The organism is Latilactobacillus fuchuensis, assembly GCF_900258455.1.
Lineage (GTDB): Bacteria > Bacillota > Bacilli > Lactobacillales > Lactobacillaceae > Latilactobacillus > Latilactobacillus fuchuensis.
Genome location: NZ_LT984417.1, coordinates 1855014 through 1897038, shown reverse-complemented (window position 1 = coordinate 1897038; position 42025 = coordinate 1855014). Strand labels below are relative to the sequence as shown.

Genomic DNA, 42025 nt, shown 5'->3' with positions numbered 1-42025 from the left:
GTTTGACCTTGAGCATAACCTAAGAATTGCCCATATGATTTGAGCTTTAATCATATGGGCAATTCTGTAGTTAGGCGGAAAGGTCTGCTTGGGTTAGCGCGTTAAAGAAAACGAGCGCTGGTTCGAGTTGTTGGTCAGGCTTTGAATATCACCTTAGTTTGAACTCGCAATTGTTTTTTGATATAGTCAATGTACGATTCAAATCATGAATAAAAAAATTGATTATATTGGAGGTTATTCGGATGAGTTACCCGCAATTCATTGTGTGTGTTGCCGTAGATGATTAAGGACGTTTTTCAGCAGATTAAATAATTAGGAGTGCATTATGAAAAACGTCCAGAAAAAAGTACCATCAATTCTTTTAATGATTGTATTGGTTGGTTTTCCACAAATCAGCGAATCAATTTTTACACCCGCATTGCCGGAGATTAGTCGTGTGATGCAGGTCAGTCCACAAGTAACGCAGTTAACGATGAGTACCTACTTTGGGGCTTTTGCGTTTGGGGTTTTATTTTGGGGTTGGTTATCCGACCGAATCGGTCGACGTCCCAGTATGTTGTGGGGGATTGGCATCTATCTAATCGGGAATCTCGGCTTGTTAAGCGCACCACAATTTCCCGAGTTATTAATGGCGCGAATGGTACAAGCGTTTGGTGCGAGTGTCGGTTCCGTAGTCACGCAGACGATTATGCGTGAGGCTTTCAGCGGTATTACGGGTGCTAAGGTATTCGCAAAAATTGGCGCGGCTATGGCGTTAGCGCCAGCATTGGGACCACTAATTGGCGGATTAGTCCAGACCTACTTTGGTTACCGCAGTGTTTTTTCAGTTCTAGTGGTGCTGGCGATTAGTGCTGGATTATATACGTTCGCAGCATTGCCAGAAACGCGTGTTCAAAAGACGCCTGGAAAAGTAGCTGTGGGGGCTTTGATGAAACGATTACTGAGTGATCGGAAAGTTTGGGCCTACGGTATTTTAATCAGTGGGGTTAATGGTATTTTGTTCAGCTATTATGCTGAAGCACCTTTTATTTTTATGAGTCATTTTAAGTTAACGGCCATTCAATATGGCCTCTTAGGGTTAGTACTAGCAGCGGCGAGTATCTTAGGCGCAGTGACGACTAATTACGGCTTGGCGCATTTTGATGCTGTCAGAGTGGCTCGCAGTGGGCTGTGGTTGGCATTATTTAGTGGTGTTGGTTTAGTCTTTGCTAGTCGTAATGATCAGTTGATTTTAATAATCATTACTATTTTTGGAACTTTCTGGGGCCTGAATACGACGTTACCAATTGCATTGAACTTAGCACTAGTTGGGTATGAGACCGTGATTGGGACGGCAAGCGGCCTGTTTAGCTTCGCGTATTATTGGTTAATTAGTTTGTTAACTTATGGGATTAGTCGACTGCACACGGGTTCAATTTTAGTTCTGCCAATCTATATGGTCAGCTTAATGATCATTATGTTAATCGCGTATTACGGCGGTGTTCGTCAAAATAAAGCGTAAAAATAGGGGTGAATCCAAAACTGGATTTACCCCTATTTTTAGTTGTGATGTGGTAATTGTTGTTTTAAACCGGCTAGGAAAATATCGAGGCCCAACATGAACTTGGGTTCTGAGGCCAGTTGGACGTGTTGATGTTGGTCGAAGGTACTTAGGAAAGCATCATAATGATTTTCTTGAGCGATGCTTTGCATTTGGCCAACCAGTTCACGCATGTAATTATCTTGACTGGTTAAGGCACAATTTTTAAGCCGGACTTCATTGGCAATATCCGCAAATAAGCCGGTGATAAAATGGTCGATTGATTCAATCACTAAGCTACTTTTATCGGGCGCGAAACCGGCGTCGAGTAATATTTGAATCAATTGATTGATTAAACGCAAGCGAATTTTAGTCGCTGGCACGGTCAAAATCATCAATTCGGCAGCGTAGGGGTATTTCAAATAGGTTTGGTAAATCGCCATGAAAATCGCTTTGATTTGAACGTCCCAAGCTTCAGTCGAAGGCTCAATTAGAACCTCAGCCATGACGTCATCAGCCATCGCTTGGAGTAGCGCTTGTTTGTTAGCGAAATGCCAATAAAAAGTGGAGACACTAATATCCAATTCGGCCGCAATCTTGCGAATGGAGAGCGATTCAGCAGTCCCGTTAATCGATAGAATTTTGAAGGCTGTTTTGATGATTTGTGTATCAGAAATGTCTTTTTTGACCATTCTAGTCAAACCCCTTTACATTTTCAGAAAAATTGATTGAAATTGTTTTTAAAATTTGGTACAGTAGTAACCCGAACAGTGTTCGTTTATACTGTACAATAGTTTGAATCACAATTCAAATTTAGGAAAAAGAGGGATGCATATGTCGATGCTCAAACAACATTTAAAACCCTATCTTGGGGTTTTCAGCCTGTCATTATTAGCAACCGTTGTTTCAGTTGCTTCAGCTTTATGGCAACCGAAACTATTGCAAGATGTTTTAGAAGCCATTATGAAAAATGACCAAGATAAGGTCATGCAAGTCGGAATATATTTAATTATCATCGCGATTGTCGGTTTGATTGCCGGCATCGTCAATACGATTACTTCTGCGGTGACAGCCCAGGGGATGACCGCGGATATGCGGGAAACGACCTTCAGAAAAATTCAGACATTCTCATTTGCGAATATCGAGAAATTCTCGGTCGGTAATCTATCGGTCCGACTCACGAATGATATGACCCAAATTCAAAACGTCATTATGATGACGTTACAAACCATTTTTCGGATTCCAATTTTATTTGTCGGTAGTTTTATCTTAGCGATGAATTCATTACCGAGCCTTTGGTGGGTGATTATCCTATTAGTAGTGCTGGTTTTTGTGATTACTTTCCTATCAATGGGCTCAATGGGCAAACACTTCGGTGCCATCCAAAACTTGATTGATAAAATTAACAACTTAGCCAAAGAAAATTTAATGGGCACGCGAATTGTTAAATCGTTTGTCCAAGAAGACAACGAAATTGCCCGTTTTAGTAAAACGAGTGACAAGTTAGAACACCATACAGCGATTGTCGGGATGCTTTTCTCAGTCATGATTCCGTCGTTTATGTTAGTCGCTAACTTGGCCGTTGTCGCTTCAATTTATTTCGTCGGTAACTTAGTCGATACTGATCCAACAGCGATTGCGGCGATTGCGTCATTCATGAACTACTTAATGCAAATCATGATGTCGATTATTATGGGTGGGATGATGATGATGATGGCGTCTCGGGGGGCTGTTTCATTGAGACGGCTACAAGAGATTCTCGATACGAATCCGGATATTGTCTATCCAGAAGTACCTGATCGTGATTTAGCCGGTAGTTTGGAATTTGACCACGTTGATTTCCGTTATCCCGATGATGACCACGAAACGTTACAAGATATCAGTTTTAAAATTAATCCGGGTGAAATGATTGGGATTGTCGGCGCAACCGGTGCCGGTAAGTCAACCATGGCCCAATTAATTCCGCGTTTGTTTGATCCCACTAAGGGTCAAATTAAAATCGGCGGCGTTGATATCAAGGATTTGAATGAACATAATTTACACAATACGGTATCATTTGTCCTTCAAAAAGCGATTTTATTCTCAGGGACGATTTCACAAAACTTGCGCCACGGTAACGAAGATGCGGCAGAAAGCGAACTGGACCGCGCTGCTGGCATCGCCCAATCAAAAGAATTTATCGAAAAACTGGCTGAACGTTACGAGGCACCCGTTGAAGAACGGGGCGCTAACTTCTCGGGTGGTCAAAAGCAACGCTTATCAATTACGCGGGGTGTGATTGGGCAACCTAAGATTTTAATCTTGGATGATAGTACCAGTGCGTTAGATGCGCATTCTGAAAAATTAGTCAAAGAAGCGCTCGATCGTGAATTGAAAGAGACGACAACGCTGATTATTGCGCAAAAGATTTCGTCAGTCGTCAATGCGAATCGCATTTTAGTCCTCGATGAAGGTCATTTAGTCGGTGTCGGCACCCATCATGAATTGGTCGCTAACAACGATGTTTATCGTGAAATTTTCGAAACTCAAAAAGGAAAGCGAGGATAAGCCATGAAAGAATTTAAACGCGCCATGACGTTTTTCTACCATTATTTAAAACGATATAAGCCGTCATTCGTGATCATCCTCGTGATGACTTTTATTGCGACTTATTTACAAGTTAAGGCACCAGAATATATCGGGAATGCTTTAAATGAATTGGTTAAATACGCTACTAAGTTCCAAATTTTAAAAGCCAAACACTTACCAACTAGCGGCGCTTCCAAAGACGCTTTCGTTGAAGTGATCGTTTCATTGATTCTCTTTTATGTCTTTAGTTCCGCGGCAACGTTTGTGTCGAGCATGGTCTTTTCACGGATCAACGCGTTGTCGACCAACCGAATGCGGATTGGCTTATTCAATAAGTTACAAAAGATGCAGATTAAATATTTCGACCGTCATTCCGACGGCGATATCTTAAGTCGATTCACCAGCGATTTAGATAATATTTATAACGCGATGAACCAAGTTTTAAGTCAAATTGTTTCAGGTTCAGCCTTATTGATTGGTTTATTGATTATGATGTTTAAAAAAGATGTCCAACTCGCTTGGGTGACGGTTGCTTCAGTGCCGATTTCATTTATCCTGGCGTGGATTATCATCACTAAAGCGCAAAAATACGTCAATTTACAACAAGATGAAGTCGGTAAGTTGAATGGTTATATCAATGAAAAAATCACCGGTCAAAAAGTGATTATCACCAACAGCTTACAAGCTGAAACGATTGATGGTTTTATTGGCCATAATGAAAACGTCCGTAAAGCGACGTTAAAAGGTCAAATTTATTCTGGGATGATTTTCCCATTGATGCAGGGGATGTCGTTGGTCAATACGGCGATTGTTATTTTCTTCGGGAGCTGGTTAGCCGTTAATGGTGATATTAAAAAATCAGTCGCCTTAGGATTAGTCGTGACTTTCGTGCAATATTCGCAACAATTCTATAACCAAATTGCCCAATTATCATCGAGTTACAGTATGATTCAATTGGCAATCACTGGTGCACGACGAGTCAATGAAGTCTTCGATGAAGCCGATGAAGTGCGGCCAACTGATGGAGTGGCTTTAACCGGTATTGACCGTTCAGTTACGATGGAAAACGTCGACTTTAGCTACTTGCCAGGCAAACAAATTTTGCATGACGTCAACATTGAAGTCGATAAGGGCCAGATGATTGCCCTCGTTGGCCCGACTGGTTCCGGGAAAACAACGGTCATGAATTTAATGAATCGTTTCTACGATGTGGATCACGGTGCGGTTAAGATTGATGACGTCGATATTCGCGAAATGGACCTTGATAGTTTACGTTCGCACGTCGGAATTGTCCTACAAGAATCCGTTCTATTCTCAGGAACGATTCGCGATAATATTGTCTTTGGGAAACCGGATGCGACCGATGAAGAAGTGATTGCGGCGGCTAAACAAGCGCACATTCACGAATTTATCGAAACGCTAGAAGATGGTTACCAAACCAAGGTCAGTGAAGAGGACAATCTCTTTAGTACCGGTCAGAAACAATTAATCAGTATCGCGCGGACGATTATTACCGATCCAGCGCTGTTGATTTTGGATGAAGCGACAAGTAACGTCGATACCGTGACGGAAAGCCGCATTCAAAAAGCGATGGATAACGTGATTCAAGGCCGTACCAGTTTTGTGATTGCCCATCGTCTAAAGACAATCCTCAATGCCGATCGGATTATTGTCCTCAAAGACGGTAAGATAATCGAAGAAGGTAGCCATCAAGAATTATTAGAACAAGAAGGCTTCTACGCCGAATTGTACAACAATCAATTTGTATTCGAATAGAGCGCGAGTCAAAACAGAGCGTGACTCGAGCGGTTAATCTTCGAGCATACCCTAAAACAAGCCGCTTCATCACCGAATAATACCGGTTGATGAAGTGGCTTTTTTTTTAGTTTAGTATAGAATAACATTATCTATCAAATGAAAATACTCCAGAAAAATTCATAGATAATCAAAAAGATTGCTATGGCAACTGTTAAAATCAATTTCTTTTTCGAAGGTAAATCTTTCTTCTTTAGATAGTTACCCAATGCAATTAAAGAGATTACAGCAGAGAAAATTAATACCTTTACCATTCTTGTTCGTTTAGTTTTTGAAACTTTTGCATGATAAAACGCCCTTTCAAATAGATTTATGCTACATATACAAGGTACCACCAGTTTCTTCTTTGTTTGGTTTTTTATCTCAAAACAATAAAAAAACGGTCCTGAATCGAGAGAAGTATGAAGTAGACCCCTGACGTTGGATTTCTCCAATTTCAGGGGTCTACTTCATTATTAGCTTTTTATTATGTTGTTCTGTTTGAAACAGTTAAAAAAATCTTGGTAAAATCTTATCCTGTTTATCCAATATCTACGAAAAAAATGAATAAGAGCGATCGATTCATCAGATCAAAAATTTCTGGATAATGGAAAGGGGATAAAAAGGAATTATGTTATATGTCTTAGACGGAGTAAGTTTTATGACGGTTGGCTACCCGATTTGTTATAGTCTATCAAATGATTAAATGAATATGCATTCTACATCTTTGACATGATTTCTTCAATTTTATAAAGCTTAGAAGATGCTATGCCAGTTCCTAGTACCGTATAGTTTTTTAATTGTTCCGGAGTGACTTGAGTAGCTTCATAAATATTTTCTTGTAAAGTAGTATCGATCCTATTTAAATAATCCGCAATTAATTTGCGCTGTTTCTTTTTTCTGATTTGAACTGGTAGAGTAGTTAAGACTACTATGCCGATTGAAAAAAGCGACATCGCTAAACTATTCAAGAATGTATTTGAATAGTATATTGCTGCCAGCCCAATTATCGCAATAGAAGCAGTTAAAAAGAAATCCTTTTTTTGATTCTTCGGCATAGTAATCCTCCTTATAAAGATTTATTTTTGTGAAATCCAGTCTTGTCCTGCACCGCCCCCGACTACTAGTACCAATTCTTCTTTGCTTAAACTTTGAACGTTTTTCATAGTAAAACCTCTCATATAATTTTTATTACGAAAAAAATATATCATTCGAATTGAATTTTTAAGGTAAATTATCTCAAGATGATATTATTCTGTACTGAAATGTAAACGAGCCTATCCACCAGTGTCTTTTTAGAGTAATTTTTACTCATTTATCGTTTCAGCTGTAATTCTATTCACTTTAGGATATGAATGAGTGATTTCAGGACAATTCTGAATAATATTATATGAATACAAGTATATTTACACCATATTAAGTGCTAGAGAAGGTGTACGTACAATGAGAAAAATAAAGTTGATTAAGCAACATGATGAAAAAGATTGTGGTGTTGCCTGTCTTTCTATGGTCCTAAATTTTTATGATACGAGCGTTCCTATCAGTAAATTACGTTTAATGTCCGGGACAAACAGCCAAGGTACTTCAGCCTTTGGATTAGTCCAAGCCTTAAACGATTTCCAATTTCAAACACAGGTTTTCCAAACTGATGGATCAATTTGGAAAGAAGAAGACTTGCCTGATCCATCTCGATGAAATAACTAGTGCTTTAGATACTCGCTCAGAGCATCAAATAATTCAAAATTTGATGAATCTAGAGGATAAAACCATTCTGTTTATCGCCCATCACTTATCCATTGCAAAAGATTGTGATCAGGTATTTGTCTTAGATAAAGGGCAGCTTGTCGAATCTGGAACTCATCCCCAATTAAGAGCACTAAAAGGGACCTATGAAGAACTTTGGAAAATGATGGCAATCGCTTAAAAAAAGAACAGTATAGAGCACTATAAACATTCTGCCTATTTTTATTGATTCTTGTTATAATTAGATATCTATAATAATAAGGAAGTGTTTATATGGTTTTTGTAGATTCTTTCTCGTATTTTTTTAAAGAATTATTTGATCTGTTGCTATTTCTATTCATGATTGGGCTACTAACAAATATTCGAAAAAAATCAGTCTATTTTGCGCTACTTATATTCCTTTTTCCACTCACATTACTTTCAGTAACAGATGCACTTTTGACTGGAATCGCACTGATATCTTTAATTGTGATACTAAGATTTAAGTCTTGGCGAAAGGAACCAGAAGTCAAATTTACCGAATTATTGGGTCTTTTGCTTTCCTTAACGATTTATAGCATAGTACCACTCTTTTCATCCATCATCATATCTGGAATCTTTAAACTCGAATTCAACGTATTGAATGAACGAGGACCTTTGTTAGTAGTTATTTTGATTGGATTTGATTGGATTCTATCAATCATCATTGCGTTGACAATAAAATCAAAGGTAATTAAACGTTCAATTCATTCCGAAGAAGCAAAAGTGTATTGTATGCAGCTGGGAATATTTTTGACGTTTGTCTATTTGTTTGGAGAAGTATTAAGAAGGATGCAGATACTAGGTGTTTTTCAAATCGTAATGATTAGTTTTTTAGTTACTCAATTCTCGGTTACGATGTATTTTACTTATCTTACTTTGAAAAAGAATCACGAAAAAACAGAATTGAGCAACCTTAAGGAACAGATGGAAATGATGCGAGTCTATACTACGGACATTGAGAGGAACTATCATGAACTGCGTAAATTCCGCCATGACTATAAAAATATGTTACTAGGTCTCAAGGCAATGCAAAATGAAGCTGCGATCGATGAAGGGTATTTAAATAAGATGATCGATTATTCTCATCAGATGATAGATAACAGTGTGATGCGTTTTTCAGGACTAAGCAACTTAAAAGTAGACTCCGTAAAATCCTTGATGGTAGCAAAGTTAATCCATGCAGAACAATCTGGCATTGAGGTAAATTTTGAATGTCTTATTCCAATAGAAAACATCAATATGGATGAAATCAAACTTGTCCGAATCTTAGGTATATTAATCGATAATGCGGTGGAAGCAGCAATTGAATCAGAAAAAAATAAATACATTGTTCATTGATTCTGCCGATTCGATTGAGATTTCAATTGAAAATTCTTTCCTTGGCAAGCTACCTTCTTTATCAGAGATGAAAAAAGTAGGATTTAGTAAAAAGGGAAAGGACAGGGGACTAGGCTTATCCAATGCTCAGGATATCCTTACTTCGACCAAGCAAGCTGACCTGGCACATTACTCAAATCAAGGAATGTTTGTTTCTACACTAACTATAAGAAAGAGTGAATAATATGACATTACCAATTATTCTCTGCGAAGATGACATAATTTTGATGTCTCATTACAAGGCAATCATCGATAATTGGGTTATGATCAATGATTATGATATGCAACTGGTTTTAGCAACGACTGATCCGGGAGATATTTTCTTGTATTTATCCAAAAACAAGGTAACGAATAGTTTGTACTTTTTGGATATCGATCTTGGAAAACATTTAGATGGAATTGATATCGCACAACGTATTAGAATTGATAATGAGTTCGCTCAAATCGTCTTCATCACTTCTCATCAAGAATTGGCAATGGAGACGTTAAAACGACAAATAGCACCGTTAGATTATATTGTTAAGGACGATCAAAGTGAAAAAGGACAAATAGAAAATATTTTGGATGGACGCCACAAGTTAACATTTGTGGACAATAGCACTAATGAACGTCATCTATCCTTTATGATTGGTACAAGGAACTTTAGAGTGGATATTACTTCGATTTACTTCTTAGAAACGTCGGTCACGCCTCATAAAATTATATTATACGGCGGAAACATGATGTATGAATTTTATGGGAAGATGAATGATTTAGAAAAAGAATATCCTGAATTACTTCGTATTCATAAGTCGTTTCTAATCAATCCAAATAAAGTAATTTCTGTAGATTATAAGAGTAGAACGATATTCTTTCCAGAAGAGTATTCTTGTAGGTTCCCATTGGCAAAAAACAAAATCCTAAGAAAAACCTTGGATAGCACCGAAAGCTCAATTCGTAAATAGGGACTATGATATAACGATTGAAAGAACAATAAACAGGAATAATCAGTAAATTCAGGTAAATGAATCTTGGAAGAAAAAAATCAGCAAGAGCATTCCTTTTGAACTCAAAATAGGTCTTCATTTCAAGACATAAATTGTTGATTTCCGGATATAAGTTACTAAATAATCAAAGAAAAAAATATACTATTGTCATCAACTAGAAGGAGAGCGGTTCAGATGACAAATCGAAAAACATTGCCAAAAGAAGAATTGAAAAAAATCAAAGGAGGAACTCCTGGAGGGTTTGATATCATTTCTGGAGGTCCTCATGTCGCCAAGGATGTATTAAATGCAATAAAAGGCTTTTTTAAATAGAAGTGGTGAGAGAAGAAGAAGGATCCCTATAGAATGAAAATCATAAATATTATTTTGTCTCTTCTCAAAACGTTAATAGATATTCTGATCTATCGCTATTTCAGAACACCATCTCGCTGTTGTGGGAGGGTGTTTTTTTGATTCTTTTAGGTAAAAACTCGGTGGTTTAAGCCTTGTCGAATACAGGGTTAAACACACCGAGAAAATTGCATAAAATTATCTTCAATTATTGGGGTCTACTGCATTTTTGCAAATAATGATATAAGTTTTATGATTCTGGCGACACCAAAAATTATTAAAAATTCCAACCACTAGCATGATAATTCGTCACTCAAAAAAGCCTTTTTCTGACTGAACAATAATCGGAAAAAGGCTTTTTAATTTGAAAACTGTTTAGATATCTTGAATTTGGCCGTCGGCGTGACGTTCAACGGTCATCTTGGTCATTGGGATGTAACCCAATTTGGGTACTAACGTTTTTTGAACGGATTCAGATTGAATGTAGCGAATGAATTTCGCTGTTTGGTAGTTCGGATTGCCTTTTGAATACATATGTTCATACGACCAGATTTTCCATGTGTTGGTCGTGACGTTTTTTTCAGTTGGTTGAACGTTATCTAACGCAACCGCCTTTAAGCCATCTTTAATGTAAGGAAAGGCGAGGTAGCTAATGGCACCTGGTGTTTGACGGACGATTTTTTGAACCGTTCCGGAAGAATCTTGTTCTTGACTCGCAACGACTTTATTCGTTTTTAAACCGAGATTTTCAAAAGTTTGACGCGTGCCACTGCCTTGTGCCCGGTTAACGACGGTGATTTTTTCGTCGGGGCCGCCAACTTCTTTCCAGTTGGTTGTCTTGCCGTTAAAGATGCTGAGCAATTGTGCACTGGTTAATGATTTGACGCCGAGTTTTTCGTTGACGACGGGCGCGATTGCGACAACCGCGACTTTATGATCGACTAATTTTTTAGCATCGATGCCGTCTTTTTCTTCAGCAAAGATATCGGAGTTGCCTAACGTCACGTTGCCTGAACTGATTTGTGTTAAGCCAGTCCCAGAACCGCCACCTTGGACGGTGATATTGACATCGGTATTGTTTTTTTGGTAGGCTTCGCCAGCTTGCTCAACGAGTGGTTGCAGTGCGGTTGAACCGACTGCCGTAATTTTAACGGGTTGGGCTTCTGTGCCCACCTGCGATGTCTTTTTACCTTGGCAACCAGCTAATACTAAAGCAATTGCCCCAATTGAGAATAACGTTGCACCAAATCGTTTCATACTAAATTCCTCCTGAAGAACTATATTGAGTTGATACCTTTAGTATAGCCAGCGATTGTAAAGGTTCACTACTAGTTCGTGTAAAGGTCGTGTCGTAAAATTGTAAATAATGGGTTAAGGGATCAATTGATATTGAGTTAATTTAATTAAGAATATCAATCATTTGATGAACGAGTCTCGATTACCGTTAATAATTGCAGTATAGTAGAAACATGTGTTATTAATTTGATAGATTGGAGTATTAAGAATGTTATTTATTGCAACTTGCTATTTGTTGGTAATACTACCGTTATTAGTAACAATCATTAAACGGCAACCACAAAATTTTCGGCTATTATTTAAACTATATTTAAACTGCGCGCTGACGCTAGGGATAGCGGTTGTTGCGATTAAGCTATTATTTGGTAATTGGCTTAGCCTGAAGGATGGCCTTTTTCAACCGGCATTTACGTTTAAATTTGTAGTATTAGTGACACTCATTCAATTAGGGTTAATTGGGATTGATTGGTTTTTAAAACGATTCATTCAAATCGATTTAGAATTCGTCGATTATCCTGGTCGACCTTATGGTAGTTTAGTAAGTGCCTTTTTACTAGCGCTGGCCTATTTCTTTTTAGTGGCTAGTAACTGGGCAAATCAGAATTTCGGTTTGTTGACACCGGAACAGATTGTGTATAATTTACGGCAACCTATGGAAGGTGTTGATAGTAATTTCATTAGCTCCTTCATCACGGGGCCATTATTAGGGTCACTCGTGCTGTTAGTGGTTTTAGCGGTGGCTTTAGTTTATTTAAGACGATTTGCAATTACCTGTCAGCTTAAAAAACCGCTTTTCAAAAAATAATTAATTGGCCGGTATGTCATATTGCCGAGTGTCTTGATTTTTGTAATTTTAACGACCATTGCGGCGGTCAAAATTAATGCGGTTGGTTTTTATCAGTACTTTACTTCGGATTCAGCGTTTATCGAAAATAACTACGTTAAGCCGACCGAAGATAAGTTGACCTTTCCGAAACAAAAACGCAATTTAATCTATATTTACGCGGAATCATTAGAATCAACGGCGACTTCTAAAGCGCTTGGCGGACAGATGGATGAGAATTTATTACCAGAGCTAACCGCATTAGCTGAAGAAGAGGGAATTCATTTCTCGAATACGGATAAGGAATTTGGTGGTGCACAACAATTACCCGGAACTGGTTGGACGATTGCAGGAATGGTTGCTCAAACTGCAGGCATGCCCTTGAAGGAACCGGTTGACGGTAATGATTATGGGACTGGTGAAGGCGCCCAGTTCTTACCAGGCATGACGACGTTAACCGATATTTTAGCCGATCAAGGCTATAACCAAGTCGCTTTATTTGGTTCCGATGCGACGTTCGGTGGTCGACGGACGTTATTTACACAACATGGCAATGTTAAAATTGATGATTTATTAACAGCTCGTAAGACCGGACGAGTTTCGAAAGATTACAAAGTTTGGTGGGGGTATGAAGATTCAAAATTATTTGAATACGCTAAAGAAGATGCGACTAAATTAAGTCAATCGAATAAGCCGTTTAATTTAACGATGCTGACAGCTAACACTCACCATATTGGGGGTTACGTTGAAAAGGATATGCCCAATCAATATAGCAATCAATATTCTAACGTGATTGCTTTTTCAGATCATCAGATTGTTGAATTTATTAAATGGGCAAAAACGCAATCCTTCTATAAGAATACAACCATTATTGTGGATGGCGATCATCTGGGGATGGATGTGAACTATTATAAGAAGATTCCTGAATCGGGTCGGCATACGTTCAATCTGGTTTTGAATGCGCCTAAGACAACGACAACTGTTAAAACGAAGAACCGGCAGTTTAGTACAATGGATATGTTCCCAACAACATTAGCAGCGATGGGTGTTAAAATTAAGGGCAATCAATTAGGGCTAGGCACAAATCTACTTTCTAATCAAAAAACATTGATTGAGAAAAAAGGGTTAAAGAAAGTGACTAATGAATTGTCAGAAAATTCTAAATTCTACAATAATACGTTTGTCTTTAATAAGAAATAGGTTAATTGACTTTTCTGAAAAAGGCGTGTATATTAACAAGTAACTGCGAAAATCCGTAGAAAAATTTATTGTGCTGATCTATTGTCCAGCACGGTATTCATGAAAAACAAAAATAGTTCAGCCGATTTCGTATCGCGCAAAGCAACTGTTTTTGTTTTTTTTCTGCTCAAAAACGCATCAATTTGGCGATGTAATTTAAATTTAACATTTGTCATCTTTTTGTAATATTGAGTTCTACGGAAAACTTTATAGAGGGGTGAACAATTTGGCAGGACACTTAGTAAATTACGGTAAACATCGGACCCGTAGAAGCTATGCACGGATTAAAGAAGTGTTGGAACTACCAAACTTGATCGAAATCCAATCTAATTCCTATCAATGGTTTTTAGATGAAGGGCTTCGTGAAATGTTTGAGGACATCATGCCAATCGACGATTTTGCTGGTAATTTATCATTAGAATTCGTTGGTTACCAACTACTTGAACCGAAATACACGGTTGAAGAAGCACGTCAACATGATGCCAACTATTCAGCACCATTACACGTTACTTTACGACTAACAAACCACGAAACTGGTGAAATTAAATCTCAAGACGTCTTCTTTGGCGATTTCCCATTGATGACTGACCAAGGGACTTTCATTATTAATGGTGCGGAACGGGTTATCGTTTCTCAATTAGTTCGTTCACCAGGTGTTTATTTTAATAGTTCAATTGATAAGAATAGCCGGACAACTTACGGCACAACCGTCATTCCTAACCGGGGTGCTTGGTTAGAATTTGAAACAGATGCCAAAGATATTGCCTACGTGCGGATCGATCGGACTCGTAAGATTCCAATGTCTGTTTTAGTACGTGCTTTAGGTTACGGTTCAGATCAAGAAATTATCGATATCTTAGGCGACAACGATTCATTAATGTTGACGTTAGAAAAAGATATCCATAAGAATACTGATGATTCAAGAACTGAAGAAGCCTTAAAAGATATTTACGAACGTCTTCGCCCCGGCGAACCTAAGACGGCTGATAGCTCACGTTCATTACTTTTTGCCCGTTTCTTCGATGCAAAACGTTATGATTTAGCGTCAGTTGGTCGTTACAAGATCAACAAGAAGTTGAGCTTAAAGACACGTCTATTGGGTCAAACATTGGCTGAAACATTGGCTGATCCCGATACAGGTGAAGTGATTGCTGCCAAAGATACAGTAGTTGATCGTCAAGTCATGGATACTTTGTCACCTTATTTAGACAAAGAAGATTTCAAGACGGTGACTTACCAACCAGCTGATGAAGGTGTCTTAGCTGAACCAATGACGTTACAAGTGATTAAAGTTTATTCACAAAAAACGCCAGACAAAGAAATCAACATGATCGGTAACGGTCATATTGACGCTAAAGTTAAACATGTGATTCCTGCTGATATTTTGGCATCAATGAACTACTTCTTCAATTTACAAGAAGGTCTTGGCAATACCGATGATATTGATCATTTAGGTAATCGTCGGATTCGTTCAGTTGGTGAATTGCTCCAAAACCAATTCAGAATTGGTTTATCACGGATGGAACGGGTTGTTCGTGAACGGATGTCAATCCAAGATACAAGTACTATTACACCTCAACAATTAATTAATATTCGCCCAGTTGTGGCTTCAATCAAAGAATTCTTTGGTTCATCTCAATTGTCACAATTCATGGATCAAACCAATCCACTTGGTGAATTAACGCATAAACGTCGTCTATCTGCCTTAGGACCTGGTGGTTTGACTCGTGACCGTGCCGGTTACGAAGTCCGAGATGTGCATTATACCCATTATGGTCGTATGTGCCCAATCGAAACGCCTGAAGGCCCTAATATCGGGTTGATTAATAGTTTAGCAAGTTACGCCGTTGTTAACCGTTATGGTTTCATTGAAACCCCTTATCGTCGTGTCAGCTGGGATACCCATGATGTCACTGATAAGATTGACTACTTAACAGCCGATGAAGAAGATAATTACGTCATCGCCCAAGCCAACTCACCATTAAATGATGATGGGTCATTCGTTGAAGAAACGGTCTTGGCACGTTACAAAGATGACAATATCGAAACATCAATTGATAAATTGGATTACATGGATGTCTCACCTAAACAAGTTGTTGCCGTCGCAACAGCCTGCATTCCTTTCTTGGAAAATGATGATTCAAACCGTGCCTTGATGGGCGCCAACATGCAACGTCAAGCCGTACCTTTAGTTGATCCTCACGCACCATTGGTTGGGACCGGTATGGAATACAAAGCCGCTCATGATTCTGGGATTGCAATGCTTGCCAAACATGACGGAACAGTTGAATACGTTGATGCTAAAGAAATTCGTGTGCGTCGTGAAGATAGTTCATTAGACAAATATGAATTAATGAAATTCCGTCGTTCAAATGCGGGTAAGAACTACAACCAACGTCCAATCGTTGCTAAAGGCGATCACGTTGATGTTGATGAAATTATCGCAGACGGCCCAGCTATGGAAAATGGCGAATTAGCCTTAGGTCAAAACCCATTGATCGCTTTCATGACTTGGAATATGTATAACTATGAAGATGCCATCGTTCTTTCAGAACGTTTGGTTAAAGAAGATTTGTATACGTCAATTCATATTGAAGAATACGAATCAGAAGCACGTGATACAAAACTTGGACCTGAAGAAATCACTCGTGAAATTCCAAATGTCGGTGAATATTCATTAAAAGATCTTGATGAATTTGGGATTGTACGGATTGGTGCGGAAGTGAAAGACGGCGATATCTTAGTTGGTAAAGTCACGCCTAAGGGTGTTACTGAATTATCAGCTGAAGAACGTTTACTCCACGCAATCTTCGGTGAAAAAGCTCGTGAAGTTCGTGATACTTCCCTTAAGGTACCTCATGGTGGCGGCGGGATTATCCAAGATGTTAAGATCTTTACGCGTGAAGCTGGCGATGAATTATCACCAGGCGTTAACATGATGGTCCGCGTTTATATTACTCAAAAACGTAAGATTCAAGTCGGCGATAAGATGGCCGGACGTCATGGTAACAAAGGGACGGTTTCAATCGTTGTTCCTGAAGAAGATATGCCATACATGCCAGATGGTACCCCAGTTGATATCTTATTGAGTCCCATGGGTGTGCCTTCACGTATGAATATCGGGCAAGTCCTTGAATTACATTTAGGGATGGCTGCTCGTAACTTAGGTATCCACGTTGCAACACCAGTCTTTGATGGTGCGCAAGATAAAGATTTATGGGATGCTGTTCGTGAAGCTAACATGCCTTCAGATGGTAAGAGTGTGCTTTATGATGGTCGCACTGGTGAACCATTCGATACTCGGGTTTCTGTTGGGGTCATGTACTATATGAAACTAGCCCACATGGTTGACGATAAGTTACATGCGCGTTCAATCGGACCTTACTCACTTGTTACGCAACAACCTTTAGGTGGTAAAGCGCAATTTGGTGGCCAACGTTTCGGGGAAATGGAAGTTTGGGCACTTGAAGCTTATGGTGCTGCTTATACTTTACAAGAAATCTTAACTTACAAGTCTGATGACGTGGTTGGTCGTGTTAAAACGTACGAAGCCATCGTCAAGGGTGAACCAATTCCAAAACCAGGTGTCCCAGAATCATTCCGGGTCTTGGTCAAAGAATTACAATCACTTGGTCTAGACATGAAAGTCTTAGATATCAATAAAGAAGAAATCGAATTGCGTGATATGGATGACGACGATGACGATATTGTTAACGTTGATGCCTTATCTAAATACGCAAAAGAACAAGAAGAAAAGAAAGCACAAGAAGAAGCTGAAAAAGCACGAGCGGCCGCTAACGTTGACCCAGTTGATCCTTCAGCCGAATAATCGAGTGTTCTAATTAATTCAAATTAGTAAAGCGCGCTGCTTTACCATTCTATAAAAAATGAGGAGGTCGGCCCTTTGATAGATGTCAATAAGTTTGAAAGCATGCAAATTGGTTTAGCATCGTCAGATAAAATTCGTAGTTGGTCATATGGTGAAGTTAAAAAGCCAGAAACAATCAACTATCGTACTTTAAAACCTGAACGTGATGGCCTTTTTGATGAACGCATCTTTGGACCTACAAAAGATTGGGAATGTGCTTGTGGTAAGTACAAGCGGATTCGGTATAAAGGAATTGTCTGTGACCGTTGTGGGGTAGAAGTGACTCGTTCTAAAGTTCGTCGTGAACGAATGGGCCATATCGAACTCGCTGCACCAGTCACTCATATCTGGTACTTTAAAGGAATTCCAAGTCGGATGGGTCTTGTCTTAGACATGAGCCCCCGTGCTTTGGAAGAAATTATCTACTTCGCATCATACGTTGTGATTGACCCAGGCGATACAGCCTTGGAAAAGAAACAATTGATGACCGAACGCGAATATCGTGAAAAGCGTGAAGAATTTGGCAACAAGTTTAATGCTAAGATGGGTGCTGAAGCCATCAAGGAATTATTACGCGATGTCGATCTTGAAGGCGAAGTTGCTGAATTAAAGGAAAACTTGAAATCAGCACAAGGCCAAAAGAGAACACGTGCTATCCGTCGTTTAGATATCTTAGACGCCTTCCGTAAATCAGGAAACAGCCCTGAATGGATGGTCATGGATGCCGTTCCCGTTATTCCACCAGATTTACGACCAATGGTTCAATTGGAAGGTGGCCGTTTTGCCACTTCTGATTTGAATGATTTGTATCGTCGGGTGATTAACCGAAATAATCGTTTGAAACGTTTATTAGATTTATTAGCACCAAACATCATCGTTCAAAACGAAAAACGGATGTTACAAGAAGCCGTTGATGCTTTGATTGATAATGGCCGTCGTGGTCGTCCCGTTACCGGACCTGGTAACCGACCATTGAAGTCATTGTCACATATGCTAAAAGGGAAACAAGGACGTTTCCGTCAAAACTTATTGGGTAAACGTGTCGATTATTCTGGTCGTTCCGTTATCGATGTCGGCCCTACGTTGAAGTTCTATCAATGTGGGTTGCCACGTGAAATGGCGCTTGAATTATTCAAACCGTTCGTTATGCACCAATTAGTCAAACGCGAAATGGCCTCAAATATCAAGAATGCTAAACGTAAAATTGATCGTCAAGATGACGATGTTTGGGACGTTTTGGAAGATGTTATTAAGGAACGCCCAGTACTATTAAACCGGGCCCCTACATTGCATCGACTTGGTATTCAAGCCTTCGAACCAATCTTGGTTGATGGTAAATCAATCCGTCTTCATCCATTAGCTTGTGAAGCCTACAATGCCGATTTCGATGGGGATCAAATGGCAATCCATGTGCCTTTATCTGACGAAGCGCAAGCAGAAGCAAGAATGTTAATGCTCGCCGCTCATCATATCTTGGCACCTAAAGATGGTAAGCCAATCGTTACCCCTTCTCAAGATGTTGTGTTAGGTAACTATTACCTAACGCTTGAACAAAAAGAACGTCTTGGTGAAGGCATGATCTTTAAAGATACAAACGAAGTGATCATGGCTTATCAAACTGGCCACGTTCATTTACACAGTCGGATTGGGTTATCCGTTGCTAGCATGACTGAACGACCATTTACTGACGAACAACGTCATCAAATTATGATGACGAGTGTTGGTAAAGCATTGTTCAACGAAATCATGCCTGCTGACTTCCCATTCTTGAACGAACCTACTAACGATAACTTAGTCCACGGTGTGCCTGATAAGTACTTCATCCAAAAAGGTGAAGACATTCATGACTACCTAGCGACTGCTCCCGTTATTTTGCCATTTAAGAAAGGTTTCTTAAGTGACATCATTGCGCAAGTCTTTAAGGTTTATAAAGTACAACGGACTTCTGATTTGTTAGATGACATGAAGACCTTGGGTTACACTCAAGCAACGCATGCCGGCTTAACAGTTGGGGTTGCCGATGTGCCACAATTGCCTGAAAAGAAAGCAATCGTTGATGAAGCGCATAAGAAGGTCACGACCGTTTCTAAACAATTCCGTCGTGGTTTGATTACCGATGAAGAACGTCATGCACGTGTGATTGAAATTTGGAACGATGCTAAAGATGATATCCAACAACGATTAATCGACGCATTTGATCCAACCAACCCAATCTCAATGATGTCTGATTCTGGCGCCCGGGGTAATATCTCAAACTTTACGCAACTTGCTGGTATGCGTGGGTTGATGGCCGCACCGAATGGTGGGATGATGGAAGTTCCCGTTACATCGAACTTCCGTGAAGGCCTTTCTGTCATGGAAATGTTTATGTCTACCCATGGTGCCCGTAAAGGGATGACCGATACGGCCCTTAAGACAGCCGATTCTGGTTACTTAACACGTCGTTTGGTCGATGTTGCTCAAGATGTTATTATTCGTGAAGAAGATTGTGGGACTGATCGCGGTCTACTCATCCACTCAATTCATGAAGGAAATGAAATGATCGAACCGTTGTATGACCGTCTTGTTGGTCGTTGTGCAATGAAAGCCATTTTAGATCCTAAATCAGGTGACGTGATTGTTGCTAGAAATCAATTAATGGACGAACATCTTGCGCAAGCAGTTGTTGATGCCGGTATTGAAAATGTCACAATCCGTTCGGTCTTCACATGTAACACTAAACACGGTGTCTGCAAGAAATGTTACGGTCGTAACATGGCTAATGGTGAAGAAGTTGAAGTTGGTGAAGCAGTCGGAACTGTCGCAGCACAATCTATCGGTGAACCTGGTACGCAATTAACCATGCGTAACTTCCATACCGGTGGGGTTGCCGGCGGTGAAGATATCACTCAAGGTTTACCTCGTATCCAAGAAATTTTTGAAGCCCGTAATCCGAAAGGGTTGGCATCAATCACTGAAGTCACTGGTGAGGTTGTCGCGGTTGAAGAAAATCCGGCTGAACATAGCCGTGAAATTACAATCCAAGGCGAAACAGATACACGTTCATACAGTGTGCCTTACACCGCTAACGTCATTGTTAGCGAAGGCGATCACGTTCGTCGTGGTGAAAAAATCACGGGTGGTTCTGTCAATCCTAAACAATTAATCAAAGTTCGTGACGTTTTATCAACTGAAAACTACCTCTTGCATGAAGTTCAAAAAGTTTACCGTATGCAAGGTGTTGAAATCGGCGATAAACATGTCGAGGTTATGGTTCGTCAAATGCTACGTAAAGTCCGTGTCATGGATCCAGGTGATACCGAAATCTTACCTGGTACGTTAATGGACATTAGCGAATTTACGGATCGTAACCACGAAACACTTATTAGCGGTGGCGTTCCTGCTACTTGTCGTCCAGTCTTGCTTGGTATTACCAAAGCCTCACTGGAAACCAATAGTTTCTTATCTGCCGCATCATTCCAAGAAACAACTCGTGTCTTAACGGATGCTTCTATCCGCGGTAAGAGTGATCCATTACTTGGTTTGAAAGAAAATGTTATCATCGGGAAGATCGTCCCAGCTGGTACTGGTATGGCGAAGTACCGTCATATGGAACCTAAAACAGTTGGTGCCGTCTCAGAAAATGTCTACTCAATCAGTGACATCGAAGCCCAAATGAAACAAGAAGAAACAAAAGAATAGAGTGCTATCTCAAGCGGTTAACGCTTGAGCATAATCTAAAAAATCCCTTATGGTGTTCTTCAACCATAAGGGATTTTTGTAGTTAGGCGGAAAGCGTTGCTTGAGATAGCGCGTTTCAGAATAGAGCGTGAGCCCTCACGGGTAGCTTCTGAGCATTAGCCTAGTTCCGTGAATAAAGTCCGATTTGTGGACTTTGTTTGCGAAACGTAGCTAAGCACAAGAAGCTGTGGGCACTTGCGCGTTTCAAAACGCCATGACCACCACCACCCCCATACTAATATAGGGAATAAACGGAATCTGGTCGCCACGCAAAATGCTGTGTGGTCGCCGGATTTTTTTGATGGCGTAACCGATTAAGCAGAGGATGCAACCGGCTAATAAACTTTGCAGTACGAATTCTAAGCCGAACCACAGAGTTAGAATCGTGAGTAGTTCGACGTCGCCGAAACCAAACGCGTCTGTCCAATAAGCGAGTAGTGCGAGCGCGCTACCGATTAAGAACGCGGCCAGCCAGTGGTAATTAGACCAGAAACTAATAAAGAGCGGCACCATCGCCGTTAGTGTCGGACCAGGATACATGACGCTATGTAAGAGGTCGATTAAACTGAGACAGTATAGCAGCACGATTAAATAAATCAATTGCCAAGGCCATGCTCGCGATAATAGCAGTACAAATAAGCAGCCACCAGCAATTTCGCTGTAGAAAAAGCCGCGGTGAATCGGAAAACCACAATCACGACAATGCCCTTTTAAAACTAAGTAACTGATAATCGGGAATAAATCGTACCAAGCAATCTGGTGGCGACACCAATCGCAATGCGAAGTCGGCCAGATGATGGACCGTCCGAGTGGCCAACGCCAACAGATGACGGTGATGAAAGAGGCGATGCAAGCACCGCAATAAAATAGTAATAAAGACTTAAGCATAATGAACCCTCCTTAATCAATAGTTACCCTGAATACGGCTATTTTTTTCTGAAAAGAGGGTTAAAATCGTGTTGACAAATCTGAATAATGATGATAATCTAATGAAGGTGCTTTTTACGGAAGTTTTTCTGGAAATCAGATCATGCTGACTGACGTTTAAAAATGCATTACAATTCACGCAACTAGGTTGCCATTTTTTTATCAAAAAAAAAGAACCGCCTGGATGTGTGGACTTAAACTTAAAAATAACTTTCAGCTCAAGGAAGGAGGAACCTTCAAATGCCAACAATTAACCAATTGGTACGTAAGGGTCGTAAATCAAGAACTTCAAAGTCTGATGCACCTGCATTAAACTTTGGCTACAACAGTATGAAGAAAATCGCTACAGATAATCCAGCACCACAAAAACGTGGGGTCGCTACTCGTGTCGGGACTATGACACCTAAAAAGCCTAACTCTGCTTTACGTAAGTATGCGCGTGTGCGTTTATCTAACTTAATCGAAGTCACAGCTTATATTCCTGGTATTGGTCATAACCTACAAGAACATAGTGTTGTTCTTATCCGTGGGGGCCGTGTCAAGGATTTACCTGGGGTTCGTTATCACGTTATCCGTGGCGCTTTGGATACTGCCGGTGTAGATGGTCGTATGCAAAGTCGTTCTAAATACGGTACTAAGAGACCTAAAAAATAACACACAATAAAAAATATAAAAGTCGTATTGAAGTTTAAATGACACTGTGTGTTACTTCAAGGACTTAAAATCTTGAGGAGGTTATCAGGATGCCAAGAAAAGGCTATGTTGCTAAACGTGACGTTTTACCTGATCCAATGTACAATTCTAAATTGGTTTCACGCTTAATCAACCGGTTAATGGTTGATGGGAAACGTGGGACTGCATCAACCATCTTATATGATGCGTTTGATATTATTAAAGAAGAAACTAGCAAGGACCCATTGGAAGTTTTCGAAGAAGCTATGAACAACATCATGCCAGTACTTGAAGTTAAAGCTCGCCGTATCGGTGGTTCTAACTACCAAGTGCCAATTGAAGTTCGTCCAGAACGTCGTACAACTTTAGGTTTACGTTGGTTAGTAAACTATGCTCGCTTACGTGGCGAACATACGATGGATCAACGTCTTGCACGTGAAATTATGGATGCTGCCAATAACACTGGTGCTGCTGTTAAGAAACGTGAAGACACACATAAAATGGCTGATGCCAACCGCGCATTTGCACATTATCGCTGGTAAGATTAACAAGGATGGCCATTGTATGCTTTTCAACAAGTCATATAATGGCCTCTTGTTGTCTTTAGCGTAATATTTGATAATTCGAGAGGAGTAACTATTCACTATGGCAAACAAACGTGAATTCCCGTTAGACAAAACTCGTAATATCGGTATCATGGCTCATATCGATGCTGGTAAGACGACAACTACTGAACGTATCTTGTATTATACTGGTAAAATTCATAAAATCGGTGAAACCCATGAAGGGGCTTCACAAATGGATTGGATGGAACAAGAACAAGAACGTGGGATTACTATTACATCAGCAGCAACAACTGCCGAATGGAAAGGTAACCGAGTTAATATTATTGATACACCAGGACATGTCGATTTCACAATTGAAGTTGAACGTTCATTGCGTGTCTTAGATGGTGCCATCACTGTCTTAGATGCTCAATCAGGTGTTGAACCTCAAACTGAAAATGTTTGGCGTCAAGCAACTACTTATGGTGTACCACGTATCGTCTTTGTTAATAAGATGGATAAATTAGGGGCTGACTTTGATTATTCAATGACAACTCTTGAAGACCGTCTACAAGCTAATGCACATGCCGTTCAAATGCCAATTGGCGCTGAAGATGATTTCTTAGGCGTTATTGATTTGATCGAAATGCAAGCTGATATCTATGATGAAGATGAACTAGGCGCTAAGTGGGATACTGTTGAAGTGCCTGCTGACTACCTAGAAGAAGCAACAAAACGTCGCGCATCTTTAGTTGAAGCTGTTGCTGATGTAAATGATGACATCATGGAAAAATACTTAGAAGGCGAAGAAATCACTAAAGATGAATTGAAAAAAGCAATTCGTCAAGCAACGATTGATTTGAAATTCTTCCCAGTATTTGCCGGTTCAGCCTTTAAAAATAAGGGTGTTCAAATGTTAATGGATGGGGTTGTTGATTACCTTCCATCACCATTAGAAGTACGTCCTTACAAAGCAACTGATCCAGAAGATCCTGATACAGAAGTTGAATTGATGGCTGGCGATGACAAACCATTTGCTGGTTTAGCCTTTAAGATTGCTACCGATCCTTTCGTTGGTCGTTTAACATTCTTCCGTGTTTATACGGGGACACTTCAATCAGGTTCATACGTCTTGAACGCTACTAAAGACAAACGTGAACGTGTTGGTCGTTTATTACAAATGCATTCAAATCACCGTAACGAAATTCCTGAAGTATTCTCAGGGGATATCGCTGCTGCAATCGGTTTGAAGAACACGACAACTGGTGATTCATTGACTGATATTGATCATCCATTAATTTTGGAATCAATGGAATTCCCTGATCCCGTTATCCAAGTTTCTATCGAACCTGAATCAAAAGAAGATCGTGATAAGTTAGATCTTGCCTTGCAAAAACTTGGTGAAGAAGATCCAACATTCAAAGCTGAAACGAACCCTGAAACTGGCGAAACATTAATTGCCGGCATGGGCGAATTACATTTGGATATCATGGTTGACCGTATGAAACGTGAATTTAAAGTGGTTGCCAAAGTCGGCGAACCACAAGTTGCTTATCGTGAAACATTCACGAAACAAGCTTCTGCACAAGGTAAATTCGTTCGTCAATCCGGTGGTAAAGGTCAATATGGTGACGTTTGGGTTGAATTTACACCTAATGAAGAGGGTAAAGGCTTCGAATTCGAAGATGCTATCGTCGGTGGTGTTGTTCCTCGTGAATACATTCCATCAGTTGAACAAGGCTTGAAAGAATCAATGGCAAACGGTGTCTTAGCCGGCTACCCATTGATCGACGTTAAAGCTAAGCTATATGATGGTAGTTATCATGATGTCGATTCTAATGAATCTGCATTTAAGGTTGCTGCTTCAATGGCATTGAGAAATGCTGCTAAAAAAGCTGGCGCTGAAATCCTAGAACCAATCATGAAGGTTGAAGTGATTGCTCCTGAAGAATATCTTGGTGATATTATGGGACAAATTACTGCCCGTCGTGGACGTGTTGAAGGTATGGAAGCCCGTGGTAATGCACAACTTGTTAACGCAATGGTGCCATTATCAGAAATGTTTGGTTATGCAACGACTTTACGTTCAGCAACACAAGGCCGTGGGACATTTACAATGACATTTGATCATTATTCAGCTGTTCCTAAGAGCATCCAAGAAGAAATTATCAAGAAAAATGGTGGCCAATAATTAATTGGACCCGTTGATCTGATGACTTCTGTTGGATTAAAAAAGGTCCCGCATCTGCGGGGCCTTTTTTTGTGGCGTTAATGAGTATGGATTAATTAAATGGTAATCGTGAATTTTACAGTTTTATAAATGAAAGTTCACAATTCGTTCACATCTCGTTGTTATTCTATATATATCAGATGAATTCCTCCCAAGAAATAATCTGAAAGATAAAGTGCTTTTCAAACAGTTGGCCGCTTCCCTAGAGTGGCTGGCTGAGCAACACCAATGAGTTATCGTTTAATCGGTAGGACTGGTCCATTCATTTGAAATTCCTCCCAGAAAATATAATGACGGCCGATGCGGGTTCAACCCCCGCTAACTCGATTTGCCACCGCCCTGGCAAAGAACTGACAAAACTCTTTTTTCATACACTCCTCGGACTCGCTGCAAAGCGGGTCTATTTTTATGTTAGAAATAGCTAGCTGGAATACGGTGTTTTAAACTTGCTCAATATGATACAATGCGTATCAAGCAAGAAGTTAGTGGCGGTTGGCAAAACTGAATGTAGGGTGGTGGTGCTTATGCAGCGATTGCATGAAATCCGGAATCTGCAGAAGGGAGTAGCCTAGTTGTTTTTGGGGAGTGCGCTGGTGGTTATTAGTGGCGTGACGGTCTTAATTTTGGCGGTTGAAAAACTGACAAAAGCCGTTACTAAACTGGTGATTGCGTGGCAAACGCTGATTAAAACGATAAAAAAATAACCGTTGCGATAACTTTTGGCAGAGTTCGCAAGGCTATTAGATTGTGATATTGATGCCAACCGTCTTTAGCGGTCTGCGTGGAATCGTGTTGACGCACGGTTCCTTTTTTGTTGGCTTCATTATAACACCGTGGCTGAGAAGTTTCAATCAACACGACAAACAGCTTTTTTTTGAAGAATAATATTCGTTATATTATTATATAGAAGAAAGTGGTTAGCTTTTTGGGGATAATTAGCTTGATTAGTGCTCTAAACGCGCTTCTCCATGCAAGTTCTTGTGCTTAGCTACGTTTCGCAAACAAAGTCCACAACCCGGACTTTATTCACGGAACTAGGCTAATGCTCAGAACTAACCGCATGGATCAGCGCTCTATCTTTGCATTCAAGCTATCCTTAAAATGTGCTAGGGCCCATTCTTGGCCGTTGGGGGTGAAGGTTGCGACGGCTTGTTCGTGGATCGTTAACGGATAGTTTAAGTTATAGGCTGACACGGCGGTGTGTAGGACGCAGATGTCGGTGCAGACGCCCGTTAAATGTAAGTCAGTGATGTGGCGTTCGCGTAGGTAATTATCTAAATTCGTATTGGCAAATGCAGAATAGCGGTTCTTGGCAAAGGCGTAGACGTGCTCGTCATCTTTGTGGGCAGCGTACCAAGTAGCGAGGGGGCCGTAAAATTCGCGCCCCCAAGTATTAGCTAAGTTATGTGGTGGGAAGAGTTTGGTTTCTGGATGGTGGGGATCGTTAGCCACGTGTAAGTCGGTCGGCAAAATCACGTCGTCGCCCGCCGATAAAAATTGATCAGCTAGCGTCACGATTGAAGTGGCAATCGCCTGGGCTGGTGCACCGGCCGTTAGCGCGCCGTTGTCGGCGACGAAGTCATTTGTATAATCGATGATTAAAAGTGCTTGAGCTACCATGTAAAAGCCTCCTAGCGAATATTTAATTGGTCTAAGTGTACCTGAAAAGTAGGGCGAAGGCTAGCGATAAACCACTATCCGTTTTTATGAAAAGGTTATGAAAAACTTTGATAAATCAGCAAAAAAGGGTTGCATAATTTTGGCCCATCTTGTAAGATAGATAAGGTGCTATTTCTATAACAGAAGTTTGCGCACGAGGGGGTCGAAAGATTCCTAAGTAGCTAAGATGTGAGAGGTTGCGACACACCCGGCCGCTTTGCCATGGGCGGGCGTGCCGGAAAAATTTTCACGGAGCTAGTCTACTTTTAAAATAGACGAAGGAGGGAAAAACATGGCAAAACAAAAGATTCGTATTCGTTTGAAAGCATTCGAACACCGTATTTTGGATCAATCAGCTGATAAGATCGTGGAAACAGCAAAGAGAACAGGAGCTTCAATCTCTGGCCCAATCCCATTACCAACTGAACGGACACTTTATACTGTATTACGTTCACCACATAAACATAAAGATTCTCGTGAACAATTCGAAATGCGTACTCATAAGCGTTTAATCGATATTGTTAACCCAACACCTAAGACAGTTGATTCATTGATGAAACTTGACTTACCAAGTGGTGTGGATATCGAAATCAAGCTTTAATAGTTAAATACTAAATCAAAAAATTGGAGGTGTTACCATGACCACAAAAGGAATCTTAGGTAAAAAAGTAGGTATGACACAAGTTTTTAACGAAAACGGTGAACTTGTTCCCGTAACAGTTATCGAAGCAACACCGAACGTTGTCTTACAAGTTAAGACTAACGAAACAGACGGCTATGAAGCCATCCAAGTCGGTTATCAAGATAAACGTGAAGTCTTGTCAAACAAACCTGCTAAAGGTCATGTAGCAAAAGCAAATACTACTCCTAAGCGCTTCATTCGAGAATTCAGAGATGTTGCACTAGGAGAGTACGAAGTAGGAACAGAAATCAAAGTTGATACTTTCGCAGCCGGCGACGTCGTAGACGCAACTGGTGTAACGAAAGGTCATGGTTTCCAAGGTAACATTAAGAAAGACGGACAATCTCGTGGCCCTATGAGTCATGGTTCTCGTTTTCACCGTCGTCCTGGTTCAATGGGTGCCGTTATTAACCGTGTGTTTAAGGGCAAACTATTACCAGGTCGCATGGGTAACCATCAACGGACTGTTCAAAACTTATTAGTTGTTGGCACAGATGTTGAAAAGAACGTTATCCTTGTTAAGGGTAACGTGCCAGGTGCTAAAAACTCATTGATTACAATTAAAACAGCTGTTAAAGCTAACAAATAATTCGAGAAGGGAGGATTTAACCAATGGCAAACGTAACATTATTTAAACAAGATGGTAGCCAAAACGGAAGCGTCGAATTAAACGACACTATCTGGGCTATCGAACCTAACGAAAACGTTGTGTTTGATGCAATCATCATGCAACGTGCTTCATTAAGACAAGGAACACATGCCGTTAAGAACCGTTCTGCAGTTCGCGGTGGTGGTCGTAAACCTTGGCGTCAAAAGGGTACTGGTCGTGCTCGTCAAGGCTCAATCCGTTCACCACAATGGCGTGGCGGTGGTATCGTCTTCGGACCTACTCCTCGTTCATACAGTTACAAATTACCTCGTAAAGTACGTCGTCTTGCTATCAAGTCAGTACTTTCACAAAAGGTTATCGATAATGATTTAGTCGTTGTTGATGCATTCAACTTTGATGCACCTAAGACTAAAGAATTCGCAGAAGTACTTAACAAATTAGACGTTAATACTAAAGCATTAGTAGTTCTTGAAGAAGGCAATGATTTTGCTGCCCTATCAGCACGCAACTTACCTAACGTAACAGTTGTTCCCGCTGAAGGTATCAACGTATTAGACGTTGTTGGCAACCAAAAATTAATCCTAACTCAAGCTGCTCTTTCTAAGATTGAGGAGGTGCTTGGATAATGGAAGCACGCGATGTTATTTTACGCCCAGTAGTTACTGAAGCTTCAATGGCTGCTATGGACGACAAGAAATACACGTTTGATGTTAATGTACATGCTAACAAGACACAAGTACGTTACGCAATCGAAGAAATCTTTGGTGTATCAGTTAAAAACGTGAACATCATGAATGTTCGCGGTAAGTTAAAACGTCAAGGTCGCTATTCTGGCTATACTAAAAAACGCCGTAAAGCAATCGTTGCCTTAACTGCTGATTCAAAAGAAATCAAGATTTTCGAAGATTAATCAACATTAAATTAAAGTAATAATTATAGGAGGGAACACACGTGGGAATTATTAAGTACAAACCAACCACAAACGGTCGTCGTAACATGACCAGCTCAGATTTTGCTGAGATTACTAAGACAACCCCTGAAAAGACGTTGTTGGAATCCCAAAGCCATACTGCTGGTCGTAATGCGCACGGTCATATCACCGTACGTCATCGTGGCGGTGGTCATAAACAAAAATATCGTGTTATCGACTTCAAACGGATTAAAGATGGTATCAAAGCGACTGTTAAGTCAATCGAATACGATCCAAACCGTACATCAAATATCGCATTGATCCAATACCCAGATGGTATCAAAGCATACATCATCGCCCCTAAAGGCCTTGAAGTAGGCATGATCGTTGAATCTGGTGTGGATGCTGATATTAAAGTTGGTAATGCATTGCCATTATCTAACATTCCTGATGGGACACTTATCCACAATATCGAATTGAAACCTGGTAAAGGCGGCCAATTGGTTCGTTCAGCTGGTACATCAGCTCAATTACTTGGTAAAGAAGGCAAATATGCAATTGTACGTTTGACTTCAGGCGAAACTCGTATGATCCTTGTTACTTGTCGCGCTACAATCGGTACTGTTGGTAATGGCCAACATGAATTGATCAAAATTGGTAAAGCCGGCCGTAAACGTTGGATGGGTATCCGTCCTACAGTTCGTGGGTCTGTAATGAATCCTAACGATCATCCTCATGGTGGTGGTGAAGGTAAAGCACCAATCGGACGTCCTTCTCCTATGTCTCCATGGGGTAAGAAGACGCTTGGTAAGAAAACTCGTAGTAGTAAGGCTCGTTCAGAGAAACTTATTATTCGTCATCGTAAATCAAGATAATCAATTTAAATTGAACTTATCGAAAGCCCAAGCGGCTTAAATCAGATAAGTCTATCGTACTTTTTATTCGAAGGAGGTTTCATAATGAGTCGTAGTTTGAAAAAAGGCCCTTTCGCTGATGCGCATTTGATGAAAAAAGTCGAAGCACAAGCTGATAGCGAAAAGAAACAAGTCATCAAGACTTGGTCTCGTCGCTCGACAATTTTCCCTAGCTTTATTGGCTACACAATCGCTGTATATGATGGACGGAAACACGTCCCAGTTTTCATCTCAGACGATATGGTAGGCCATAAATTAGGCGAATTCGTACCAACAAGAACTTTCCATGGTCATGGTACAGACGATAAGAAAACAACAGCACGCTAGAAAGGAGGATGAATCCAATGGCAGATCAAATTACTAGTGCAACAGCTAGCGCCAAGTCAGTTCGTATGGCTGCCCGTAAAGTACGGATGGTTATGGACTTGATTCGCGGTAAGAATGTTGCAGAAGCAATTGCAATTTTAGAATTTACACCAAGAGCTGCTTCTCCAGTTGTGATTAAAGTTTTGAAGTCAGCAATCGCTAACGCAGAACATAATTACGACTTAGATGCAGAAAACTTGGTTGTTACTGAAGCTTATGCAAACGAAGGACCAACATTGAAACGTTTTCGTCCTCGCGCTAAAGGCTCAGCATCACCAATCAACAAACGTACAAGTCACATCACTGTAGTTGTATCAGAAAAAGAAGCATAAGGAGGGATATCGCGTGGGTCAAAAAATTAATCCAACCGGTTTTCGTGTCGGCGTAATCCGTGATTGGGACGCTAAATGGTATGCAGAAAAAGATTTTGCAACATTTTTACATGAAGATCTTAAGATTCGTAAATATATTAACACTAAACTAGCTGACGCTTCCGTCTCTACCATTGAAACGGAACGCGCTGCAAATCGCGTCAACGTTTCAATCCATACTGCTAAACCTGGTATGGTAATCGGTAAAGGCGGTTCTGAAGTAGAAAATCTACGTAAAGAACTAAATAACTTAACAGGCAAGAAAGTACACATCAACATTGTGGAAATCAAGAAACCTGATTTAGATGCTCACTTAGTCGGCGAAAGTATTGCTCGTCAATTGGAAGCACGTGTTGCTTTCCGTCGTGCACAACGCCAAGCTATGCAACGCACTATGCGTTCTGGCGCTAAAGGTATCAAAACTCAAGTCGCTGGTCGTTTGAACGGTGCAGATATGTCACGTATTGAAACACATGCTCAAGGAACTGTTCCTTTGCATACGTTACGTGCTGATATCGACTATTCATGGGACGAAGCTATGACGACTTACGGTAAATTAGGAGTTAAGACTTGGATTTATCGGGGCGAAATTTTACCCGCTAAAGCTAATAACAATACGAAAGGAGGGAAATAAACATGTTAGTACCTAAACGTGTAAAACATCGTCGCGAATTCCGTGGGAAGATGCGCGGTGCTGCTAAAGGTGGCAAAGAAGTCACTTTTGGCGAATACGGTCTACAAGCTTTGGAATCAAGTTGGATTACCAACCGTCAAATTGAAGCTGCCCGTGTTGCTATGACTCGTTACATGAAACGTGGTGGGAAAGTATGGATCAAAATTTTCCCTCATAAATCATACACTGCAAAAGGTGTCGGCGTTCGGATGGGTTCAGGTAAAGGTGCTCCTGCAGGTTGGGTTGCCGTTGTAAAACGTGAAAAAATCATGTTTGAAATCGGTGGCGTTTCTGAAGAAGTAGCTCGCGAAGCATTACGTCTTGCCTCACACAAATTGCCAGTTAAAACTAAGATCGTAAAACGTGAGGAAGTAGGTGGCGAATCTAATGAAGGCTAATGAAATCAGTGAATTAACCACTGCTGAAATGCTTAAGAAAGAACAAGCTTATAAAGAAGAATTGTTCAATCTTCGTTTCCAACAAGCTACCGGTCAATTAGAAAATACCGCACGCTTAAAGCAAGTTCGTCAGAACATTGCTCGTATCAAAACTGTTTTACGTCAACAAGAACTTAACAAATAATAAATGGAAAGGAGCTATTTACTTTGAGCGAAAGTCGTAACCATCGTAAAGTGTACCAAGGCCGTGTTATTTCTGACAAAATGGAAAAAACAATTACTGTCGTGGTAGAAACTTATAAGACACATCCTACTTACGGGAAACGTGTTAAGTATTCTAAAAAATATTATGCACAAGATGACAACAACGAAGCAAAAGTAGGCGATGTCGTACGTATCATGGAAACTCGTCCGTTATCTCGTACAAAACGGTTCCGTTTATTAGATGTCGTTGAAAAAGCAGTTATTATCTAAATCGTTACTTAAACTAAGTGACGGAAGGAGGACCTATAGTGATTCAAACAGAAAGTCGTCTTAGAGTTGCTGATAACTCCGGTGCCCGTGAAATTTTAACCATTAAAGTTTTGGGTGGTTCAGGTCGTAAGACTGCCAATATCGGTGATGTTATCGTCGCAACAATTAAACAAGCAACACCAGGTGGCGTTGTCAAAAAAGGTGAAGTTGTCAAGGCTGTTATCGTTCGTACTAAGTCAGGGGCTCGTCGTGTAGACGGTTCTTACATCAAGTTCGACGAAAACGCTGCTGTTATCATCAATGATGATAAGACTCCTAAAGGAACACGTATCTTTGGACCAGTTGCACGTGAATTACGTGACAATGATTTCATGAAGATCGTTTCCCTAGCGCCTGAAGTTCTATAATTGCAGACTACAAAGGAGGTGCGTATATCATGTTTGTTAAAACTGGTGATAAAGTAAAAGTAATCAGCGGTAAAGATAAAGGTAAAGAAGGTACCATCATCAAAGCAATGCCTAAAGATGGCCGTGTTATTGTTGAAGGTATCAATACCGTTAAAAAGCACGTTAAGCCAAATGCTCAAAATCCTAATGGTGGGATTGTTGATACAGCGGCTAGCATCAACGTGTCAAACGTTATGCTAATTGATCCATCTACTAACGAAGCAACTCGTGTTGGCTTTAAAGTAATTGATGGTAAAAAAGTACGCGTGTCAAAGAAAACTGGAGAATCAATCGATAAATAATCTTTTGGGGAAAGGAGGCACTTTTTACATGACTAACCGTTTAAAAGAAAAATATGTTAAAGAAATGACACCAGCATTAATTGAAAAGTTTAATTACACTTCAAGCATGCAAGTACCTAAGATCGAAAAGATCGTACTTAACATGGGTGTTGGTGATGCCGTTTCTAACGCTAAGAACTTAGACAAGGCTGTTGAAGAATTAGCTTTGATTGCAGGTCAAAAACCTTTAATCACTAAAGCTAAAAAATCAATCGCCGGCTTCCGTTTACGTGAAGGTATGCCAATCGGCGCCAAAGTTACATTACGTGGCGAAAGAATGTACGATTTCTTAGATAAATTAGTTAACGTATCTTTACCTCGTGTTCGTGATTTTCACGGTGTTAGCGCAAAATCATTTGATGGTCGCGGTAATTATACATTAGGTGTACGCGAACAATTGATCTTCCCTGAAATCGATTATGATAAGGTAGATCGCGTTCGTGGTTTGGATGTTGTTATTGTAACAACTTCAAACACTGATGAAGAAGCACGCGAATTGTTAACACAATTCGGCATGCCATTCAAAAAATAATAAGGGAGGTCAATTTCTTGGCTAAAAAATCTTTAGTTGTTAAGAATCATCGTCCAGCAAAATTTTCAACACAAGAATATACTCGTTGCGAACAATGTGGACGACCACATTCAGTTTATCGTAAGTTTAAGCTTTGCCGGATTTGCCTCCGTGAATTAGCTCATAAGGGCCAAATTCCAGGCATGAAAAAAGCAAGCTGGTAATCATAAAGATTCAATAAAGGAGGTTAATTCCACATGGTCATGACAGATCCAATCGCAGACTATCTAACTCGTATCCGTAACGCTAACATGGTACGGCATGAGTCTTTAGAAGTACCTGCTTCACGCATGAAGAAAGAAATTTCTGAAATTTTAAAACGCGAAGGTTTCATTCGCGACTACGAAGTCATTGAAGACGACAAACAAGGTATCATCCGTGTATTCTTGAAGTATGGTAAGAATAACGAACGTGTTATCTCTGGTTTGAAACGTATCTCAAAACCTGGCTTACGTAACTATGTCAAAGCTACCGAAGTACCTAAGGTATTGAACGGTTTAGGCATTGCTATTATTTCAACAAGCAACGGCGTCGTAACAGACAAAGAAGCTCGCGAAAAAGCTGCCGGCGGCGAAGTTCTCGCATACGTATGGTAATCAAACTTTAAAACAAGGAGGTGTCGTAACGTGAGTCGTATCGGATTAAAAGTAATCGAAGTCCCAGCTGGTGTTACTGTTACTAAAGACAGTGAAAACAACATCACAGTTAAGGGTCCTAAAGGTGAACTAACACGTCATTTCAATCCAATCATTGAAATGCACGAAGAAGGCAACCTTATCAACTTTACACGTAGCAAAGATAGCGATCGTGCAATGCACGGCACTATGCGCGCTAACTTAAACAACATGATTTTGGGTGTTACAGAAGGTTTCAGCAAGACATTGGATCTAATCGGTGTTGGTTACCGTACCCAATTAAAAGGTAAGACATTAGTATTAAACGTTGGCTACTCTCATCCAGTAGAAATGGAAGCACCAGAAGGTGTTAACATTGAAGTCCCAGCGAATACGAAGATCATTATTAGCGGTATTAGCAAACAACAAGTTGGCCAATTCGCAGCTATTATTCGTGATGTTCGTCCTCCAGAACCTTATAAAGGCAAGGGTATTCGTTATACAGACGAAATTGTCCGCCGTAAAGAAGGTAAAACTGGTAAATAAAGCAGCGTAAGTTGCTAAATATACTTAAGAGGTGAAAATTGTGATTACTAAACCAGACAAGAATAAGACTCGTCAAAAACGCCATACGCGCGTTCGCGGCAAGATCTCTGGTACTGCTGACTGCCCACGCTTGAACGTGTTCCGTTCTAACAAAAACATCTACGCTCAATTAATTGATGACGTAGCGGGTGTGACGCTAGCAAGTGCCTCAACATTAGATAAAGAAGTAAAAGCAGAAGGAACTAAAAGCGAACAAGCTACCCAAGTTGGTACTTTAGTTGCACAACGTGCAGTTAAAGCTGGCCACAAAGTGGTTGTCTTTGATCGTGGCGGTTACCTATATCACGGCCGCATCGAAGCATTAGCTAATGCTGCTCGTGAAAACGGACTAGAATTCTAATAAGGAGGAAAACCATTTATGACTTACATTGATCCAACTCATTTAGATTTAGAAGATCGCGTTGTATCAATCAACCGTGTTACAAAAGTTGTTAAAGGTGGACGTCGTCTACGTTTCGCAGCTATTGTAATCGTTGGTGATAAAGACGGTCACGTTGGTTTTGGGACTGGTAAAGCTCAAGAAGTTCCCGAAGCTATTCGTAAAGCTGTTGAAGATGCTAAAAAGAATCTTATCAGCGTTCCTAAAGTTGGGACAACATTACCTCATGAAGTTATCGGTCACTTTGGCGCTGGTCGTGTCTTGTTAAAACCAGCCGTTGAAGGTTCTGGTATCGCAGCTGGTGGTGCTGTTCGTGCCGTCATGGAATTAGCAGGAGTCGATGATGTGACAAGTAAAACATTAGGTAGCAAAACTGCTATCAACGTTATTCGTGCCACAATTGACGGTTTAACTCGTATGAAGACTGCTGAACAATTTGCAGAATTACGTAACATATCTGTTGAAAGCTTACAAAACTAGGAGGATATTGAACATGGCTCAATTAAAGATTACTTTAAGAAAAAGTGCTGCTCATCGTCTTCCAGAACAACGTAAAATGGTCAAAGAATTTGGCTTAAACCGAGTGAATAGTTCTGTAATCAAACCAGATGATGCTGCAACTCACGGTGTGATTTTTAAACTCGCACATTTAGTAACAGTCGAAGAAATTAAAGATTAATTTCAACATAACTTGCAAGGAGGTGCGCACACATGAAGTTACATGAAATGAAACCAAACGAGGGTGCTCGTGACGTTCGTAAACGTGTCGGTCGTGGTACATCATCAGGTACTGGTAAGACATCTGGACGTGGACAAAAAGGCCAAAAGGCTCGTAGTAAGGTACGCTTAGGTTTTGAAGGTGGACAAATGCCTTTATTCCGTCGTATGCCTAAACGCGGGTTCAACAACATCAACCGTAAGGAATATGCTGTTGTTAACTTAAACGATTTAAATCGTTTTGAAGACGGTACAGAAATTACACCAGTGATCTTAATCGAAGCTGGCGTGATCAAAAAAGAATTATCAGGCGTTAAGCTATTAGCGAATGGCGAATTAAACAAAAAATTGAACATTAAGGTAAGCAAGTATTCTGAAGCTGCAAAAGCTGCTGTAGAAGCTGCTGGCGGTTCAATTGAGGTGATTTAATTGCTAAACACATTAAGAAACGCATTTAAAGTCAAGGAAATCCGTAGTAAGATTTTGTTCACTTTGGGCGTTTTGATTGTTTATCGTTTAGGTGCACAAATTACAGTACCAGGTGTTAATGCTGCCGCATTGACTAAGGTGGGCGCAACTGGTTTGATCCCATTGCTTGATACTGTTAGTGGTGGTGGCCTGGCAAACTATTCCATCTTCTCGATGGGTGTTTCGCCTTTCATCACGGCCCAAATTGTGATTCAATTATTGCAAATGGACATTGTGCCTAAATTTGTTGAATGGAGCAAACAAGGTGAAGTTGGTCGTCGGAAACTGAATCAAGTGACCCGCTACTTAACCATCATCTTGTCGTTTATCCAATCGATTGGGATTACTGCTGGGTTTAACTCATTAAGTCAAATGGGCTTGGTGAAAGATCCTAGTATTAAGACCTTCGTCAGTATCGGGATCATCTTAACGGGTGGGACGATGTTGATTACTTGGTTGGGTGAACAGATTACGGACAAGGGACTTGGTAATGGGGTGTCAATGATCATCTTTGCAGGGATTATTGCACGTCTACCAAGTGGCTTGAAACAAATCGTCCAAGAACATATCTTAAATGCTAAAGCGGCTGATATGTGGAAAGGTATTTTATTCGTGGTCGTCTTGATCGTTGCGGTAATCGCAATCGTCATCTTCGTCACGTGGGTTCAACAAGCGAACCGTAAAATTCCAATTCAATATACACGTCGTGAAGCTGGTGCAGGTGAAAATAGTTACCTACCACTAAAGGTCAATGTTGCTGGTGTGATTCCCGTTATCTTTGCAAGTTCATTTATTATGACACCCCAAACAATTTTGATGGCCTTTCAGGCAAGCCACAGTGAAGATACTTGGTTCCAAGTCTTATCCAATATCTTCAGTATGCAAACCATGACTGGTTCAATTGTTTATACGGTGCTCATTGTTCTCTTTACCTTCTTCTATGCGTTTGTTCAGGTTAATCCTGAAAAAGTCGCAGAGAACTTGACCAAACAAGGGAGTTATATCCCAGGTGTTTGGCCGGGTAAAGGTACCGAGAAATATCTTTCTGGCGTATTGATGCGTCTTTCGACCGTCGGCGCGTTGTTCCTTGGGGTAATTGCATTATTACCACAACTAGCAGCAAACCTCGGTGGTCTACCTCAATCAATCGGTTTAGGTGGGACTAGTTTACTAATCGTTGTTGGTGTGGCGCTGGAAAGTACTCGCCAACTCGAAGGGTTACTCATGAAACGCAAGTACGTTGGATTTATTCGATAAGCAATTATCGTTTAAAAGTATTGAATCCTTGTTTTTAACTTAGGAGGCAAAGACATGAATCTCATGTTAATGGGACTTCCAGGCGCTGGTAAGGGAACACAAGCTGAAAAGATTGTTGACGCTTATCACATTCCACATATTTCAACTGGGGATATGTTCCGGGCTGCTATGGCCGACCATACTGAACTTGGCGACAAAGCTAAGGCCTATATGGATCAAGGAGCATTGGTACCAGATGAAGTCACTAACGGAATCGTCGAGGAACGTCTTGGACAACCAGATACTAAAGTCGGTTACCTTTTAGATGGTTTCCCTCGGAATCTCGCTCAGGCGGAAGCTTTAGCAACCATTACTGATAAATTGAATAAGCCTTTAGATGGCGTGATTAACATTGATGTTGATCCTAAAATCTTAGCTGATCGTTTATCTGGTCGCTTTATCTGTAGTTCTTGTGGTGCAACGTACCATAAGCTTTACAATCCAACTAAGGTGGAAGGCACTTGTGATCGTTGCGGCGGTCAAGACTTCTTCCAACGAGAAGACGATAAACCGGAAACAGTTAAAAATCGATTGAAGGTCAATATTGAAATGAATACACCTTTACTTGATTTTTACGCTGAACGGAACTTGCTTTATACGGTAGACGGTAATCAAGAAATTGATGACGTGTTTGCTGCCGTTAAAAAAGTACTTGATACCATTAAAGACTAGTCATCAACTCAAGTGATCTTTTAGGTCATTTCACGTAAAAGCCTGACTGGGGTTAATGACTAATGTTCAGTGCTTTTAAAAACTAAATACTTGTGATATAATATCTCGGTATGACACTAGCGGTGAGTGCGGAGAGCTCTCACCATTTTTCTGTATGAATTTTCATAACCACAAGGGGGTACTTTTGCGTGGCAAAAGATGACGTCATTGAAATTGAAGGTAAAGTAACTGATACTTTACCAAATGCAATGTTTAAAGTAGAACTTGAAAATGGTGCAATCATTTTGGCCCACGTGTCTGGTAAGATTCGGAAGAATTATATCCGTATTTTGCCCGGTGATCGTGTGACCGTTGAATTGTCACCTTATGATTTGACTAAGGGACGTATTACGTATCGCTTTAAATAGCCTACGTAACGATCATATCAAGGAGGTTAGTCGATATGAAAGTAAGACCATCAGTAAAACCAATGTGTGAACATTGTAAAGTTGTCAAACGAAAAGGCCGCGTCATGATTATCTGCGCAGCTAATCCAAAACATAAACAACGTCAAGGTTAATAACTAATTAATTAACAGGAGGTGCAAGAATGGCTCGTATCGCAGGTGTGGATTTACCACGTGATAAACAAATTGTGATTGCTTTAACATATGTTTTCGGTATCGGAAATACGACTGCCGTTAAAGTCTTAGCTGAAGCTGGCGTCGCAACTGACGTTCGGACTCGCGACTTAACGCCGGATCAAGAAGACAAGATCCGTAAAGCAGTTGATAACGTTAAAGTTGAAGGCGATCTTCGTCGTGAAGTAAGCCTAAACATCAAACGTCTACAAGAAATTGGTTCTTATCGTGGCATGCGTCATCGTCGTGGTTTACCAGTTCGTGGACAAAACACGAAAAACAATGCTCGTACTCGTAAGGGCAAAAAAGTTTCAATCGCAGGTAAGAAGAAATAATCAGTAAAAGGAGGTTATAATTTATGGCAAACAAGAAAAATGCACCACGTAAGCGTCGTGTAAAGAAAAATATCGAAGCCGGTGTGGCACATATTCATTCAACATTCAATAACACCCTTGTAATGATCACTGATCCTCAAGGCAATGCGATTGCATGGGCGTCTGCTGGTTCATTGGGCTTTAAAGGTAGTCGTAAGTCAACACCTTTTGCTGCTCAAATGGCTGCAGAAGCTGCTGGTAAAGAAGCGATGGAACATGGCATGAAAGCTGTTGAAGTTGCTGTTAAAGGACCTGGTTCAGGCCGTGAAGCTGCAATTCGCTCATTACAAGCAACTGGTTTAGATGTTACTGCTATTCGCGACGTAACGCCAGTTCCTCATAATGGATCTCGTCCTCCAAAACGCCGTCGTGTTTAGTCTGGGCTACGCTTCATTTTGAGACAAACTGAAACGTGTTCACGTATAAACACTTCTCGTTTTGAAAGGGGTAAAAGATAAGAATGATCGAATTTGAAAAACCAAACATTACAAAGGTTGATGAAAGTACTAACTACGGTAAGTTCGTTGTTGAACCACTTGAACGTGGATACGGTACGACTTTAGGTAACTCTTTACGTCGTATTCTTTTAGCATCATTACCAGGTACTGCTGTCACAGACATTCAAATTGATGGCGTTTTGCATGAATTCTCAACAATTGATGGCGTCTTAGAAGACGTTACGCAAATCATTTTGAATGTCAAAAAATTAGCACTTAAATTGCATGTTGAAGAAGACAAAACAATCGAAATCGATGTTAAGGGACCAGCAACAGTAACTGCTGCTGATATCGTAGCTGATGACGACGTTGAAGTCTTAAATACTGATCAATATATTTGTACAGTAGCTGAAGGCGGCAATTTCCACGTGCGGATGACAGTTAAAAAAGGCCGTGGCTATGTTGCTGCTGATCAAAACAAATCAGACGATATGCCAATTGGTGTTTTGCCAATCGACTCAATTTATACCCCAATCAGTCGTGTTAACTATCAAGTAGAAAGTACACGTGTTGGTCGTCGCAACGATTTCGACAAGTTAACACTTGATGTTTGGACTAATGGTTCCATCAGTCCTAGAGAAGCTATTAGCTTAGCTGCGAAGATTATGACAGAGCATTTGGCGATCTTTGTTGACCTGACTGATGAAGCGAAAAATGCTGAAATCATGGTCGAAAAAGAAGAGACGCATAAAGAAAAAATGCTTGAAATGACAATTGAAGAGTTAGATCTTTCTGTTCGTTCATACAACTGTTTGAAACGCGCTGGGATCAACACTGTTCAAGAGTTAACTGACAAATCAGAAGCAGATATGATGAAAGTTAGAAACCTTGGCCGTAAGTCTTTAGAAGAAGTTAAGAACAAATTATTTGATCTTGGCTTGGGCTTACGTACTGAAGAATAAACTAGTAAGAAGGAGGGACTCCATTCATGGGTTATCGTAAATTAGGTCGCGACAGCGCTCATCGTAAAGCAATGTTACGTTCATTGACAACAGATTTAATCATCAACGAACGCATTGTAACGACTGAAGCTCGCGCCAAAGAACTTCGTAAAGTAACTGAAAAAATGATCACTTTAGGTAAACGCGGTGATTTACACGCTCGTCGTCAAGCGGCAGCATTCGTTCGTAACGAAATTGCTGATATTCGCGAAGAAGAAGAAGCTGTAATCGTACAATCTGCTTTACAAAAGTTATTTAGTGACATTGCTCCACGTTATGCTGAAAGAAATGGTGGTTACACACGTATTCTTAAAACAGCCCCTCGTCGTGGTGACGGTGCATTAATGGTGATTATTGAATTAGTTTAATCACACATAATGATTTTAGATCATTTGATCGATGAGACAGGGCGTCATGATGCTGGGGTAACCCAAGTCTAGTCCTAAGGTGTCGTTAGCAAGTCAGCGGCACTTTCATCGATTGATGATTTACATAAACAAACGTCTAATGCTGGTCAAACAGCGTTAGGCGTTTTTTGTGTTGTGCATGTCATTTGTGCAACTCAGAAGTTTTACCAGTATACTTCTAAAAGTTCGAAAAATCAGAAGTTTTAGAAGTATGTTTCTAAAACTCTGGGAAAGTATCAATTTTAACAACTAAATTTTAATAAATTGGCAAATTCTATAATTAATCCGAACAGAAATTAAAAAGCCCAAAGCAATCACTTACAATGGTAGTAGCTAATTCCAACCAATATAGGGAGTGATTA

At 40.3% G+C, this 42025-nt stretch carries 51 protein-coding genes and 1 pseudogene; 47 read left to right on the top strand and 5 right to left on the bottom strand.

What is annotated here, in order from left to right; genetic code table 11:
* Positions 1 to 325: 325 nt before the first annotated feature.
* A complete protein-coding gene (locus LFUMFP_RS09050; protein ID WP_106483498.1) occupies positions 326 to 1501 on the top strand; it encodes a multidrug effflux MFS transporter in 1176 nt (391 codons plus the stop codon).
* A gap of 38 nt (positions 1502 to 1539) precedes the next feature.
* Here LFUMFP_RS09050 and LFUMFP_RS09045 read toward each other — a convergent pair whose 3' ends face one another.
* Complete coding sequence (locus LFUMFP_RS09045) at positions 1540 to 2211, bottom strand: TetR/AcrR family transcriptional regulator C-terminal domain-containing protein (RefSeq protein WP_106483497.1); 672 nt, start codon at positions 2209 to 2211, stop codon at positions 1540 to 1542.
* A gap of 142 nt (positions 2212 to 2353) precedes the next feature.
* Here LFUMFP_RS09045 and LFUMFP_RS09040 point away from each other — a divergent pair, with 142 nt between their 5' ends.
* On the top strand, positions 2354 to 4066 hold the full coding sequence (locus LFUMFP_RS09040; RefSeq protein ID WP_106483496.1) for an ABC transporter ATP-binding protein: 1713 nt from the start codon (positions 2354 to 2356) through the stop codon (positions 4064 to 4066).
* 3 nt (positions 4067 to 4069) lie between these two features.
* Positions 4070 to 5863: an ABC transporter ATP-binding protein gene (locus tag LFUMFP_RS09035; RefSeq protein WP_106483495.1), complete on the top strand. Its 1794-nt coding sequence runs from the start codon at positions 4070 to 4072 to the stop codon at positions 5861 to 5863.
* Positions 5864 to 6600: 737 nt separating this feature from the next.
* Here LFUMFP_RS09035 and LFUMFP_RS09025 read toward each other — a convergent pair.
* Positions 6601 to 6939, bottom strand: coding sequence for a hypothetical protein (locus LFUMFP_RS09025; protein WP_106483493.1), 339 nt, complete (start codon positions 6937 to 6939; stop codon positions 6601 to 6603).
* A 385-nt stretch (positions 6940 to 7324) separates the two neighbouring features.
* On the opposite strand from LFUMFP_RS09025, the gene LFUMFP_RS09020 reads away from it, so the two are divergent.
* From LFUMFP_RS09020 to LFUMFP_RS09850, 6 genes are all read left to right on the top strand, one after another.
* Positions 7325 to 7576: a cysteine peptidase family C39 domain-containing protein gene (locus tag LFUMFP_RS09020; protein WP_081779536.1), complete on the top strand. Its 252-nt coding sequence runs from the start codon at positions 7325 to 7327 to the stop codon at positions 7574 to 7576.
* Positions 7530 to 7805: a hypothetical protein gene (locus LFUMFP_RS09015; RefSeq protein ID WP_025083308.1), complete on the top strand. Its 276-nt coding sequence runs from the start codon at positions 7530 to 7532 to the stop codon at positions 7803 to 7805. The genes LFUMFP_RS09020 and LFUMFP_RS09015 overlap by 47 nt, the downstream gene beginning before the upstream one ends.
* A 92-nt stretch (positions 7806 to 7897) precedes the next feature.
* A complete protein-coding gene (locus LFUMFP_RS09975) occupies positions 7898 to 8983 on the top strand; it encodes a sensor histidine kinase (protein WP_233210644.1) in 1086 nt (361 codons plus the stop codon).
* Positions 8949 to 9206 (top strand): GHKL domain-containing protein, encoded by a 258-nt coding sequence (locus LFUMFP_RS09970; protein WP_233210643.1) that lies wholly within the window; start codon positions 8949 to 8951, stop codon positions 9204 to 9206. The genes LFUMFP_RS09975 and LFUMFP_RS09970 overlap by 35 nt, the downstream gene beginning before the upstream one ends.
* Position 9207: 1 nt before the next feature.
* Positions 9208 to 9966 carry a LytR/AlgR family response regulator transcription factor gene (locus LFUMFP_RS09005; protein WP_025083309.1) on the top strand — a complete coding sequence of 253 codons (759 nt, stop codon included), beginning with the start codon at positions 9208 to 9210 and terminating at the stop codon, positions 9964 to 9966.
* Between the two features lie 216 nt (positions 9967 to 10182).
* Positions 10183 to 10320 carry a hypothetical protein gene (locus LFUMFP_RS09850; RefSeq protein WP_155833373.1) on the top strand — a complete coding sequence of 46 codons (138 nt, stop codon included), beginning with the start codon at positions 10183 to 10185 and terminating at the stop codon, positions 10318 to 10320.
* 393 nt (positions 10321 to 10713) lie between these two features.
* Here LFUMFP_RS09850 and LFUMFP_RS09000 read toward each other — a convergent pair whose 3' ends face one another.
* The gene (locus LFUMFP_RS09000; RefSeq protein WP_025083310.1) at positions 10714 to 11595 is read right to left on the bottom strand and encodes a phosphate ABC transporter substrate-binding protein PstS family protein; all 882 of its coding nucleotides are present in this window, start codon (positions 11593 to 11595) and stop codon (positions 10714 to 10716) included.
* Positions 11596 to 12064: 469 nt separating this feature from the next.
* Here LFUMFP_RS09000 and LFUMFP_RS09965 point away from each other — a divergent pair, with 469 nt between their 5' ends.
* The 4 genes from LFUMFP_RS09965 to rpoC all read left to right on the top strand — a co-directional run bounded on the left by LFUMFP_RS09965 (position 12065) and on the right by rpoC (position 21245).
* Positions 12065 to 12439, top strand: a complete 375-nt coding sequence (locus LFUMFP_RS09965) for a hypothetical protein (protein ID WP_233210642.1) — start codon at positions 12065 to 12067, stop codon at positions 12437 to 12439.
* A 33-nt stretch (positions 12440 to 12472) separates the two neighbouring features.
* Entirely contained in the window at positions 12473 to 13657 is a 1185-nt protein-coding gene (locus tag LFUMFP_RS08990) for an LTA synthase family protein (RefSeq protein WP_158697742.1), read from the top strand.
* A 256-nt stretch (positions 13658 to 13913) separates the two neighbouring features.
* A complete protein-coding gene (rpoB, locus tag LFUMFP_RS08985) occupies positions 13914 to 17525 on the top strand; it encodes a DNA-directed RNA polymerase subunit beta (RefSeq protein ID WP_332903307.1) in 3612 nt (1203 codons plus the stop codon).
* A gap of 75 nt (positions 17526 to 17600) precedes the next feature.
* Positions 17601 to 21245 (top strand): DNA-directed RNA polymerase subunit beta', encoded by a 3645-nt coding sequence (gene rpoC / locus LFUMFP_RS08980; protein WP_106483490.1) that lies wholly within the window; start codon positions 17601 to 17603, stop codon positions 21243 to 21245.
* Positions 21246 to 21488: 243 nt separating this feature from the next.
* Here the strand turns inward: rpoC and LFUMFP_RS08975 are convergent, their stop codons facing one another.
* A complete protein-coding gene (locus LFUMFP_RS08975) occupies positions 21489 to 22172 on the bottom strand; it encodes a prepilin peptidase (RefSeq protein ID WP_106483489.1) in 684 nt (227 codons plus the stop codon).
* Between the two features lie 279 nt (positions 22173 to 22451).
* On the opposite strand from LFUMFP_RS08975, the gene rpsL reads away from it, so the two are divergent.
* The 5 genes and pseudogenes from rpsL (at position 22452) to LFUMFP_RS10010 (ending at position 26362) form a co-directional block, all read left to right on the top strand.
* The gene (gene rpsL, locus LFUMFP_RS08970; protein WP_025083313.1) at positions 22452 to 22865 is read left to right on the top strand and encodes a 30S ribosomal protein S12; all 414 of its coding nucleotides are present in this window, start codon (positions 22452 to 22454) and stop codon (positions 22863 to 22865) included.
* Positions 22866 to 22954: 89 nt separating this feature from the next.
* Complete coding sequence (rpsG, locus tag LFUMFP_RS08965) at positions 22955 to 23425, top strand: 30S ribosomal protein S7 (RefSeq protein ID WP_025083314.1); 471 nt, start codon at positions 22955 to 22957, stop codon at positions 23423 to 23425.
* A 103-nt stretch (positions 23426 to 23528) separates the two neighbouring features.
* Entirely contained in the window at positions 23529 to 25619 is a 2091-nt protein-coding gene (gene fusA / locus LFUMFP_RS08960) for an elongation factor G (RefSeq protein WP_025083315.1), read from the top strand.
* A 268-nt stretch (positions 25620 to 25887) separates the two neighbouring features.
* A pseudogene (locus tag LFUMFP_RS09845) lies at positions 25888 to 25985 on the top strand.
* Between the two features lie 245 nt (positions 25986 to 26230).
* Positions 26231 to 26362: a hypothetical protein gene (locus LFUMFP_RS10010; RefSeq protein ID WP_269843910.1), complete on the top strand. Its 132-nt coding sequence runs from the start codon at positions 26231 to 26233 to the stop codon at positions 26360 to 26362.
* Between the two features lie 361 nt (positions 26363 to 26723).
* Here LFUMFP_RS10010 and LFUMFP_RS08955 read toward each other — a convergent pair whose 3' ends face one another.
* Positions 26724 to 27278, bottom strand: a complete 555-nt coding sequence (locus LFUMFP_RS08955; RefSeq protein ID WP_025083316.1) for a cysteine hydrolase family protein — start codon at positions 27276 to 27278, stop codon at positions 26724 to 26726.
* Positions 27279 to 27609: 331 nt separating this feature from the next.
* On the opposite strand from LFUMFP_RS08955, the gene rpsJ reads away from it, so the two are divergent.
* The 29 genes from rpsJ to rplQ all read left to right on the top strand — a co-directional run bounded on the left by rpsJ (position 27610) and on the right by rplQ (position 41624).
* The gene (rpsJ, locus tag LFUMFP_RS08950) at positions 27610 to 27918 is read left to right on the top strand and encodes a 30S ribosomal protein S10 (protein WP_011375450.1); all 309 of its coding nucleotides are present in this window, start codon (positions 27610 to 27612) and stop codon (positions 27916 to 27918) included.
* A 37-nt stretch (positions 27919 to 27955) separates the two neighbouring features.
* Positions 27956 to 28588, top strand: a complete 633-nt coding sequence (gene rplC / locus LFUMFP_RS08945; RefSeq protein WP_025083317.1) for a 50S ribosomal protein L3 — start codon at positions 27956 to 27958, stop codon at positions 28586 to 28588.
* A 23-nt stretch (positions 28589 to 28611) separates the two neighbouring features.
* Entirely contained in the window at positions 28612 to 29235 is a 624-nt protein-coding gene (gene rplD / locus LFUMFP_RS08940) for a 50S ribosomal protein L4 (RefSeq protein WP_025083318.1), read from the top strand.
* Complete coding sequence (gene rplW, locus LFUMFP_RS08935; protein WP_025083319.1) at positions 29235 to 29519, top strand: 50S ribosomal protein L23; 285 nt, start codon at positions 29235 to 29237, stop codon at positions 29517 to 29519. Before rplD ends, rplW begins: the two co-directional genes overlap by 1 nt.
* A 41-nt stretch (positions 29520 to 29560) precedes the next feature.
* Entirely contained in the window at positions 29561 to 30394 is an 834-nt protein-coding gene (gene rplB, locus LFUMFP_RS08930) for a 50S ribosomal protein L2 (protein WP_025083320.1), read from the top strand.
* Between the two features lie 84 nt (positions 30395 to 30478).
* Positions 30479 to 30760, top strand: a complete 282-nt coding sequence (gene rpsS / locus LFUMFP_RS08925) for a 30S ribosomal protein S19 (RefSeq protein WP_025083321.1) — start codon at positions 30479 to 30481, stop codon at positions 30758 to 30760.
* Positions 30761 to 30777: 17 nt separating this feature from the next.
* Positions 30778 to 31131: a 50S ribosomal protein L22 gene (gene rplV / locus LFUMFP_RS08920; protein WP_025083322.1), complete on the top strand. Its 354-nt coding sequence runs from the start codon at positions 30778 to 30780 to the stop codon at positions 31129 to 31131.
* Positions 31132 to 31144: 13 nt separating this feature from the next.
* Complete coding sequence (rpsC, locus tag LFUMFP_RS08915) at positions 31145 to 31804, top strand: 30S ribosomal protein S3 (RefSeq protein ID WP_025083323.1); 660 nt, start codon at positions 31145 to 31147, stop codon at positions 31802 to 31804.
* Between the two features lie 2 nt (positions 31805 to 31806).
* Entirely contained in the window at positions 31807 to 32241 is a 435-nt protein-coding gene (gene rplP, locus LFUMFP_RS08910) for a 50S ribosomal protein L16 (RefSeq protein ID WP_025083324.1), read from the top strand.
* Positions 32231 to 32425: a 50S ribosomal protein L29 gene (gene rpmC, locus LFUMFP_RS08905; RefSeq protein ID WP_025083325.1), complete on the top strand. Its 195-nt coding sequence runs from the start codon at positions 32231 to 32233 to the stop codon at positions 32423 to 32425. Before rplP ends, rpmC begins: the two co-directional genes overlap by 11 nt.
* Before the next feature lie 23 nt (positions 32426 to 32448).
* Complete coding sequence (gene rpsQ / locus LFUMFP_RS08900; RefSeq protein WP_025083326.1) at positions 32449 to 32715, top strand: 30S ribosomal protein S17; 267 nt, start codon at positions 32449 to 32451, stop codon at positions 32713 to 32715.
* A gap of 38 nt (positions 32716 to 32753) precedes the next feature.
* Positions 32754 to 33122, top strand: a complete 369-nt coding sequence (gene rplN, locus LFUMFP_RS08895) for a 50S ribosomal protein L14 (RefSeq protein WP_025083327.1) — start codon at positions 32754 to 32756, stop codon at positions 33120 to 33122.
* Between the two features lie 29 nt (positions 33123 to 33151).
* Positions 33152 to 33463 (top strand): 50S ribosomal protein L24, encoded by a 312-nt coding sequence (rplX, locus tag LFUMFP_RS08890; protein WP_025083328.1) that lies wholly within the window; start codon positions 33152 to 33154, stop codon positions 33461 to 33463.
* A 28-nt stretch (positions 33464 to 33491) separates the two neighbouring features.
* On the top strand, positions 33492 to 34034 hold the full coding sequence (gene rplE, locus LFUMFP_RS08885; RefSeq protein ID WP_025083329.1) for a 50S ribosomal protein L5: 543 nt from the start codon (positions 33492 to 33494) through the stop codon (positions 34032 to 34034).
* Between the two features lie 17 nt (positions 34035 to 34051).
* Complete coding sequence (locus LFUMFP_RS08880) at positions 34052 to 34237, top strand: type Z 30S ribosomal protein S14 (protein ID WP_081779537.1); 186 nt, start codon at positions 34052 to 34054, stop codon at positions 34235 to 34237.
* 33 nt (positions 34238 to 34270) lie between these two features.
* Positions 34271 to 34669 (top strand): 30S ribosomal protein S8, encoded by a 399-nt coding sequence (gene rpsH / locus LFUMFP_RS08875; RefSeq protein ID WP_056950653.1) that lies wholly within the window; start codon positions 34271 to 34273, stop codon positions 34667 to 34669.
* 30 nt (positions 34670 to 34699) lie between these two features.
* A complete protein-coding gene (gene rplF, locus LFUMFP_RS08870) occupies positions 34700 to 35233 on the top strand; it encodes a 50S ribosomal protein L6 (RefSeq protein WP_025083331.1) in 534 nt (177 codons plus the stop codon).
* Between the two features lie 31 nt (positions 35234 to 35264).
* On the top strand, positions 35265 to 35633 hold the full coding sequence (rplR, locus tag LFUMFP_RS08865) for a 50S ribosomal protein L18 (protein ID WP_035439070.1): 369 nt from the start codon (positions 35265 to 35267) through the stop codon (positions 35631 to 35633).
* Between the two features lie 18 nt (positions 35634 to 35651).
* Positions 35652 to 36152: a 30S ribosomal protein S5 gene (gene rpsE / locus LFUMFP_RS08860; protein ID WP_025083333.1), complete on the top strand. Its 501-nt coding sequence runs from the start codon at positions 35652 to 35654 to the stop codon at positions 36150 to 36152.
* Positions 36153 to 36165: 13 nt separating this feature from the next.
* Positions 36166 to 36351: a 50S ribosomal protein L30 gene (gene rpmD / locus LFUMFP_RS08855; RefSeq protein ID WP_106483488.1), complete on the top strand. Its 186-nt coding sequence runs from the start codon at positions 36166 to 36168 to the stop codon at positions 36349 to 36351.
* 32 nt (positions 36352 to 36383) lie between these two features.
* A complete protein-coding gene (gene rplO / locus LFUMFP_RS08850; RefSeq protein ID WP_025083335.1) occupies positions 36384 to 36818 on the top strand; it encodes a 50S ribosomal protein L15 in 435 nt (144 codons plus the stop codon).
* A complete protein-coding gene (gene secY / locus LFUMFP_RS08845; RefSeq protein WP_025083336.1) occupies positions 36819 to 38114 on the top strand; it encodes a preprotein translocase subunit SecY in 1296 nt (431 codons plus the stop codon).
* A gap of 54 nt (positions 38115 to 38168) precedes the next feature.
* Positions 38169 to 38825, top strand: a complete 657-nt coding sequence (locus tag LFUMFP_RS08840) for an adenylate kinase (RefSeq protein ID WP_106483487.1) — start codon at positions 38169 to 38171, stop codon at positions 38823 to 38825.
* Positions 38826 to 39013: 188 nt separating this feature from the next.
* Positions 39014 to 39232 (top strand): translation initiation factor IF-1, encoded by a 219-nt coding sequence (gene infA / locus LFUMFP_RS08835; RefSeq protein ID WP_025083338.1) that lies wholly within the window; start codon positions 39014 to 39016, stop codon positions 39230 to 39232.
* 35 nt (positions 39233 to 39267) lie between these two features.
* Entirely contained in the window at positions 39268 to 39384 is a 117-nt protein-coding gene (gene rpmJ, locus LFUMFP_RS08830; RefSeq protein ID WP_025083339.1) for a 50S ribosomal protein L36, read from the top strand.
* Between the two features lie 29 nt (positions 39385 to 39413).
* Positions 39414 to 39779 (top strand): 30S ribosomal protein S13, encoded by a 366-nt coding sequence (gene rpsM, locus LFUMFP_RS08825; protein ID WP_025083340.1) that lies wholly within the window; start codon positions 39414 to 39416, stop codon positions 39777 to 39779.
* A gap of 23 nt (positions 39780 to 39802) precedes the next feature.
* Positions 39803 to 40195, top strand: coding sequence for a 30S ribosomal protein S11 (gene rpsK / locus LFUMFP_RS08820; RefSeq protein WP_025083341.1), 393 nt, complete (start codon positions 39803 to 39805; stop codon positions 40193 to 40195).
* 83 nt (positions 40196 to 40278) lie between these two features.
* Complete coding sequence (locus LFUMFP_RS08815; RefSeq protein ID WP_025083342.1) at positions 40279 to 41217, top strand: DNA-directed RNA polymerase subunit alpha; 939 nt, start codon at positions 40279 to 40281, stop codon at positions 41215 to 41217.
* 26 nt (positions 41218 to 41243) lie between these two features.
* Positions 41244 to 41624: a 50S ribosomal protein L17 gene (gene rplQ / locus LFUMFP_RS08810; protein ID WP_025083343.1), complete on the top strand. Its 381-nt coding sequence runs from the start codon at positions 41244 to 41246 to the stop codon at positions 41622 to 41624.
* The last annotated feature ends 401 nt before the right edge of the window (positions 41625 to 42025 follow it).

Bases quoted from the DNA above. Each gene is read 5' to 3' on its own strand.
- LFUMFP_RS08815 (WP_025083342.1), top strand. From the start codon at position 40,279: ATGATCGAATTTGAAAAACCAAACATTACAAAGGTTGATGAAAGTACT.
- LFUMFP_RS09020 (WP_081779536.1), top strand. From the start codon at position 7,325: ATGAGAAAAATAAAGTTGATTAAGCAACATGATGAAAAAGATTGTGGT.
- rpsK (WP_025083341.1), top strand. From the start codon at position 39,803: ATGGCAAACAAGAAAAATGCACCACGTAAGCGTCGTGTAAAGAAAAAT.
- LFUMFP_RS09975 (WP_233210644.1), top strand. From the start codon at position 7,898: ATGGTTTTTGTAGATTCTTTCTCGTATTTTTTTAAAGAATTATTTGAT.
- LFUMFP_RS09850 (WP_155833373.1), top strand. From the start codon at position 10,183: ATGACAAATCGAAAAACATTGCCAAAAGAAGAATTGAAAAAAATCAAA.
- rplC (WP_025083317.1), top strand. From the start codon at position 27,956: ATGACCACAAAAGGAATCTTAGGTAAAAAAGTAGGTATGACACAAGTT.
- rplX (WP_025083328.1), top strand. From the start codon at position 33,152: ATGTTTGTTAAAACTGGTGATAAAGTAAAAGTAATCAGCGGTAAAGAT.
- rpmD (WP_106483488.1), top strand. From the start codon at position 36,166: ATGGCTCAATTAAAGATTACTTTAAGAAAAAGTGCTGCTCATCGTCTT.
- rpmC (WP_025083325.1), top strand. From the start codon at position 32,231: ATGAAGGCTAATGAAATCAGTGAATTAACCACTGCTGAAATGCTTAAG.
- rplO (WP_025083335.1), top strand. From the start codon at position 36,384: ATGAAGTTACATGAAATGAAACCAAACGAGGGTGCTCGTGACGTTCGT.
- LFUMFP_RS09050 (WP_106483498.1), top strand. From the start codon at position 326: ATGAAAAACGTCCAGAAAAAAGTACCATCAATTCTTTTAATGATTGTA.
- rpsM (WP_025083340.1), top strand. From the start codon at position 39,414: ATGGCTCGTATCGCAGGTGTGGATTTACCACGTGATAAACAAATTGTG.
- LFUMFP_RS09025 (WP_106483493.1), bottom strand. From the start codon at position 6,939: ATGCCGAAGAATCAAAAAAAGGATTTCTTTTTAACTGCTTCTATTGCG.
- rplW (WP_025083319.1), top strand. From the start codon at position 29,235: ATGGAAGCACGCGATGTTATTTTACGCCCAGTAGTTACTGAAGCTTCA.
- LFUMFP_RS09045 (WP_106483497.1), bottom strand. From the start codon at position 2,211: ATGGTCAAAAAAGACATTTCTGATACACAAATCATCAAAACAGCCTTC.
- LFUMFP_RS08840 (WP_106483487.1), top strand. From the start codon at position 38,169: ATGAATCTCATGTTAATGGGACTTCCAGGCGCTGGTAAGGGAACACAA.
- rplE (WP_025083329.1), top strand. From the start codon at position 33,492: ATGACTAACCGTTTAAAAGAAAAATATGTTAAAGAAATGACACCAGCA.
- rpsG (WP_025083314.1), top strand. From the start codon at position 22,955: ATGCCAAGAAAAGGCTATGTTGCTAAACGTGACGTTTTACCTGATCCA.
- rpsS (WP_025083321.1), top strand. From the start codon at position 30,479: ATGAGTCGTAGTTTGAAAAAAGGCCCTTTCGCTGATGCGCATTTGATG.
- rpsH (WP_056950653.1), top strand. From the start codon at position 34,271: ATGGTCATGACAGATCCAATCGCAGACTATCTAACTCGTATCCGTAAC.
- rpmJ (WP_025083339.1), top strand. From the start codon at position 39,268: ATGAAAGTAAGACCATCAGTAAAACCAATGTGTGAACATTGTAAAGTT.
- fusA (WP_025083315.1), top strand. From the start codon at position 23,529: ATGGCAAACAAACGTGAATTCCCGTTAGACAAAACTCGTAATATCGGT.
- rplP (WP_025083324.1), top strand. From the start codon at position 31,807: ATGTTAGTACCTAAACGTGTAAAACATCGTCGCGAATTCCGTGGGAAG.
- rplV (WP_025083322.1), top strand. From the start codon at position 30,778: ATGGCAGATCAAATTACTAGTGCAACAGCTAGCGCCAAGTCAGTTCGT.
- LFUMFP_RS09005 (WP_025083309.1), top strand. From the start codon at position 9,208: ATGACATTACCAATTATTCTCTGCGAAGATGACATAATTTTGATGTCT.
- rpsL (WP_025083313.1), top strand. From the start codon at position 22,452: ATGCCAACAATTAACCAATTGGTACGTAAGGGTCGTAAATCAAGAACT.
- rplD (WP_025083318.1), top strand. From the start codon at position 28,612: ATGGCAAACGTAACATTATTTAAACAAGATGGTAGCCAAAACGGAAGC.
- LFUMFP_RS09015 (WP_025083308.1), top strand. From the start codon at position 7,530: ATGGATCAATTTGGAAAGAAGAAGACTTGCCTGATCCATCTCGATGAA.
- rpsE (WP_025083333.1), top strand. From the start codon at position 35,652: ATGACTTACATTGATCCAACTCATTTAGATTTAGAAGATCGCGTTGTA.
- rpsJ (WP_011375450.1), top strand. From the start codon at position 27,610: ATGGCAAAACAAAAGATTCGTATTCGTTTGAAAGCATTCGAACACCGT.
- LFUMFP_RS08975 (WP_106483489.1), bottom strand. From the start codon at position 22,172: ATGCTTAAGTCTTTATTACTATTTTATTGCGGTGCTTGCATCGCCTCT.
- LFUMFP_RS09000 (WP_025083310.1), bottom strand. From the start codon at position 11,595: ATGAAACGATTTGGTGCAACGTTATTCTCAATTGGGGCAATTGCTTTA.
- rplQ (WP_025083343.1), top strand. From the start codon at position 41,244: ATGGGTTATCGTAAATTAGGTCGCGACAGCGCTCATCGTAAAGCAATG.
- LFUMFP_RS09040 (WP_106483496.1), top strand. From the start codon at position 2,354: ATGTCGATGCTCAAACAACATTTAAAACCCTATCTTGGGGTTTTCAGC.
- LFUMFP_RS08955 (WP_025083316.1), bottom strand. From the start codon at position 27,278: ATGGTAGCTCAAGCACTTTTAATCATCGATTATACAAATGACTTCGTC.
- LFUMFP_RS09035 (WP_106483495.1), top strand. From the start codon at position 4,070: ATGAAAGAATTTAAACGCGCCATGACGTTTTTCTACCATTATTTAAAA.